General features: G+C 70.8%; 56 protein-coding genes (1 of these 56 cut by a window edge). 19 read left to right on the forward strand and 37 right to left on the reverse strand.

What is annotated here, in order from left to right:
• Positions 1-105, forward strand: the end of a protein-coding gene (locus RTL41_RS12880; RefSeq protein WP_312165005.1) for a class I adenylate-forming enzyme family protein. 1,590 nt of this gene lie to the left of the window's left edge; 105 of the gene's 1,695 nt are visible here — the last part of the coding sequence; the start codon falls outside the window, past its left edge; it ends in the stop codon at positions 103-105.
• 9 nt (positions 106-114) lie between these two features.
• Here RTL41_RS12880 and RTL41_RS12885 read toward each other — a convergent pair whose 3' ends face one another.
• Entirely contained in the window at positions 115-759 is a 645-nt protein-coding gene (locus tag RTL41_RS12885) for a TetR family transcriptional regulator (RefSeq protein WP_312165007.1), read from the reverse strand.
• Between the two features lie 69 nt (positions 760-828).
• Between RTL41_RS12885 and RTL41_RS12890 the strand changes: the two genes are divergently transcribed.
• Positions 829-3,006, forward strand: a complete 2,178-nt coding sequence (locus RTL41_RS12890) for a beta-glucosidase (protein WP_312165008.1) — start codon at positions 829-831, stop codon at positions 3,004-3,006.
• Positions 3,007-3,146: 140 nt separating this feature from the next.
• On the opposite strand, the gene RTL41_RS12895 is transcribed toward RTL41_RS12890, so the two are convergent.
• A complete protein-coding gene (locus RTL41_RS12895; RefSeq protein ID WP_312165011.1) occupies positions 3,147-4,139 on the reverse strand; it encodes an aldo/keto reductase in 993 nt (330 codons plus the stop codon).
• A 92-nt stretch (positions 4,140-4,231) separates the two neighbouring features.
• Here RTL41_RS12895 and RTL41_RS12900 point away from each other — a divergent pair, with 92 nt between their 5' ends.
• A complete protein-coding gene (locus RTL41_RS12900) occupies positions 4,232-5,131 on the forward strand; it encodes a LysR family transcriptional regulator (protein WP_312165012.1) in 900 nt (299 codons plus the stop codon).
• A 394-nt stretch (positions 5,132-5,525) separates the two neighbouring features.
• On the opposite strand, the gene RTL41_RS12905 is transcribed toward RTL41_RS12900, so the two are convergent.
• A complete protein-coding gene (locus tag RTL41_RS12905; RefSeq protein ID WP_409418336.1) occupies positions 5,526-6,881 on the reverse strand; it encodes an amidohydrolase family protein in 1,356 nt (451 codons plus the stop codon).
• Positions 6,881-8,359 (reverse strand): amidohydrolase, encoded by a 1,479-nt coding sequence (locus RTL41_RS12910; RefSeq protein WP_312165014.1) that lies wholly within the window; start codon positions 8,357-8,359, stop codon positions 6,881-6,883. The genes RTL41_RS12905 and RTL41_RS12910 overlap by 1 nt, the downstream gene beginning before the upstream one ends.
• 220 nt (positions 8,360-8,579) lie before the next feature.
• Here RTL41_RS12910 and RTL41_RS12915 point away from each other — a divergent pair, with 220 nt between their 5' ends.
• Complete coding sequence (locus tag RTL41_RS12915; protein WP_312165016.1) at positions 8,580-10,688, forward strand: TonB-dependent siderophore receptor; 2,109 nt, start codon at positions 8,580-8,582, stop codon at positions 10,686-10,688.
• Positions 10,689-10,731: 43 nt separating this feature from the next.
• Here RTL41_RS12915 and RTL41_RS12920 read toward each other — a convergent pair whose 3' ends face one another.
• Positions 10,732-11,223 carry a DUF3617 family protein gene (locus RTL41_RS12920; protein ID WP_312165018.1) on the reverse strand — a complete coding sequence of 164 codons (492 nt, stop codon included), beginning with the start codon at positions 11,221-11,223 and terminating at the stop codon, positions 10,732-10,734.
• 131 nt (positions 11,224-11,354) lie between these two features.
• Between RTL41_RS12920 and RTL41_RS12925 the strand changes: the two genes are divergently transcribed.
• The 7 genes from RTL41_RS12925 (at position 11,355) to RTL41_RS12955 (ending at position 17,425) form a co-directional block, all read left to right on the forward strand.
• Positions 11,355-11,831: a PaaI family thioesterase gene (locus RTL41_RS12925; RefSeq protein WP_312165020.1), complete on the forward strand. Its 477-nt coding sequence runs from the start codon at positions 11,355-11,357 to the stop codon at positions 11,829-11,831.
• Positions 11,832-11,836: 5 nt separating this feature from the next.
• Positions 11,837-12,901: an alpha/beta hydrolase gene (locus tag RTL41_RS12930; RefSeq protein ID WP_312165022.1), complete on the forward strand. Its 1,065-nt coding sequence runs from the start codon at positions 11,837-11,839 to the stop codon at positions 12,899-12,901.
• Positions 12,902-12,985: 84 nt separating this feature from the next.
• The gene (locus tag RTL41_RS12935) at positions 12,986-13,219 is read left to right on the forward strand and encodes an aa3-type cytochrome c oxidase subunit IV (RefSeq protein WP_312165024.1); all 234 of its coding nucleotides are present in this window, start codon (positions 12,986-12,988) and stop codon (positions 13,217-13,219) included.
• A 249-nt stretch (positions 13,220-13,468) separates the two neighbouring features.
• The gene (locus tag RTL41_RS12940) at positions 13,469-14,602 is read left to right on the forward strand and encodes a Re/Si-specific NAD(P)(+) transhydrogenase subunit alpha (RefSeq protein ID WP_312165026.1); all 1,134 of its coding nucleotides are present in this window, start codon (positions 13,469-13,471) and stop codon (positions 14,600-14,602) included.
• Between the two features lie 16 nt (positions 14,603-14,618).
• The gene (locus tag RTL41_RS12945) at positions 14,619-14,936 is read left to right on the forward strand and encodes a proton-translocating transhydrogenase family protein (protein ID WP_312165029.1); all 318 of its coding nucleotides are present in this window, start codon (positions 14,619-14,621) and stop codon (positions 14,934-14,936) included.
• 16 nt (positions 14,937-14,952) lie between these two features.
• Positions 14,953-16,371: an NAD(P)(+) transhydrogenase (Re/Si-specific) subunit beta gene (locus RTL41_RS12950; protein ID WP_312165031.1), complete on the forward strand. Its 1,419-nt coding sequence runs from the start codon at positions 14,953-14,955 to the stop codon at positions 16,369-16,371.
• A gap of 316 nt (positions 16,372-16,687) precedes the next feature.
• Positions 16,688-17,425, forward strand: a complete 738-nt coding sequence (locus RTL41_RS12955) for a M23 family metallopeptidase (RefSeq protein ID WP_312165146.1) — start codon at positions 16,688-16,690, stop codon at positions 17,423-17,425.
• A 9-nt stretch (positions 17,426-17,434) separates the two neighbouring features.
• Here RTL41_RS12955 and RTL41_RS12960 read toward each other — a convergent pair whose 3' ends face one another.
• On the reverse strand, positions 17,435-17,851 hold the full coding sequence (locus RTL41_RS12960; RefSeq protein WP_312165033.1) for a hypothetical protein: 417 nt from the start codon (positions 17,849-17,851) through the stop codon (positions 17,435-17,437).
• A gap of 64 nt (positions 17,852-17,915) precedes the next feature.
• On the opposite strand from RTL41_RS12960, the gene RTL41_RS12965 reads away from it, so the two are divergent.
• Positions 17,916-18,788, forward strand: coding sequence for an alpha/beta fold hydrolase (locus RTL41_RS12965; protein WP_312165035.1), 873 nt, complete (start codon positions 17,916-17,918; stop codon positions 18,786-18,788).
• Here the strand turns inward: RTL41_RS12965 and tilS are convergent.
• The 9 genes from tilS to ilvD all read right to left on the reverse strand — a co-directional run bounded on the left by tilS (position 18,785) and on the right by ilvD (position 27,529).
• Entirely contained in the window at positions 18,785-20,005 is a 1,221-nt protein-coding gene (tilS, locus tag RTL41_RS12970; RefSeq protein WP_312165148.1) for a tRNA lysidine(34) synthetase TilS, read from the reverse strand. The genes RTL41_RS12965 and tilS overlap by 4 nt on opposite strands.
• Positions 20,002-20,844 carry a tol-pal system protein YbgF gene (ybgF, locus tag RTL41_RS12975; RefSeq protein WP_312165037.1) on the reverse strand — a complete coding sequence of 281 codons (843 nt, stop codon included), beginning with the start codon at positions 20,842-20,844 and terminating at the stop codon, positions 20,002-20,004. The genes tilS and ybgF overlap by 4 nt, the downstream gene beginning before the upstream one ends.
• Before the next feature lie 124 nt (positions 20,845-20,968).
• Entirely contained in the window at positions 20,969-21,517 is a 549-nt protein-coding gene (pal, locus tag RTL41_RS12980; RefSeq protein WP_312165039.1) for a peptidoglycan-associated lipoprotein Pal, read from the reverse strand.
• A gap of 131 nt (positions 21,518-21,648) precedes the next feature.
• Positions 21,649-22,944 (reverse strand): Tol-Pal system beta propeller repeat protein TolB, encoded by a 1,296-nt coding sequence (tolB, locus tag RTL41_RS12985; protein WP_409418337.1) that lies wholly within the window; start codon positions 22,942-22,944, stop codon positions 21,649-21,651.
• 17 nt (positions 22,945-22,961) lie between these two features.
• Positions 22,962-23,810: an energy transducer TonB gene (locus RTL41_RS12990; protein ID WP_312165041.1), complete on the reverse strand. Its 849-nt coding sequence runs from the start codon at positions 23,808-23,810 to the stop codon at positions 22,962-22,964.
• An 8-nt stretch (positions 23,811-23,818) separates the two neighbouring features.
• Positions 23,819-24,295 carry an ExbD/TolR family protein gene (locus RTL41_RS12995; protein ID WP_312165043.1) on the reverse strand — a complete coding sequence of 159 codons (477 nt, stop codon included), beginning with the start codon at positions 24,293-24,295 and terminating at the stop codon, positions 23,819-23,821.
• Positions 24,296-24,300: 5 nt separating this feature from the next.
• Positions 24,301-25,002, reverse strand: a complete 702-nt coding sequence (gene tolQ, locus RTL41_RS13000) for a protein TolQ (RefSeq protein ID WP_312165045.1) — start codon at positions 25,000-25,002, stop codon at positions 24,301-24,303.
• 127 nt (positions 25,003-25,129) lie between these two features.
• The gene (ybgC, locus tag RTL41_RS13005; RefSeq protein WP_312165047.1) at positions 25,130-25,573 is read right to left on the reverse strand and encodes a tol-pal system-associated acyl-CoA thioesterase; all 444 of its coding nucleotides are present in this window, start codon (positions 25,571-25,573) and stop codon (positions 25,130-25,132) included.
• A 108-nt stretch (positions 25,574-25,681) separates the two neighbouring features.
• Positions 25,682-27,529 (reverse strand): dihydroxy-acid dehydratase, encoded by a 1,848-nt coding sequence (gene ilvD, locus RTL41_RS13010; protein ID WP_312165049.1) that lies wholly within the window; start codon positions 27,527-27,529, stop codon positions 25,682-25,684.
• A 103-nt stretch (positions 27,530-27,632) separates the two neighbouring features.
• Here ilvD and RTL41_RS13015 point away from each other — a divergent pair, with 103 nt between their 5' ends.
• Positions 27,633-28,538, forward strand: a complete 906-nt coding sequence (locus RTL41_RS13015) for a LysR family transcriptional regulator (RefSeq protein ID WP_312165052.1) — start codon at positions 27,633-27,635, stop codon at positions 28,536-28,538.
• Positions 28,539-28,770: 232 nt separating this feature from the next.
• Here the strand turns inward: RTL41_RS13015 and ruvB are convergent, their stop codons facing one another.
• The 3 genes from ruvB to ruvC form a co-directional block, all read right to left on the reverse strand.
• Entirely contained in the window at positions 28,771-29,811 is a 1,041-nt protein-coding gene (gene ruvB, locus RTL41_RS13020; RefSeq protein ID WP_312165054.1) for a Holliday junction branch migration DNA helicase RuvB, read from the reverse strand.
• A 154-nt stretch (positions 29,812-29,965) separates the two neighbouring features.
• The gene (gene ruvA, locus RTL41_RS13025) at positions 29,966-30,583 is read right to left on the reverse strand and encodes a Holliday junction branch migration protein RuvA (RefSeq protein ID WP_312165056.1); all 618 of its coding nucleotides are present in this window, start codon (positions 30,581-30,583) and stop codon (positions 29,966-29,968) included.
• The gene (gene ruvC / locus RTL41_RS13030) at positions 30,580-31,104 is read right to left on the reverse strand and encodes a crossover junction endodeoxyribonuclease RuvC (RefSeq protein WP_312165058.1); all 525 of its coding nucleotides are present in this window, start codon (positions 31,102-31,104) and stop codon (positions 30,580-30,582) included. The genes ruvA and ruvC overlap by 4 nt, the downstream gene beginning before the upstream one ends.
• Positions 31,105-31,249: 145 nt before the next feature.
• On the opposite strand from ruvC, the gene RTL41_RS13035 reads away from it, so the two are divergent.
• A complete protein-coding gene (locus RTL41_RS13035; RefSeq protein ID WP_312165060.1) occupies positions 31,250-31,450 on the forward strand; it encodes a hypothetical protein in 201 nt (66 codons plus the stop codon).
• Here RTL41_RS13035 and RTL41_RS13040 read toward each other — a convergent pair.
• The 3 genes from RTL41_RS13040 to RTL41_RS13050 form a co-directional block, all read right to left on the reverse strand.
• Positions 31,447-32,238 carry a site-2 protease family protein gene (locus RTL41_RS13040; protein WP_312165062.1) on the reverse strand — a complete coding sequence of 264 codons (792 nt, stop codon included), beginning with the start codon at positions 32,236-32,238 and terminating at the stop codon, positions 31,447-31,449. The two genes, RTL41_RS13035 and RTL41_RS13040, sit on opposite strands and share 4 nt — an antisense overlap.
• Positions 32,235-32,939, reverse strand: coding sequence for a hypothetical protein (locus tag RTL41_RS13045; protein ID WP_312165065.1), 705 nt, complete (start codon positions 32,937-32,939; stop codon positions 32,235-32,237). Before RTL41_RS13045 ends, RTL41_RS13040 begins: the two co-directional genes overlap by 4 nt.
• 103 nt (positions 32,940-33,042) lie before the next feature.
• Positions 33,043-33,516: a hypothetical protein gene (locus RTL41_RS13050; protein ID WP_312165066.1), complete on the reverse strand. Its 474-nt coding sequence runs from the start codon at positions 33,514-33,516 to the stop codon at positions 33,043-33,045.
• A 62-nt stretch (positions 33,517-33,578) separates the two neighbouring features.
• Between RTL41_RS13050 and RTL41_RS13055 the strand changes: the two genes are divergently transcribed.
• A complete protein-coding gene (locus tag RTL41_RS13055; protein ID WP_312165068.1) occupies positions 33,579-34,010 on the forward strand; it encodes a PaaI family thioesterase in 432 nt (143 codons plus the stop codon).
• Between the two features lie 10 nt (positions 34,011-34,020).
• On the opposite strand, the gene RTL41_RS13060 is transcribed toward RTL41_RS13055, so the two are convergent.
• A complete protein-coding gene (locus RTL41_RS13060; protein WP_312165070.1) occupies positions 34,021-35,469 on the reverse strand; it encodes an aminotransferase class V-fold PLP-dependent enzyme in 1,449 nt (482 codons plus the stop codon).
• A gap of 82 nt (positions 35,470-35,551) precedes the next feature.
• Positions 35,552-36,256: an MgtC/SapB family protein gene (locus tag RTL41_RS13065; RefSeq protein ID WP_312165072.1), complete on the reverse strand. Its 705-nt coding sequence runs from the start codon at positions 36,254-36,256 to the stop codon at positions 35,552-35,554.
• Between the two features lie 330 nt (positions 36,257-36,586).
• Between RTL41_RS13065 and RTL41_RS13070 the strand changes: the two genes are divergently transcribed.
• The gene (locus RTL41_RS13070; RefSeq protein ID WP_312165074.1) at positions 36,587-36,769 is read left to right on the forward strand and encodes a hypothetical protein; all 183 of its coding nucleotides are present in this window, start codon (positions 36,587-36,589) and stop codon (positions 36,767-36,769) included.
• A gap of 48 nt (positions 36,770-36,817) precedes the next feature.
• On the opposite strand, the gene RTL41_RS13075 is transcribed toward RTL41_RS13070, so the two are convergent.
• Positions 36,818-37,561, reverse strand: a complete 744-nt coding sequence (locus tag RTL41_RS13075; protein WP_312165076.1) for a YebC/PmpR family DNA-binding transcriptional regulator — start codon at positions 37,559-37,561, stop codon at positions 36,818-36,820.
• A 118-nt stretch (positions 37,562-37,679) separates the two neighbouring features.
• Between RTL41_RS13075 and RTL41_RS13080 the strand changes: the two genes are divergently transcribed.
• The gene (locus tag RTL41_RS13080) at positions 37,680-37,901 is read left to right on the forward strand and encodes a hypothetical protein (RefSeq protein ID WP_312165077.1); all 222 of its coding nucleotides are present in this window, start codon (positions 37,680-37,682) and stop codon (positions 37,899-37,901) included.
• On the opposite strand, the gene RTL41_RS13085 is transcribed toward RTL41_RS13080, so the two are convergent.
• From RTL41_RS13085 to RTL41_RS13110, 6 genes are all read right to left on the reverse strand, one after another.
• A complete protein-coding gene (locus RTL41_RS13085; RefSeq protein WP_312165078.1) occupies positions 37,852-38,442 on the reverse strand; it encodes a histidine phosphatase family protein in 591 nt (196 codons plus the stop codon). The two genes, RTL41_RS13080 and RTL41_RS13085, sit on opposite strands and share 50 nt — an antisense overlap.
• Positions 38,439-39,026, reverse strand: coding sequence for a histidine phosphatase family protein (locus tag RTL41_RS13090; RefSeq protein WP_312165080.1), 588 nt, complete (start codon positions 39,024-39,026; stop codon positions 38,439-38,441). Before RTL41_RS13090 ends, RTL41_RS13085 begins: the two co-directional genes overlap by 4 nt.
• Positions 39,023-39,808 carry an SDR family oxidoreductase gene (locus RTL41_RS13095; protein WP_312165082.1) on the reverse strand — a complete coding sequence of 262 codons (786 nt, stop codon included), beginning with the start codon at positions 39,806-39,808 and terminating at the stop codon, positions 39,023-39,025. Before RTL41_RS13095 ends, RTL41_RS13090 begins: the two co-directional genes overlap by 4 nt.
• A 23-nt stretch (positions 39,809-39,831) precedes the next feature.
• Positions 39,832-40,665 (reverse strand): alpha/beta hydrolase, encoded by an 834-nt coding sequence (locus RTL41_RS13100; protein WP_312165084.1) that lies wholly within the window; start codon positions 40,663-40,665, stop codon positions 39,832-39,834.
• Positions 40,666-40,825: 160 nt separating this feature from the next.
• Positions 40,826-41,788, reverse strand: coding sequence for a zinc-binding alcohol dehydrogenase family protein (locus tag RTL41_RS13105; protein WP_312165086.1), 963 nt, complete (start codon positions 41,786-41,788; stop codon positions 40,826-40,828).
• A 91-nt stretch (positions 41,789-41,879) separates the two neighbouring features.
• Positions 41,880-42,524: an AAA family ATPase gene (locus tag RTL41_RS13110; protein WP_312165088.1), complete on the reverse strand. Its 645-nt coding sequence runs from the start codon at positions 42,522-42,524 to the stop codon at positions 41,880-41,882.
• 169 nt (positions 42,525-42,693) lie between these two features.
• Between RTL41_RS13110 and RTL41_RS13115 the strand changes: the two genes are divergently transcribed.
• Positions 42,694-44,412 (forward strand): alpha/beta fold hydrolase, encoded by a 1,719-nt coding sequence (locus RTL41_RS13115; protein WP_312165090.1) that lies wholly within the window; start codon positions 42,694-42,696, stop codon positions 44,410-44,412.
• Between the two features lie 295 nt (positions 44,413-44,707).
• Here the strand turns inward: RTL41_RS13115 and RTL41_RS13120 are convergent, their stop codons facing one another.
• The 4 genes from RTL41_RS13120 to RTL41_RS13135 form a co-directional block, all read right to left on the reverse strand.
• Positions 44,708-45,871 carry a DegT/DnrJ/EryC1/StrS aminotransferase family protein gene (locus RTL41_RS13120; protein ID WP_312165092.1) on the reverse strand — a complete coding sequence of 388 codons (1,164 nt, stop codon included), beginning with the start codon at positions 45,869-45,871 and terminating at the stop codon, positions 44,708-44,710.
• A 248-nt stretch (positions 45,872-46,119) separates the two neighbouring features.
• Positions 46,120-46,587 carry a chemotaxis protein CheW gene (locus RTL41_RS13125; RefSeq protein ID WP_312165094.1) on the reverse strand — a complete coding sequence of 156 codons (468 nt, stop codon included), beginning with the start codon at positions 46,585-46,587 and terminating at the stop codon, positions 46,120-46,122.
• Entirely contained in the window at positions 46,587-48,167 is a 1,581-nt protein-coding gene (locus RTL41_RS13130; RefSeq protein WP_312165096.1) for a methyl-accepting chemotaxis protein, read from the reverse strand. Before RTL41_RS13130 ends, RTL41_RS13125 begins: the two co-directional genes overlap by 1 nt.
• 186 nt (positions 48,168-48,353) lie before the next feature.
• The gene (locus RTL41_RS13135; RefSeq protein WP_312165098.1) at positions 48,354-49,094 is read right to left on the reverse strand and encodes a TorF family putative porin; all 741 of its coding nucleotides are present in this window, start codon (positions 49,092-49,094) and stop codon (positions 48,354-48,356) included.
• A 78-nt stretch (positions 49,095-49,172) separates the two neighbouring features.
• Between RTL41_RS13135 and RTL41_RS13140 the strand changes: the two genes are divergently transcribed.
• Entirely contained in the window at positions 49,173-50,084 is a 912-nt protein-coding gene (locus tag RTL41_RS13140; protein ID WP_312165100.1) for a LysR family transcriptional regulator, read from the forward strand.
• A gap of 189 nt (positions 50,085-50,273) precedes the next feature.
• Here RTL41_RS13140 and RTL41_RS13145 read toward each other — a convergent pair whose 3' ends face one another.
• The 3 genes from RTL41_RS13145 to RTL41_RS13155 all read right to left on the reverse strand — a co-directional run bounded on the left by RTL41_RS13145 (position 50,274) and on the right by RTL41_RS13155 (position 53,466).
• On the reverse strand, positions 50,274-51,065 hold the full coding sequence (locus RTL41_RS13145; protein WP_312165102.1) for a nucleotidyltransferase domain-containing protein: 792 nt from the start codon (positions 51,063-51,065) through the stop codon (positions 50,274-50,276).
• A gap of 71 nt (positions 51,066-51,136) precedes the next feature.
• Positions 51,137-52,720 carry an AMP-binding protein gene (locus RTL41_RS13150; RefSeq protein WP_312165104.1) on the reverse strand — a complete coding sequence of 528 codons (1,584 nt, stop codon included), beginning with the start codon at positions 52,718-52,720 and terminating at the stop codon, positions 51,137-51,139.
• A gap of 203 nt (positions 52,721-52,923) precedes the next feature.
• On the reverse strand, positions 52,924-53,466 hold the full coding sequence (locus tag RTL41_RS13155; protein WP_312165106.1) for a hypothetical protein: 543 nt from the start codon (positions 53,464-53,466) through the stop codon (positions 52,924-52,926).
• Positions 53,467-53,513: the final 47 nt, after the last annotated feature.

The raw sequence follows: 53,513 nt of genomic DNA on the forward strand, positions 1-53,513 counted from the left end.
CCGCGCTACCTGTGGTTCATGAACGACCCGCTGCCGCGCAACGCCAGCGGGAAGTTCCTCAAGCGCCAACTGCGTGAGACGCTGAGCCCCGAGAAGGCGCTTTAGAGCGGGCTTCTACGCCCGCACGAAGGTCGCGATGACGGCGTCGGCGTGGGCCTCGACCTCTTGCGGGGTCATGGGGTCGACGCCGTAGGCCAGGCGCAGTTCGCCGGCCAGGGTGAAGGGCGCCTGGGAGGCCGCGGCCATCATGTAGATCAGCCGCCGCGGCTCCATGCGCGGCAGGTGGCCGGCGGCCATCAGGGCCTCGATGTTGCGCCGGCCGGCGCGGTGCTGCGGGACCACGATATGCTCGGCGATCCAGGCGGTGCGGTCGGTGTCGGTCATGGTCTCGTGGACCATGATCCGGGCGTGCTCGGGATGGCGCGCGCAGTAGCGGACATAGTCGCGCAGCGCCTGCTTGAACCGCTCCAGCAGCGGCTGGCCGTAGGTGGCCCGCCAGAGCACGCGGCGCTCGGCGTTCATCTGGTCGACCAGGTTGCGCAGGGCCGCGCGCCAGAGGGTCGCCTTGTCGGTGAAGTGATAGCGCACCAGGCTGTGCTCGACCCCGGCGGCGGCGGCGATGTCGCGCAGGGCGACGCCCTCGAAACCGCGTTCGGAAAAGAGGGTCAGGGCGGCGGCGAGGATGGCGGCGCGGGTCGCCTCGACGGAGCGGGCGTCCTTGGCCGGGCGGCCTCTGGGACGGGGAGCGACCTCGGTCATGACCCTAATATTGCCCAAGTGGGTAAAAATAGATAGCGTCCGCGCAACACGCCCGGAGGAACCCCTGCGATGACCGCCCAGCCCTGGATGGACAAGAGCCTTTCGCCCGATGCGCGGGCCGCGCTGCTGGTCGAACAGCTCACCCTCGACGAGATGATCAGCCTGGTCCACGGGCCGATGCCGGCCCTGCTGGAGACCCCGCCGCAGGACGCGGCGATGGGGGCGGGATACATCCCGGGCGTGGCGCGGCTGGGGATTCCGGCGCTCAACGAGACCGACGCCAGCCTCGGCGTCGCCAACCCGCGCAAGATCCGACCGGGCGACGGGGCCACGGCGCTGCCCTCGGGCCTGGCCCTGGCCTCGACCTGGGACGCGGAGCTGGCCTATGCGGCCGGGGCGATGGTCGGGTCGGAGGCGCGCGACAAGGGCTTCAACGTGCTGCTGGGCGGCGGCGCCAACCTGACCCGCGAGCCGCGCTGCGGGCGCAATTTCGAATATCTGGGCGAGGACCCGCTGCTGGCCGGGGTGCTGGCCGGCGAGGCGATCAGGGGCGCGCAGTCGAACCAGATCGTCTGTACGCTCAAGCACTTCGCCCTGAACGACCAGGAGACCTGCCGCCACGTGGTCGACGCGCAGATCGACGAGGGGGCCTTGCGGGAAAGCGACCTGCTGGCCTTCCAGATCGCCATCGAGCGCGGCGACCCCGGATCGGTGATGTGCGCCTACAACCGGGTCAACGGCGAGTGGGCCGGGGAAAACGACTTCCTGCTCAACCAGGTGCTCAAGCGCGACTGGGGTTATCGGGGCTGGGTGATGAGCGACTGGGGCGCCGTCCATTCGACCGCCAAGGCGGCGCTGGCGGGCATGGATCAGGAGAGCGGAGAGCAGCTCGATCGGCAGGTTTTCTTCGGCGCCCTCCTGAAAGATGCCGTTGAGCAGGGCGAGGTCCCGTTCGAGCGGCTCGCCGACATGGTCCACCGGATCCTGCGAAGCCTTATCGACAAAGGGGTTTTCGATCATCCGGCGGAGCGGCGCGAGACCGACTACGAGGCCAACGCCGAGGTGGCCCAGAAGGCCGCCGAGGCCGCTATCGTCATGCTGAAGAATGCCGATGGAATCCTGCCGATAGAGTCCACAAACCGGCGGATCGCGGTGATCGGCGCCCACGCCGACGTCGGCGTGCTGTCGGGCGGCGGCTCCTCGCAGGTGATCCCGGTCGGCGGGGCGGGCCTGGAGATCGCGGTGACCATGGGCCTGTCCTCGGCCTTCTCGCAGATCACCTATCACCCCTCCGCGCCGCTGGCGGCGATCAGGGAGCGGGCGCGGAACGTCCAGGTGACCTGGGACCACGGCACGGACCTTGCCGCCGCGGCGGCGGCCGCGAAGGACGCCGACCTCGCCATCGTCTTCGCCGACCAGTGGTGCACCGAGGCCGAGGACCTGCCGACCCTGTCGCTGCCCAACGACCAGGACGCCCTGATCGCCGCGGTCGCCGCCGCCAACCCCAGGACGGTGGTGGTGCTGGAGACCGGAACCCCGGTGACCATGCCCTGGCTGGACGACGTGGCCGCGGTGCTGCAGGCCTGGTATCCGGGCGCGCGCGGCGGCGAGGCCATCGCCCGCGTGCTGTTCGGCGAGGTGAACCCCTCGGGGCGGCTGCCGATCAGCTTCCCCCGCGACGTGGCCGACCTGGTGCGCCCCGAGATCCCCGGCATGATCTTCGGCCCGCCGGTCGAGGGGAAGACCCTGCCGACCTCGTTCCCGGACGTGCAGCAGCACAAGGGCCGCTTCTCGGTCCCGCACCCGGAGGGCGCGGACGCCGGCTACCGATGGTTCGCCAAGACCGGCAGGCCGACCCTGTTCCCGTTCGGCTTCGGGCTCTCGTACACGAGGTTCGCGCACGGGCCGCTGAGCGTGAAGGGCGGCGAGACGCTGGAGGTCAGTTTCGACGTCAGCAACACCGGCGAGGCGGCCGGGATCGACACGCCCCAGGTCTACGCCTTCGTCACCGGCGCGGACGGCCAGGAGAGCCAGCGGCTGATCGGCTGGGCGCGGGTGGCGCTGGCGCCGGGCGAGACCAAGCGGGTCACGCTGACGGCCGACCCGCGGCTGCTGGCCAACTACGACGCCGCCCTGCCGGGCTGGCGCGTGGCGGCCGGCGAGGTCGCGGCGGCGGCAGGGGCGTCTGCGGAAGCGCTGGGGCCGCGGGCGAGCGCGGTGCTGGGCGCGCGGACGCTGGAGCCCTGAGATCCTCCCCTCTTGGGGGAGGTGGATCGGCGCGAAGCGACGAGACGGAGGGGGACCGCTCTCAAGTCTGCAGAGTCAAAGTCCCCCTCAGTCAGCCATGCGGCTGACAGCTCCCCAGAGGGGGAGCAATTGGGGCCGTCTCAACGGCGCTCGCTGTCGAGCATAGCCATCTGCTCGGGGTTGTAGCGCTCGCCGGCGGCGGCGCCCTTGGGCACGATCTGGTCGAGTTCGGCGAGGTCGGCCGCGGTCAGGGTCAGGCCGGCCGCGCCCAGGGCTTCGGCCAGGCGGTCGGGGCGGCGGGCGCCGACCAGCGGGACGATGTCCTCGCCCTGGGCCGCGACCCAGGCGATGGCCACCTGGGCCGGCGTGGCGTTCCGCGCGGCGGCGAAGGCGCGCAGCTTTTCGACGAGGCCGAGATTGTGTTGCAGCGCCTGGCCCTGGAAGCGCGGGCTGTGGGCGCGGAAATCGGCAGCGCCGGCGCCGGTCGACCAGTAGCCGCTGATCAGGCCGCGCGAGAGCACGCCATAGGCGGTGACGCCGATTCCCAGCTCGCGGCAGGTCTGCAGCACCCCGTCCTCGATCCCGCGCGAGATCAGCGAATACTCGATCTGCAGGTCGCTGATCGGATGCACGGCGGCGGCGCGGCGCAGGGTTTCGGAGCCGACCTCGGAGAGGCCGATGTGCCGGACGTAGCCGGCCTGCACCAGCTCGGCGATGGCGCCGATGGTGTCCTCGATGGGAACCTTGGGGTCGAGCCGGGCCGGGCGATAGATGTCGACATAGTCGGTCCCCAGCCGCTTGAGGCTGTAGGCCAGGGCGCTCTTCACCGCCACGGGGCGGGCGTCGTAGCCGAGCCAGGCGCCGTCGGGGCCGCGCTGGGCGCCGAACTTGACGCTGACGATCGCCTGGTCGCGGGGCGCCTGGCGCAGGGCTTCGCCGACCAGCATCTCGTTGTGGCCCATGCCGTAGAAATCGCCGGTGTCGAGCAGGGTGATCCCGGCCTCGCGGGCGTCGGCCAGGGTGGCGAGGGCCAGGTCGCGGTCGGCGGGGCCGTAGAGGTCGGACATGCCCATGCAGCCGAGGCCGAGGGCGGAGGTGGTCGGGCCGGTGCGGCCGAGCTGGCGGGTGATCATGCGAGGGCTCCTTGGGTTGACGCCAATCTAGGCCCGCGCCATTCCTGCGATAATCCGCTCATCACCTGACGGGCCGTTCGGAATTTCGCACAATGCGCCATGTGAACCTGGCCGACCTGGACGCCTTCGCGGCGGTGGCCCGCGAGCGGAGCTTCCGGCGCGCGGCGCGGCTGCGCGGGGTGTCGGCCTCGACGCTCAGCCAGGCGGTTCGCGACCTGGAGGCGGCGCTGGGCGCGCGGCTGCTGAACCGCACCACCCGCAGCGTGTCGCCGACCCAGGCCGGGCTGCGGCTGCTGGAGCGCCTGGCGCCGGCCCTGGGCGAGATCAGTTCGGCGGTGGAGAGCGTGCACGAGAGCGCCGGGACGGCGGCGGGGCTGCTGCGCATCAACGCCCCCGAGCCGGCGGTCGAGCTGGTGCTGGCGCCGCTGGTCGCGCGCTTCCTCGAGCAGCATCCGCGGGTGCGGCTGGAGATCGTCGGCGAGTCGAGCCGGATCGACATCGTGGCCGAGGGCTTCGACGCCGGGGTCCGCTGGGAGGAGCACCTGGACCAGGACATGATCGCCGTGCCGTTCGGCGGCCTGCAGCGCTACGTCCTGGTCGCCGCGCCGCAGGTGGTGGCCGCGCACGGCCGGCCGCAGACGCCGCACGACCTGGCCGGCCTGCCCGCCATCCGCCAGCGCTTCGCCAGCGGCGTGATGTTCGCCTGGGAGTTCGAGAAGGACGGCCAGGTCGTGCGCGTGGACCCGCCGCCGCGGCTGGTCTCGACCAGCGTGGCGCTGCAACGGCGGGCGGCGCTGGACGGGGTCGGGTTCTGGACCGCGTTCGAAGGCTATGTCCGCGAGGACGTCGAGCAGGGGCGGCTGGTCAGCCTGCTGGAGGACTGGCTGCCGAGCTTCCCCGGCCCCTCGCTCTACTATCCCAGCCGCCGCCACGTCCCGCCGCCGCTGCGGGCGTTCATCGACTTCATCCAGGCCGAGCGGGGGCGGGCGTAGATCCTCCTCTGCTCGGGCGCATATGGCGCCGTGGCCTTGAACAACCTCCGGCGATCGTCATCCCCGGCCGCGCAGGCGTGCCGGGGATCCAACGTGGCTGGGATTGCCGGCAGACCTCGGCGTCTATGGATGCCTGGCGGCCCGGCCATGACGAACCGGCGGGGGAAATTCATATGCGATCGCCCTGCCTCCGGGGGAGGTGGCGTGCGAAGCGCGACTGCTCTCGCAGCAGAAGAGTCAAAGTCCCCCTTAGTCAGCTTCGCTGACAGCTGCCCCAGAGGGGGAGCATCTATCTCCCGCTGTCATCCCGGTTTGCGCAGCAAGACCGGGACCCATGAACACCGGATGGCGCGGCGGGCGGCTCGGCGCGTCCCGGACGGCTTTCGGACGACGCCTATTGTTTCGGATAGGCGACCGGGTAGGGGCCCGAGAGGTCCTTGTAGCGGTCGCGCAGTTCGATCTGGCGGGAGGTCAGGGGCTGGGCCTGGCCGCGGATGAAGATGGCGGTGGGCTGGCTGAGCGGTTCGAAGGGGTCGCCGGTCCAGATCACCACGTCGGCGTCCTTGCCCGGCTCCAGCGAGCCGACCTGGTCGGCGACGCCGAAGATGCGGGCGGTGTTGATGGTCACCGCCGCCAGGGCGGCCGAATAGGGCATGCCGTAGGCGACGGCGTTGCCGGCGTTGTAGCGCAGCTCGCGGACGCGGTGGGCGCCGCCCGTGCCTTCCAGCGACACGGTCACGCCGGCGGCGTGGAGCCGGGCGGCGTTCTCCAGCGACGCGCCGAGGGTCTGGAAGGTCTCGGGGCGGTCGGACAGCGGGTCCATGATCACCGGGACGCCGGCGGCGGCGATCTCCGGGGCGACCATCCAGCCCTCCTCGGCGCCGGAGAGGATCACCTTGACCTTTTCCTCGCGGGCGAACTTCAGGACGCTGCGGATGTCGGAGGCCTTGTGGACCGCGGCGATGATCGGCATGCGGCCCTCGACCACCGGGATCAGGGCCTCCAGGTCGGCCTTGGAGAGGGCGAGGTCGCGGACCCCGGCGCGGTCGTAGGCGGCCTTGTTGCGCATGTAGTCGCGCACGTCGCGGAAGGCGGTCTTCAGGGCGACGATCTCGGCCCCGCGGGCGCCGCCGGCGACATTGGCCCCGCCGTCGCCGAACGGCACGACCATGCCGACCTTGGGCTTGACCAGGATGTCGGCGGCTTCGCCCAGGTGGATGACGGCGGCCTGGCCGGCGAACAGGGCCGCGGACCTCGTGCCGCCGCCGCCCCCCGCGGTCATCAGCTCCTCGCCGTCGTCGGCGTGGAAGTCGGCGCCGCGCCCGCCGCCGGCCGAGATCGGCGTGACGACGGCGCGGGTGATGCCGGCCATGCGCGCCACCGGGATCAGGGTCGAGGCCGGGTTGAGGCCGTACTGCACGTCGAAGGCCGCGCCGATGTCGGGATTGTTGACCACCAGGTCGTCGCCCAGGGAGCGGACCTCGACCGCGCCCAGCAGCGCGTTGGGGGCGATCAGGCCGGGCGTGACCACCCCGCCCCGGGCGTCGATGATCCGCGCCCCGGCCGGCGCGGCGGCGCCGGCGGCCACCGAAGCGATCTTGCCGTCCCGCAGCACGAGCGTGCCGTTGGCGATCTCGCCGGCCGGGCCGGCGGTGAGGATGCGGGCGTTGGTGATGGCCACGGTCTCGGCGGCGGCCGGGGCGGCGAGGGCGGCGGCCAGCGCCGCCAGGCTGACGACAAGGCTGCGCATCAGCGGCCCGCTCCCTGACCAAGTTCGAAGTCCGATTTCGGCTGATAGCGCCGGTCGTGGCGGTCGTAGGCGACGGCGCCGTCCAGATAGACGCGCTCGGCCTTGGCGTAGATCGAGAAGGGGTTCTTGTCCCACAGCACCACGTCGGCGCGCTTGCCGACCTCGAGGCTGCCGGTCTCCTTGTCGAGGCCGATCGCCTTGGCGGGGTTGAGGGTGATCCACTTCATCGCCTCGCCCTCGGTGATCTCGTAGCCGGCGGCGCGGCCGGCGGCGAGCGCCTCGGCGGCCTCCTGGTTGAGGCGCTGGATCACGTCGGGGTCGTCGGACTTGATGATCGCGCAGCCGCCGGCCGCGTGGATCATCGGGGCGTTGGCCTCGACCGCGTCCCAGGCCTCGAGCTTGGAGCCCCACCAGTTGGCCCAGGTGGCCACGCAGATGTCCTCCTTGGCCAGGATGTCGGCGATCTTGTAGGCCTCCAGCGCGTGGTGGAAGGCGGTGATCCTGTAGCCGAACTCGCGGGCGATCCCGATCATCTGGACCATCTCGTCGGCGCGGTAGCAGTGGTTCTCGACCAGGATCTCGCCGTTCAGCACGCCGACCAGGGTCTCGAGCTGCAGGTCGCGCTTGGGCGGGTCGGCCTTGTCGCCGCGGTCGACCTTGGCGCGGTAGTCGTCCCACCTGCGGCCGTAGTCGGCGGCGTTGATCCAGGCGGTGCGGTAGCCGGCGACATTGCCCATGCGGGTGGAGGGCGCCCGGTTGCGGTTGCCGTAGACGCGCTTGGGGTTCTCGCCGCAGGCCATCTTCAGGCCGTAGGGCGCGCCCGGGAACTTCATGTCCTGGACGGTGCGGGCCGGGATGTTGCGCAGGGTGACCGAGCGGCCGCCGATCAGGTTGCCCGAGCCGGGCAGCACCAGCAGGGTGGTGACGCCGCCGGCGCGGGCGAGGTTGAAGCCGGGGTCCTGGGGCCAGACCGAATGCTCGGCCCACACGCCGGCGGTGTTGGGGTCGGTCAGCTCGTTGCCGTCGGAATGGGCCGGCGCGGAGGGCGAGGGATAGACCCCCAGGTGCGAGTGGGCGTCGATCAGGCCGGGGGTGACGTACTTTCCATGGGCGTCGACGAGGTCGTAGCTGGCCGGCGGGACGATGGCGGCGCCGACCGCCTCGATCCTGCCGTCGCGGATCAGCACCACGCCGCGCTCGATGCGCTCGCCGGTCCCGGTGAAGATGGTCGCGTCGACCAGGGCGGTCGGGCGGCTGGGCAGGGGTTGGTAGGTGGAGGCGTAGGCGGCGTCGTTGCGGCCGGAGTCGAGCCCCTTGGGCAGGGACTTGGTCCTCCCGCTCTGGATTGGCGCGCTCTGGATCGGGGCGCTCTGGACCGGCGTGTTCTGGACCGCCGTGCCGGGGGGCGGCGCCGTCGTGGCGCAACCGCCGAGGGCCGCGGCCGCGAACGCCGCGACCGCCGTCGTCAGGACTCTCATCAAATCTATCCCCTGCGTACCGGCGTGGACGATAGGACGGAACCGGCGCGGCGGGGAAGGCTGGGCGGGCATATTTGCGCGCCGGACGGAGGTGCGCGGGCGCCACGGGCGAGAGTGAATCCGCGTCGAAAGACGATGCTGCATTGCTAATGCATTTGACATGCAGTCGCAACTAGAGCCATGACCGCCCTCCAGAAGTGCGGGTTGACGGGGATCGCTCATGGCGTTGCGTATGGTGTTGTCGCTGGGGGTCTGTGCGGCCGCCCTGAGCCTGGGGCACGCGGCGCTGGCCGAGGAGGCGGCGAAGGCCGAGGCGCCGAACACCGTCGCCGGCGTGGTGGTCACCGGCAGCACCGAGAGCACCCAGCTCCAGGTGGTCGAGAGCGGCGCCCTGGGCGCCAAGTCGCTGCTGGACACGCCCTATTCGATCACGGTGATCACCGCCGACGACATCGAGAAGCGCCAGGCGACCTCGATCGGCCAGGTCTTCATCAACGATCCGGCGGTCTATTCGTCCGCGCCGGCCGCGACCGTGAACTGGTGGGGCACGCAGATCCGCGGCCTGGGGGTGCGCAACTACTACGTCGATAACGTGCCGCTGCTGCTCTACTGGGGCGGCGACTTCCCGCTGGAAGGCGTGGAGAGCGTGCAGGCCCTGAAGGGACTGACCGGCTTCATGTACGGCTTCGGCGCGCCGGGCGGGGTGATCGCCTACAAGTCCAAGCGGCCGACCGACACGCCGCTGCTGAGCACCGAGCTCGGCTATCGCAACGACTCGGTGCTGCGCGCCCATGTGGACGCCGGCGGCCGCATCGGCCCCGAGGGCCGCCTCGGCTATCGCGCCAACCTCGCGGCCGAAGGCGGCGAAGCCTACAATGGCGCGGGCGTGGAGCGGCTGGCGGGCTCGCTGGCGCTCGACTACGAGATCACCCCGGACCTGCAATGGCGGGCGAGCGCGACGTCCGAGACCAGCAACCTCAAGCACGAGCCGCTGCAGTTCTACTGGTCGGACTACGCCGGCGCGCGGCCGCCGCGCGTCACCTACGACTACGACAACCTGGAGATCGACAATTCGGACTACCGGGCCGACACCCTGGCCCTGTCGACGGGCCTGAACTGGGCGTTCGCGGAAGGCTGGAACGCGGACCTGACCTATGGCTACACGCGCAAGAAGCACCGCTCGAACAAGATGTTCGCCTACCTGCTGAACGAGGCCGGCGACTACGAAGGCTATGCGTACAATTTCGCCGAGACCGACGAGAACAACTTCGTCCAACTGATGGTCGAGGGCGGGTTCGTGACCGGGTCGGTGCGCCATGCGGTGGTGGCCGGCGCGTCGTACCAGAACAGCCTCGCCGACTTCGGCGGGCCGACCTCGTACTGGAGCAACGACTTCAACGGCAACATCTACCAGCGCCAGCCTTTCCGGGTGACGCGCCAGATCGACTACAGCACCGATGGCTCGCCCTATGAGGAGCGCCAGACCGCGTGGTTCCTCAGCGACACCCTTTACCTGGGCGAGCAGTGGCAGGCGATCGTGGGCGTGCGCCAGACGCGCTACGAGCTGGTCGACCTGGACGGCGACCCGGCGACGGACTCCGGCTACGAGACCACCGCGACGACGCCGACCGTGGCGCTGATCTACAAGCCCGCACCCTACGCCGCGTTCTACGGCAGCTACGCCGAATCGTTGGAGGGCGGCTCGCGGGTCGCCGAGCGCTACGCCAACGCCGGGGAGATGTTCGGCGCGACGGTCAGCAAGCAGTACGAGGTCGGCGCCAAGTACGAACATGAGCTGCTGAGCTTGACGGCGGCGGCGTTCCGAATCGAGCGCGCGGCGACGATCGAGGAGGAGGTCGGCGGCCTGCTCTACCTGCGCCAGGACGGGCTGACGCGCTACGACGGGCTGGAGTTCTCCGGCGCCTATCAGCTCACCGCCGACCTGCGCCTCGGCGCCGGCGTCTTGCTGCTGGACCCCAAGATCAAGGACGTCTCGGCCGGCCAGGAGGATCTGGAGGGCAACGTGCCCGACGGCGCTACGCGCCGCCAGTACGTGCTGAACGCCGACTATCGCGTGCCGGCGGTGGAGGGGCTGAGCCTGCACGGCACGGTCCGCTATTTCGGCGACATGCCGACCAGCGACGCCAACGTGCTGTTCCTGCCCGAGCGGACGATCGTCAATGTCGGCTTCCGGTACGACACCGAGATCAGCGGCCAGCGGGTGAGCTTCACCGGCAACGTCAACAACCTGCTGAACGAGAAGTACTGGGACCTGACCAATGTCGGCGAGGGCGTCAACGGCGCGCTGGCGATCAAGGTCTACTGGTAGGAGAGCGGCCCGGCCTCGCCCCGCGAGGCCGGGCGCCGGCGGATCAGCAGTCGCCGAGGCGTTCGGCGGTGATCTTCATGGTGGTTTCCTTCATGGCCGGGGTCGGGGCCGGGTCCATGACGGTCTTGGCCTCCATGGTGTAGCGGCTGGTGAAGTCGCCGGAGATGCGGCTGTCGGTGATCACCTTCATGCCGCCCTGGATGGTGCAGACGCTGTGGCCGACGATGTCGGCGCCCTCGCGGCGATAGGACTGCTCGGCGCAGGTGACGCCGGCGCTGTGGCGGGCGGCCTCCATGTCCTTGAAGCTGGTCCGGGCGACGCAGCTTTCGATCACGACCGGCTTGGGCGCGGCCGACAGCACGGTGGTCATCTTCCACTTGCCGGGCGCCGGTCCCTCGAGGTCGGCGCCGGCGATGGCCGGGCCGGCGGGGGCGGCGGCCTCGGGCCGGGCCGGCTCGATCCTGGCGGCGTCTTCCTTCTTGGAGCAGGCGGCGGCCAGGACGGCGACCAGGGCCAGGCTGATTGCGATACGCATGAGTTCCTCCACGGTTTGGTCCGACCCACCCCCCGGGGCGTATCGGCGATGGCTGAACGCACGAAGCGCGGCCATGGCGCCAAGGAATCGGCGCTTGCCATTTTTCAAACGCCCGTTCATCTGCAACGACCATGTCCGACGATCTGACCGAAGTGCAGGCCGCCGTCGTTCCCGACGGCTTTGTCATCAACCTCTGGCAGCGCGGCTTCGGCCGCACGGTCGGGCCGTTCTATTCCAAGCGCGACCTGGCCACGAACGAGGAGGTCATGGCCTTCCGGGTCGAGGAGCACCACGCCAACGGCATGGGCAACTGCCACGGCGGCATGCTGATGAGCTTCGCCGACATGGCCTGGGGGCGGGTGATCTCCAACCAGCGCGAGATCGGCTGGGTGACGGTGCGGCTGACCACCGACTTCCTGTCGGGCGCGCACATGGGCGAGTGGGTCGAGGGCTCCAGCCAGATCATCGCCGAGCAGGACGACGTGTTCACGGTCCGGGGCCGGATCTGGTGCGGCGATCGCGTCCTGATGACCGGCACGGGAGTCTACAAGGGTATCCGCTCGATCCAGCGCAAGCCGGGCGAGCGGGAAGGCAAGAAGGACGCTTAAAGGCCATGGCGATGGATCCCGCGATCAAGGAAGGCGCGCCGGTCGGCTATTACGACGACGACCGCCCGGTCCCGAGCGAGCCCGGCAGCCTGCCGCCCGAGGTCCAGGCGCCGCTGCTGCCGTTCCGCGGCCGCGAGCCGGACGCGCCGGCCTGGTTCCTCGACGCCATCGCCAAGGAGCCGGAGCGCAGCTTCGTGACCTCCAAGGGCAGCAGGCTGGAACTGCTGACCTGGGGCGAGGTCGGCAAGCCGGGCCTGCTGCTGGTGCACGGCAACTCGGCCCACGCCGACTGGTGGAGCTTCATCGCGCCCTATCTGGCCGAGCACTACCGGGTCGCCTCGATGTCGCTGGCCGGCATGGGCGCCTCGGACTGGCGCGAGACCTACGCCTTCCAGGACTTCGCCGAGGACGCCGAGGCCTGCGCCCAGGCGGCCGGGCTCTATGCGGCCGGCAAGCCGATCTATATCGGCCACTCGTTCGGCGGCTCGCAGGTGTTCTTCGCCGCCGCGGCCCATCCCGAGCGGATGAAGGCGGCGATCATGGTCGACGTCGGCTTCGGCGGCCCCCCGCCCGACAGTCCCGAAGGCAAGCGCATGCTGGAGGAGCAGGCCAAGCGGGTGGCCAACATCCCCACCGCCGACCGCGCCCAGAAGGTCTATCCGACCATCGAGGCGGCGCTGGCCCGCTTCCGCTTCATGCCGCCGCAGGTGGCCGGCAACCTGTTCGTCGCCGACTTCATCGCCCGCCGCTCGCTGAAGCGCGCGCCGATGGAGGACGGCTCGGGCGAGGGCTGGACCTGGCGGTTCGACCCGAACATGTGGAACAAGCTCGACCGCACGGCGATGAACGCCATGATGGTCGGCGGCAAGCCGAAGGTCGAGGTGCCGCTGGCGCACATCTACGGCGACCGCTCGGTGATCATCACCCGCCGGACGGAAGGCCAGACCACGCCGCTGCCCGACGACATCCTGGAGATAGCCATCCCCGACTCGGCCCACCACGTCATGGTCGACCAGCCGCTGGCCCTGGTCGCCGCGCTGCGCTCGCTGCTGGCGGTGTGGCCGCAGTAAGGCGTCCGGGAGCCCTTGAGGCCGGCCTGCGGTTCGTGTAGGTCCGGCGGCAACTGAATTTTCGAAGAGAGAGACGCCTCCGCCATGGCTTCCGAATACCACCGCGGCGACATGGACATCCACGAGCAGACCTCGACCTACCATCTGTTCGTGATGCTGGCGAAGTGGGGCTCCCTGGCTCTGGCCGCGCTGCTGATCTTCCTGGTGCTGGCCTTCTGCACCCAGACCAGCTTCTTCGGCAGCCTGGCCGTCGGCGTGATCGTCGCCGTGGCCGGCTATTTCGTGCTGCGCGAACACGGCGGCGAAGACGCCCACTAGGGGCGAGCGACCCTTCTGACAGATCGGAAAGGCGGGCGCCGGCGACGGCGTCCGCCTTTTTGCGTTCTGGGTTCCGGTATCCTCCCGACCCGGACGAGGGGCGCGGGCGAGCCGCGGGAATCCCTGAACGCCAAAGGGGTTCGTCATCAAACATTTGTTTGAAAGCGGCCCCGTGGTCGCTGGACAACGGCTCGCGGCGGCCTCTATGGTCGCCCTCAGCCACAGAACGAGTAGGGGGGTAAGGGGCGCATGACGACGATCGCCGTCACCAAGGAACGCCGCGCGGGGGAGACGCGCGTGGCCGCGACCCCCGAGACCGTGAAGAAACTGATCGGCGCCGGCTTTACGGTGACCGTGGAAGCGGGGGCGGGGACCGCCGCCAGCTATCCCGACGCCGACTACGCGGCCGCCGGCGCGACCCTGGCCAAGACCGCCCAGGACGCCATCGGCACGGCCGACATCCTGTTCAAGGTGCGCGCGCCCGTCGACGAGGAGATCGCGGCCCTGAAGCCCGGCGCGATCGTCGCCGCGACGCTGAACCCCTATGTCGAGAAGGACGCGCTGCAGGCGCTGGCCGCCAAGGGCGCCACGGCCTTCGCCATGGAGTTCGTGCCGCGGATCACCCGCGCCCAGGTGATGGACGTGCTGTCCTCCCAGGCCAACCTGGCCGGCTATCGCGCCGTGATCGAGGGCGCCGAGGCCTATGGCCGGGCGATGCCGATGATGATGACCGCGGCCGGCACCGTCGCCGCGGCCAAGGTGTTCGTCATGGGGGTCGGCGTCGCCGGCCTGCAGGCCATCGCCACCGCGCGCCGGCTCGGCGCCGTGGTCACCGCCACCGACGTGCGGCCGGCGACCAAGGAGCAGGTCGAGAGCCTGGGCGCCAAGTTCCTGGCCGTCGAGGACGAGGAGTTCAAGAACGCCCAGACCGCCGGCGGCTACGCCAAGGAGATGAGCCCGGAGTACCAGGCCAAGCAGGCCGAGCTGGTCTCCAGCCACATCGCCAAGCAGGACATCGTCATCACCACCGCCCTGATCCCGGGCCGCCCGGCGCCCAAGCTGGTCAGCGCCGAGCAGGTCGCCTCGATGCGGGCCGGCTCGGTGCTGGTCGACCTGGCCATCGAGCAGGGCGGCAACGTCGTCGGCGCCAGGCTGGGCGAGACTGTGGTCACCGCCAACGGGGCCAAGATTCTGGGCGCGCCGAACCTGCCGGGCCGCATCGCCACCGACGCCAGCGCGCTCTACGCCCGCAACCTGTTCGCCTTCGCCGGCCTGTTCCTCGACAAGGAGGGCAAGTTCGCCCCCGACTACGAGGACGAGATCCTGAAGGCCGCGCTCGTCACCCAGGGCGGCGCGGTCGTGCACCCGTCCCTGACCGCCTGATCGCAAGGAGCAACCGATGGAAGCCGTCGATCCTACAGTCTTCCGCCTGGCGATCTTCGTCCTGGCGATCTTCGTGGGCTACTACGTCGTCTGGAGCGTGACGCCCGCCCTGCACACCCCGCTGATGGCGGTGACCAACGCCATTTCGTCCGTGATCATCGTCGGCGCCCTGCTGGCCGCCGCGGCGAGCGGGGCGGACGGCGAGCTGACCAGGAACGTGCTGATCTCCAAGGGGGCCGGCGCCGTCGCCGCGGCCTTCGCGGCGGTCAACATCTTCGGCGGGTTCCTCGTCACCCAGCGCATGCTGGCCATGTACAAGAAGAAGCAGAAGTAAGGGGAGCGGGGGGAACATGAACGCTAATCTCGCCGCCATCGCCTATATCGTCTCGGGCGTCCTCTTCATCCTGGCCCTGCGCGGCCTGTCGTCGCCGACCACCAGCCAGGCGGGCAACCGCAACGGCATGATCGGCATGGCCATCGCCGTCGGCACGGCCCTGCTGACCCTCTGGGGCCAGGGCAAGCTCGACGTCCTGACCCTGGGCCTGATCCTGGGCGGGGTCGCCATCGGCGGCGCGGTCGGGGCGGTGATCGCCCGCAAGGTCGCGATGACCTCGATGCCGCAACTGGTCGCCGCCTTCCACAGCCTGGTCGGCATGGCCGCCTGCCTGGTGGCGGTCGCCGCCATCCACACGCCCCAGGCCTATGGCATCGCCACGCCCGACGGCCTGGTGCACACGACCTCGCTGATCGAGCTCAGCCTGGGCCTGGCCATCGGCGCCATCACCTTCACCGGCTCGGTGATCGCCTTCGCCAAGCTGAACGGCAACATGTCCGGCGCGCCGATCCTGCTGCCGGCCCGCCACCTGCTGAACATCCTCATCGCCCTGGCCATCGTCGGCCTGATCGTGGTGCTGGTGATGAGCGGCGGCGCGGCGATCTGGGCGTTCTGGGGCATCTTCGCCCTGGCGCTGCTGATCGGCGTCACCCTGATCATCCCGATCGGCGGGGCGGACATGCCGGTCGTGGTGTCGATGCTGAACAGCTATTCCGGCTGGGCGGCGGCGGCGCTGGGCTTCACGCTGGAGAACGTCACCCTGATCATCACCGGGGCGCTGGTCGGCTCGTCCGGCGCGATCCTCAGCTACATCATGTGCAAGGGGATGAACCGCAGCTTCGTCTCGGTGATCCTGGGCGGCTTCGGCGCCGACGACAGCGCCGCGGCGTCCGGCGGCAAGGTCGAGACCCGCCCGGTCAAGCAGGGCAGCGCCGACGACGCGGCCTTCATCATGAAGAACGCCAGCAAGGTGATCATCGTCCCGGGCTACGGCATGGCCGTCTCCCAGGCGCAGCACGCCCTGCGCGAGATGGGCGACGTGCTGAAGGCCGAGGGCGTCGAGGTGAAGTACGCCATCCACCCGGTCGCCGGGCGGATGCCGGGCCACATGAACGTGCTGCTGGCCGAGGCCAACGTGCCCTATGACGAGGTCTTCGAGCTGGAGGACATCAACTCGGAGTTCTCCACCGCCGACGTGGCCTTCGTGATCGGGGCCAACGACGTCACCAACCCGGCGGCCAAGACCGATCCGACCTCGGCGATCTTCGGCATGCCGATCCTGGACGTCGAGAAGGCGCGCACGGTGCTGTTCGTGAAGCGCGGCATGTCCTCGGGCTATGCCGGAGTCGAGAACGAGCTGTTCTTCCGCGACAACACGATGATGCTGTTCGGGGACGCCAAGAAGATGGTCGAAGGGATCCTCAAGGGGCTCTGACGTCGAGCATCAGGGACTCTGCGGAGGGGGCGCGTCCAGGGCTGGGCGCGCCCTTTCTGCTATCTGGGCGCCGCGTCTACAGTGAAGTTGAATATAGTCTACAGCAACGTTCAGATCATGAGATCGAACGAGAACGTGGTTCCATGGCGCGACAATATGCGCCGTATGATCGTCGCATCGCAGCCGCGTTTTAGGCTACAAGACCGCTCAATCAGCTTCCCCGCAGGTGCGGGGCGTCGTCGCAGCTCGGATGCATAACCTCTAGCGTCCGCTTGTAGAGCTCGACTGTACTGGAAGAGGTCGCTTCTTGAATTCGATGAGCCTGGCCGCGCATGGCGGCATGCGCCACTTTTGGGTCGAGGGCCTGCTGGCCATCGCGCTGACGCTCTGCGTCGTCACCGCCGCCTATGCGACCACGGTCTTCTCGCCGTCCGCCGCCCCGCCCGAGCCGACCTACGCCAAGGTGGTCGCGCAGGTTCCCCCGCCCCCGCCGCCGCCGGAGTTCCAGTTCGGCGAGCCCGTGCCCGGCCATGCGGTGAACTCGCCCTTCGGCCTGCGCAAGATGTCGTGGGAAAAGCACGGGCGCCTGCACCACGGCGTCGACATCGCCGCGCCGGCGGGCGTCAAGGTGGTGGCCGTGGAGGACGGGGTGATCGTGCGCAGCGGGTCCAGCCCGTCCTATGGCCGGTTCGTCGAGGTGAAGCACGCCGGCGGCCTGACCAGCTTCTACGCGCACCTCGGCCGCATCGAGAAGGCCGCCAGGGCCGGCGCCCCGGTCAGCGCCGGGACGGTCATCGGCCGCATCGGGTCGAGCGGGATCTCCACCGGCCCGCACCTGCATTTCGAGATCCGGCGGGGCGAGACGCCGCTGAACCCGGTGGCGTTCATGGGCCGCGAATTCGCCACCGCCGAGGACCTGCCGCTGAAGAGCGCCGCCTACTATCCGAAGAAGGTGCGGGTGGCCCAGGCTTCGCGCCCGCCGGCCGGCAAGCGCCAGACGGCGGTCAAGACCGACGGCGGCCGGGTGATGGCCAGCCTGGAGGTCGGCGGCTAGAGGCCCGCCCTACCGCGCGACGCGGCGCCGTCCGAACGCGCGGTCGGCCAGGAAGCCGCCGAGCAGGATCGCCAGCACCGCGCTCACCGCCATCCAGGCCGGGTGCCGGATCGTGGTCATGTTGAAGATCGCCAGGGCCAGGACGATGAGGGCGACGATCCGCCCGGCCCAGGCGCGGCGTCCGGCGACTAGGTTGGCGGCCGAGGCGCCGCCCAGGGTTCCCAGGAACCAGGCCAGCAGCACGGCGATCTTGGCCTGGACCGGGATCTTGCCCATGGCGGTGGCGAGCTGGGCCGGATCGGTGAGGTTCACGCCCGGCGGCGGCGGGAAGATGGTGTGGCCGACGCCCTCGACCCCCAGGATGATCAGCATGCTGGCGATCACGCCGATGACCACGCCCAGCGCCACGCCCAAGATCGCCCGCATTCGCACTGACTCCTAGTTTGGCGGGCAACCTCGACTAGATTGGGAGGATGCTCAAGGTTTGCAGATGACGGGACCGCGTTTTCACGCCTCGCGCGGCCAGTTGGTGGACATCGGCGGGCGGCGGATGCGGGCGGTGCCGGCGGGGCCGCAGAACGACCGCCCGCTGATCGTCCTGGAGTGCGGCGCCTTCGGCTGCGCGGCCGACTGGGCGGTGGTGCAGGAGCGGCTGGCGGCCCGGGGCTTGCGCAGCCTGGCCTATGACCGCGCGGGCCTGGGCTTTTCCGATCCGGGGCCGGAGCCGCGCGACGGCGGGGCGATCGCCGCCGACCTGGAGGCGCTGCTGGCGCAGCTCGGGGAGCGTGGGCCGGTGGTCTATACGGGCCACTCGATGGCCGGGCTGATGGCGCGGGTGTTCGTGCCGCGCAACCGCGAGCAGGTGCTGGGCGTGGTGCTGGTCGACGCGGTGACGCCCGAGATGCTGGACGTGCGCCGCACCGCGGCGGGCATCCACGCCTATCGCCGGGCGATGAGGCTGGTGGGGGCCTGGTCGGCGGCGGGCTTCATGCGGCCGGTGTCGCTGGTGATCGGCGACCTGATCGGCCTGGAGGGCGAGGCCCGCAAGGAGAAGCGGCGGATCTACGGCTCGGCGGTCCACACCCGCTGGGCGGCGCAGGAGGTGCAGAACTGGCCGCGGACCTCGGCCCTGGGCCGCGAGGCCGGCGGCTACGATCCCGAGCTGCCGGTGGCGGTGGTGACGGCCGGGGGCGAGCAGGTCGCGACGCGGCTGAAGGCGCTGCAGGTCGCGCCGGCGCGGCAGTCGCAGCACGGCTATGTCGAGCATGTACAGGGCGCCAATCACGCCAACCTGCTGGGCAAGGCCTTCGCCGACCCGGTCGTGGCCGGGGTCGAGCACGTGCTGGCGGCGGCGGGGCGCTAGGGCTCGCGCTCCACGGCGCCGCAGGCGGCCAGCAGGCGATCCAGGATCAGGCTGCGGATCGCGACGCCGGCGACGTCCTCCAGCAGCGGGCAATGGGCGGCCGCGCCGTCCAGCAGCACCGGCAGGGCGGCGCGGGCCTTGGGCGCGATGGCGCGCAGGGCCTGGCGCTGGGCGGGCGGCAGCCGGGCGGCGTGGCCGGCCAGGGGCGCGACGACGGCGGCGCGGGCGGCGGTGATCTCGAAGCGGCCGTCCCAGACGGCGCTCTGGCCGGGGGCCAGCATCAGGGCGGCCTCGGGGCGGCGGGCGAACTCGCCCGGCTCGCGCATGAAGAGGACGCGCTCGCCGTCGGTCTCGATGCGGGCGCCGGCCAGGGTGGCGACCAGCGGGCGCCCGGCCTGCAACAGCGTTGTGACACGGGCCAGGCGGTCGGCGCGGGGCGGGCGGGCGGTTCCGGCCGCGCAGAGGGCGGCCGCGGCGGTCAGCCGGGCCGGCAGGCGCGCGCGCGGCAGGGCGACGACGCCGGCGGCGTCGACCTGCGCGGCCGCCGCGAGGCCGGCGAGGTCCTGCGGCAGGTCGGCGGCGGGTGTGGGCTCAGGGCGCGCGGCGCGGGCGCGGGCGCGGGCGAAACGTAGATCGTCATTGGACGGATCATCGATCCAGGCCTCGCCGCGGGCGGCCAGCCAGTCGCGCAGGGCCTGGCGGGTGACGCCCAGCATCGGCCGCAGCAGGAAGACGCCGCGCCCTTCCGGCCAGACCGGCGAGGGCGCCCATTCGCGCGGCGAGGGGGTGGTCGAGCCTTCGGCGCGCATGGCGGCGGCCTCGGCCAGGTCGCTGGCGGTATGGCCGAGCAGGACGACGCGCGCGCCCAGGCCGCGGGCGGCCTCGGCCAGCAGCCGGTGACGGGCCAGGCGGGCGGCGGCGGGCAGGCCGCGGGCCGGCTTGTCGCCGGTCCAGGCCAGGGCGTGGAACGGGGCGCCGAGGCGGGCGGCGAGCGCCGCGCACTGGGCGGTCCAGGCGGCGCTGGCCGGGTTGAGGCCGTGGTCGATCGTCAGGACCAGCAGCCGGCGGCCATGAGCGGCGGCCCAGTCGGCGGCGATCAAGGCCAGGGCCCGGGAGTCGCCGCCGCCGGAGAGCCCGACCGCCAGCGGGGCGCCGGACACGGCGGCGAGCCGGCGGTCGAGGACGGCGTGGACGCCGGCGCTCAGCGCGTCGGTCAGGCCGAGCACTTGGCCTGGGTGCGGGCCTGGGCCGCGCGGGTCTGCACGGTGGTCGAGGCCTTGGGATAGCGCTTGGCGAGCTCGGCCAGGGTCTGGCAGGCGTCGGCCGGCTTCTTCAGGGCGATCAGCGAGCGCGACAGTTCCAGCACGGCGTCGGGGGCCCAGGTGGTCGCGGGCCAGCCGCGGATGGCGGCGATGTAGGAGCCGGCGGCGTCGGCGTGGGCGCCGCGGGCGGTCAGGGTCTTGCCCAGCCAGTAGCGGGCCTCGGGCGCCTTGGCGTTGTCGCCATAGGCCGAGACGTAGTCGCGGAACCCGGCCTCGGCGGCGGCGTAGTCGCCGGCCAGCATCGCCTGGCGCGACTGGCTGAACGCCTCGTTGGCCGAGAGGCCGGCGGTGGGCGCGGCCGGGGCGGGGCCGCCCGCCAGCCCGCCGGCGGGGGCCGAGCCGGTCGAGGCCAGCGCCTGGCTTTCCAGGTTGGCGAGGCGGTCGGAGAGCGACCTGTTCTCGGCGCGCAGGGTCTCGGCCTCGCGCCGGGCCAGCTCGGCCTGGCGGTTGGCGTTCTCCAGGTCGCCGGTCATCCGGGTCATGGACTGCTCCATGTCGGCCAGGCGGCGGCTGACCTCCTGGAGCTGGTAGTCGGTCTCGGCCGGCTGCACGACGACCGGCTTTCCGCTGTCGCGGCCCTGGAAGACGATCGAGCGCAGTTCGCGCATCACCTGTTCCATGCGGTCCAGGCGCCGCGCGTCGCGGGCGTCCAACGGATCCATAGGGACCTGGGCCATGGCGGTCGAGGCGCTGAGGGCGAGGGCGAGCGGCAGGGCGAGACGGGCAAGCTTCATAGTCGGCATCATCTGCAGGAGCGAACGGCCAAATTGGGGCTGTTCGGCGGGGAATGCAAAGTAGAGCGCAAATGCAAAGAGGGGACCCGAAGGCCCCCTCCCGCAAATCGCAAACAACGAGGCCTTACTGGGCGCCCGAGGTGATCGCCGTGTGGGCGTTCCGGTTGCGCTGGTAGGCTTCTTCGTTGGCACCGCCGTCGATCGGCCGTTCCTTACCGTAGGACACGGTCGAGATCCGCGAGGGCTGCACGCCGCGTTGGACCAGGTACTCGCGCACCGAGTTGGCGCGGCGCGAGCCGAGGGCGAGGTTGTACTCGCGGGTGCCGCGTTCGTCGGCGTTGCCTTCGATGCGGACCTGCACGTTCGGATAACGCACCAGCCAGGCGGCCTGGGCGTCCAGCAGCGGGCCGGCGTCGGCGCGCACGCTGTAGCTGTCGAGGTCGAAATAGACGCGATCGCCCACATTGACGGTGAAGTCCTGGATCGACCCGGGGATCACCGACGAGGTCGGCGGCGGGGCGGGCGCAGGTTCCGGAGCAGGCGCAGGGGCCGGCGCAGGCGTCGGTTCCGGCGCGGGGGCCGGCTTCGGGCGCGAGGCGCAGGCTGTGACCGAAATGGCGGCGGCTGCGACCAAGCCCAGTCGAAGGGCGTGCTTGATACTGAAGCGTTGCACGTTTGCTTCTCCAATTAATAGGTTACGACGACGGCGGGTCCCCACAGCCAGTTCCTTGTTCTACCCGGCTTTGCCGTGGCCGGACATTTCAAAAGACCATCCGAGGGGAAAATTACACCTGAAAAAACTGTTTAGTTGAGCAACGGCGACCAGGCCGGGTCGGAACCCGAGCCCGGATAGGGCGCGGCGCGCTCGATTCGGCCGGTGACGTCCACGGTCCACAAACGCGGAGCTCCACCAGGCGTTTCGCGGCTGAACATCAGCACCCGGCCGTTGGGGGCCCAGGTCGGGCCCTCGTCGAGGTAGCTGGTGGTCAGGATGCGCTCGCCCGAACCGTCGGGCTTCATGATGCCGATGTGGAACTCGCCGCCGGTCTGCTTGGTGAAGGCGATGTACTCGCCGGTCGGGCTCCAGACCGGGGTGGTGTAGCGTCCAGATCCGAAGGAGATGCGGCGGCTGCCGCCGCCGTTGGCGTCCATCACGTAGAGCTGGGCGCTGCCGCCGCGGTCGGAATTGTAGACGATGCGCGAGCCGTCGGGGGAGAAGGACGGCGAGGTCTCGATCGAGGCGTCGGTGGTCAGGCGCGAGGTGGCGCGGCTGCGCAGATTCATCACGTAGATGTCGGTGTTGCCGGCCCGCTCGACCGAGAAGGCGACGCGGCCGCCGTCGGGCGAGAAGCGCGGGGCGAACACCATGCCGGGGAAGTTGCCGAGCGTCTCGCGCCGGCCGCTCTCCAGGTTGAACAGGTAGATCGACGAACCCTCCGGCCGCAGGGCCATGTAGGTGATCTCCTGGCTGGTCGAGGAGAACCGCGGGGTCATGACGATGTAGGAGCCGTCGGTCAGGTAGGACGGGTTGGCGCCGTCCTGGTCCATGATCGCCAACTGCTTGCGGCGGTTCAGCCGGTCGCCGCTTTCGGAGACGAACACCACGCGGGTGTCGAAGTAGCCCTTCTCGCCGGTCAGCCGCTCATAGACCGCGTCGGAGATCTTGTGCGCGACCCGCCGCCAGTTCTCCGGGGTGGAGGTGAACTGCAGGCCCAGAAGCTGCTGCTCGGAATAGACGTCCCAGAGGCGGAAGTTCACGGTCAGGCGGCCGCCCTCGACCGTCACCTGGCCGTTGACCAGCGCCTGGGCGTTGAGCGTCTTCCAGTCGACGAAGCGCGGCTGGACGTTGACGTCCAGGCCCTGCTGGATGTGGGCGGCGGGCGGGATCGGCGCGAACAGGCCCGAGCGCTCCAGGTTGCCGGTGATGACCTGGGCGATCTCGGCGCCCTGCTGGCCGCCGAAGGCCGGGATCGCGATGGGCAGCGGCTTGACGTCGCCGCGGTTGATGTCGACCTCGATCTGGGCGCGGGCCGGCGCGGTGATCGCCGCCGTCGAAAGAAGGGCGGCGACGAGCGCCAGGGCCAGGGTCTTCAGGCGCATGGGGCGGTTCTCCTTGCTCACGAACAGGCCTCGCTGGTCTTGAAGTTCAGATCGAAACGCTGGCCGTAAAGCGTGCGTGGAAGCCGGGTGAAGGGCGCGGCCGCATAGACCGCGCGGATCGCGCGTTCGGCCGCGGCCTTGACCACGGGGTCGGCCGATCGCTCGGCGCCGTGGGCGTCGACCTGGCCGACGACCTGGCCGCCGCCGCCGAGCGTGAACGACACCTTCAGGCGGACGTCGCGGCCGCCCTCGACGTCGCAGTTGGGGTTCCAGCGCTTCTGGATCTCGTCGCTCATCCCGGCGATCGCGGCGGCGGCCTGGCCCGAGCCGAGGTCCGGGCGCGCTTCGGGGGCGGTGGCCTGGCGGGCCGGGCCCTTGGCGGCCGAGGAGCGCTGGGCGCTCTGGACGCTGGCGGCCAGGGCGTCGAGGTCCAGGCCCCTTTCCGCCTTGGGCGCGGGCCTGGCCGGGGCCTTCTCGGCCGGCTTGGCGGGAGCCGGTTTGGGCGCGGGGGCCGGGGTCGGCGTCGGGGCCGGCTTGGGCGGGGCGGGGGCCGGCTTGGGCGCGGGCGTCGGCGGCGTGGGCTTGGGCGGGGTCGGGACCGGTTGCGGGGCCGGCGCGGGCGCGGCCGGCGGCGCGGGGGCCTCGGGGACCGGCTCCTCGGTCTGGGCCGGCAGGTCCTGCGGGCCCTGCTCGGCCGGCGCCAGGTCGGTCACCGGCGCATTGGCGACGATGTTAATCGGCACGGCCGAGCCGAGCGGCAACTGCCGCGCCCAGGGCCAGGAGATCATGGCGGCGACGATCACCCCTGCGTGCAGCAGGGTGGAGGCCAGCATCGCGCCGGAAAATTCGGACCTTTCGCGGGCCATCTGCGCCCTCAGCGCGGCTCGCCGCCCGAAGACGGTCCGCCGGTGTCGGTGATCAGGTTGATGCTGGTGAAGCCCGAGGTCGACAGCGCGGCCATGACCCGCGCGACGATCTCATAGGAGGCGCGGCCGTCGGCCCGCACGTAGATCGGCTTGGCCTGATCCTCGCCGGCCATGGCGCGCAGGCGCGGGGCCAGGCTGGAGAACGCCACCGCGTCCTCCTGGATGAACACCTCGCCGTCCTGGCGGATGGAGACGGTCAGCGGCTCCTTGGGATCCTCCATGGCGCCGGCCTCGGTCTTGGGCAGCTCGACCTCGACGCCGCTGGTCAGCAGCGGGGCCGAGACCATGAAGATGATCAGCAGCACCAGCATCACGTCGACCAGCGGGGTGACGTTGATCTCGGACAGCGCCCCGCGCGAGCGGCGGCCGCGCCGGCGGCGCGACCCGCCGGGGGCGGAGAAGGCGTCGTGGGAGGAGAGCGCCATGACCCTCAGCCCCGCTCGGCCAGGCGGCGCTGGATGGCGGTGGAGAGGTCGTCGGCGAAGCCCTCGAGCCGGCCGGCGTACTTGCCCGCGTCGGTCGAGAACTTGTTGTAGGCGATATAGGCGGGGATGGCGGCGATCAGGCCGATGGCGGTGGCGAACAGCGCCTCGGCGATCGACGGGGCGACGACGGCCAGGTTGGTCGACTTCTCCACGGCGATGGCCTGGAAGGCCTTCATGATCCCCCAGACGGTGCCGAACAGGCCCACGAACGGCGAGGCGGTGGCGACGATGGCCAGCGAGCCGAGGCCGTTCTCCACACGCGCGCTCTCACGGGCGATGGTGGTGTCCAGCGCGCGGTCGATGCGCTGGATCAGGAAGGCGGTCTGGTTTTCCGAGACCAGGCCGCGGGCGCGGGCGTCGCGCCACTCCTTGAGCGCGCCTTGCAGCATGCGCGGCAGGGCCTGGGTCGGACGCTCGCCGGCCTCGGCGGCGATGTCCTCCAGCGAGCGGCCCGAGGAGACCTGGTCCTCGAAGTCGCTGGCCTGCTTGTTGAGCTTGGTCAGGCGCACCGACTTGTCGATGATCACCGTCCAGGACCAGAGCGAGGCCAGGATCAGGCCGATCATCACCAGTTTGACGACCCAGTCGGCGCGGATGAACAGATTGATGAAGCTAAAGCTGTCGGCAGTGATCGCAGCGGGGTCCATGCGCTCGTAGGGCTCCGTAAATGGCAGGCGCACGACTTCAAGCCGCCTGCGGTGGCGAACTTAAGGCCGCCGGTTCTGGTTAACCGACCTCTAACGCCGAAATAGTGAAGGCGGTTTTACGAAAACCTTACGCAAAAAGCGGGCGCAGGGTTTCCAGCATGCCGGGCGGCGGTTTTCGCGGACGGCCGGCCAGGTCGATGCAGGCGGCCTCGACCCGGGCGGCGCAGATCAGCTCCTCGCCGCGGGTGATTCGCTGGCTGATGAACAGGCGCGGGCCGCGGGCCGAATCATAGGTGGTGCGCACGGCCAGGGCGTCGTCGATGCGGGCGGCGCGCTTGAAATCCAGCTCCATGCGCACGATGGCGAAGGCGGCCGGGTCGTCGCGGTCGAGCAGTTCGGCGTGGCGGACGCCGGCGACCCGCAGGAAGTCCGAGCGGCCGCGCTCGAAATAGCGGACATAGTTGGCGTGGTAGACGACGCCGGTGAAGTCGGTGTCCTCGTAATAGACGCGGACCGGGAGGACGTGCTCGCGGCCGTCGATGACGCCTGCGGTGGGGATCGGGGTCTGCATGGGCCTAGATTTACGGACGCGGCCACAGAGGGGCCAGCCTCAATCCGTATCATCCCGGTCTTCGGCCTGCGGCCGAAACCGGGATGACACGTGAGGGTTGGAGCGCGGCTACTCGACCTGGCTGACGTCGCGGACCGCGCCGCGGGCGGCGTTGGTGGTCATGGCGGCGTAGGCGCGCAGGGCCGGGGAGACGACGCGCTTGCGCGCGGCCGGCTTCCAGGCGGCGGCGCCCTTGGCCTGCATGGCCGCGCGGCGCTGCGCCAGCACCGCGTCGGCGACGTCGAGCCGGATGGTCCGCCCCGGAATGTCGATGACGATGGCGTCGCCGTCCTCGACCAGGCCGATGACCCCGCCCTCGGCCGCCTCGGGCGAGACGTGGCCGATGGAGAGCCCGGACGTGCCGCCCGAGAAGCGGCCGTCGGTGATCAGCGCGCAGGCTTTGCCCAGCCCCTTCGATTTCAGGTAGCTGGTCGGATAGAGCATCTCCTGCATGCCCGGGCCGCCCTTGGGGCCTTCGTAGCGGATCACCACCACGTCGCCGGCGACGATCTTGCCGGTCAGGATGGCGCTGACCGCCTCGTCCTGGCTCTCGAAGACGCGGGCTACGCCCGTGAACTTCAGGATCTCCTCGTCGACCCCGGCGGTCTTCACGATGCAGCCGTCCTCGGCGAGGTTGCCCGACAGCACGGCCAGGCCGCCGTCCTGCGAGAAGGCGTGCTGGGCCTCGCGGATGACGCCGCCCTGGCGGTCGAGGTCGAGCTCCTTCCAGCGGCGGTCCTGGCTGAACGCGGTCTGGGTGGGCACGCCGCCGGGCGCGGCCTTGAAGAAGGTCTGCACGGCCTCGCTGTTGGTGCGGCGGATGTCCCAGCGGTCGAGCGCCTCGGCCATCGTCTTGGAGTGGACGGTGGGCAGGTCGGTGTGCAGCAGGCCGGCGCGGTCGAGTTCGCCGAGGATGGCCATGATGCCGCCGGCGCGGTGGACGTCCTCCATGTGCACGTCGGCCTTGGCGGGCGCGACCTTGGAGAGGCAGGGCACCTTGCGCGACAGGCGGTCGATGTCGGTCATGGTGAAGTCGACGCCCGCCTCGTGGGCGGCGGCCAGCAGGTGCAGCACGGTGTTGGTCGAGCCGCCCATGGCGATGTCGAGGCTCATGGCGTTCTCGAAGGCCGCGAACGAGGCGACCGAGCGGGGCAGCACCGAGGCGTCGTCCTGCTCGTAGTAGCGGCGGGTGATGTCGACGATCAGGTGGCCGGCTTCCAGGAACAGCCGCTCGCGGTCGGCGTGGGTGGCCAGGACCGAGCCGTTGCCGGGCAGCGACAGGCCCAGCGCCTCGGTCAGGCAGTTCATCGAGTTGGCGGTGAACATGCCCGAGCAGGAGCCGCAGGTCGGGCAGGCCGAGCGCTCGATGGAGGCGACCTCCTCGTCGGAGATCTTGTCGTCGGCGGCCGCGACCATGGCGTCGACCAGGTCGAGGGCGACCTCCTTGCCCTTCAGGATCACCTTGCCGGCTTCCATCGGGCCGCCGGAGACGAACACCGTCGGGATGTTGATCCGCAGCGAGGCCATCAGCATGCCCGGCGTGATCTTGTCGCAGTTGGAGATGCAGACCATGGCGTCGGCGCAGTGGGCGTTGACCATGTACTCGACGCTGTCGGCGATCAGCTCGCGCGAGGGCAGGCTGTAGAGCATGCCGTCGTGGCCCATGGCGATGCCGTCGTCGACGGCGATGGTGTTGAACTCCTTGGCCACGCCGCCGGCGCGCTCGATCTCGCGGGCGACGAGCTGGCCGAGGTCCTTCAGGTGGACGTGGCCCGGCACGAACTGGGTGAACGAGTTGACCACGGCGATGATCGGCTTGCCGAAGTCGCTGTCCTTCATGCCGGTGGCGCGCCACAGGCCGCGGGCGCCGGCCATGTTGCGGCCGTGGGTGGTCGTGCGTGAGCGATAGGTCGGCATCGGATCGGTCCTGACGGAGATTGCGCGCCTCACCGATAGTCCATGGCGAACCTTCAGTGAAATATATTAAGGATGGCCGATTAGGTCGTTGAGGATATCAGTCGTGGAGACACGCCAGCTCCGGCACTTCCAGGCGGTGGCCGAGACGCTGCATTTCGGGCGCGCGGCCGAGCAACTCGGCATGACCCAGCCGCCGCTCAGCCAGTCGATCATGGCGCTGGAGCGGGAGCTGGGCGCGCCGCTGTTCAAGCGCACCAAGCGGCAGGTGGCGCTGACGCCGCTGGGCGAGCAGTGGCTGGTCCATGTGCGGGCGGCGCTGGAGAGCCTGGGGCGGCTGCCGGAGATCGCCCGCCAATTGCGCGACGGGCAGGCGGGGCGACTGGAGCTGTCGTTCGTCAGCACCGCCGACTACAGCATCCTGCCGACCCTGGTGCGGCGCTATTCGGCGCTCTATCCCGAGGTGGAGATCGCCCTGGCCGAGGCGACCAGCGACGTGCAGATCGCCACCCTGCTGCACGGCCAGGGACATGCGGGGCTGATCATCCCGCCCGCCGGCGCGGCCCTGCCCGAGGAGCTGAGCTATCGCCGGCTGCTGGTCGAGCCGCTGATCGCGGCGGTTCCCGAGAGCTGGATCGAGGAGGGGCGGCTGGCCCATGCCGACGGGCGGCTGGCGCCGGGCGCCCTGGCCGGGGCGCCGGTGATCATCTTCCCGCGGCGGTCGGCGCCGGCCTTCTACGACCTGGTGGTCGAGACGCTGACGGCCGCGAGCGGCGGGGCGCGGATCGTCCAGGAGGCGATCCAGATGCAGACGATCATCAGCCTGGTCTCGGCTGGGCTGGGCGTGGCGCTGGTGCCGGCCTCGCTGCGCCACCTGGCCCGGACGGGGGTGCGCTATATGAGCCTGCCGGGCGACGGGCCCTACCTGGAGAGCGGGATCGTCTGGCGGCGCGACGACGCGACCCCGACCCTGGAGCGGTTCCTGGCGGTGGCGCTGGAGCCGTTGGCCTAGATCTGTCCCGGCGAAGGCCGGGACGTCAAGTTTCACCACAAAGCACACCAAGGACACCAAGATGGTCGTGCTGGCAGTGGGTCGTTTGGAAGGGACGGGGCCTGTTTTCGGTCCCGACCGGCGGTCGGGTTGAGATAGCCGGGGGCGACGCCCGCTTCTTGGTGTTCTTGGTGTGCTTTGTGGTGAAACTTTTCAGCCCTATGCGGCGACCAACCCGGCTTGGGGCCGAGGCCTACTCGTCGAACAGGGTCGGCTGGCCGGCGCCGGGGGGCGGGGGCGGCGGGGTGAGGCCCAGGTGGCCGTAGGCCTTGGCGCAGGCGATGCGGCCGCGCGGGGTGCGCTGGATGAAGCCCTGCTGGAGCAGAAACGGCTCGATGACGTCCTCGACCGCGTCCCTGGCTTCGGCGATGGCGTAGGCGATGGTCTCGACCCCGACCGGGCCGCCGCCATAGTTGTCGATCATGGCCTGGAGGTAGCGGCGGTCGAGGGCGTCGAGGCCGGCCTGGTCGACGTCGAGGCGGGCCAGGGCGCGGGCGGCGGCCTTGCCGTCGATCACCTCGACCCCGTCGGCGGCGGCGAAGTCGCGGACCCGCCGCAGCAGGCGGCCGGCGACGCGGGGCGTGCCGCGCGAGCGGGCGGCGATCTCACCGGCCCCGTCGGGGGCGAGCGAGAGGCCCATCTTGGCGGCCGCCCCGGCCAGCACCTTGGAGAGCTCGGCGTGGGTGTAGAACTCCAGCCGCAGCGGAATGCCGAAGCGGTCGCGCAGGGGCGTGGCCAGCAGGCCGGCGCGGGTGGTGGCGGCGACCAGGGTGAAGGGGGCCAGGTCGATGCGGATCGAGCGGGCGGACGGCCCCTCGCCGATCACCAGGTCGAGAACGTGGTCCTCCATGGCCGGATAGAGGATCTCCTCGACATTGGCGGCGAGGCGGTGGATCTCGTCGATGAACAGGACGTCGCGCGGCTCGAGATTGGTCAGGATCGCGGCGAGGTCGCCGGCCTTGGCCAGCACCGGGCCGGAGGTGGCGCGGAAGTTCACGCCCAGCTCGCGGGCGACGATCTGGGCCAGCGTGGTCTTGCCCAGGCCCGGCGGGCCGAACAGCAGCACGTGGTCGAGGGCTTCCTCACGCGACTTGGCCGCCTCGATGAAGACCTTGAGGTTGCCCTTGGCCTGCTCCTGGCCGACGAACTCGGCCAGGGTCTGGGGGCGCAGGGCCTTGTCGTGGACGACGCCGGCCTCGAACGGCTGGGCGTCGGGGGAGACGATGCGGGTCATATGCAGATCCTCCCCTCTTGGGGGAGGTGGATCGCCGCGCCAGCGGCGAGACGGAGGGGGACTGCTCTCAAGGCAGAGGAGTCAAAGTCACCCTCAGTCAGCCGTTCGGCTGACAGCTCCCCCAAGGGGGGAGCATCTGAAGCACGTCCGTTCATCATCGGCCCAGCTCCTGCAGGCCGGCCTTGATCAGGGCGGGGATCTCGGCGTCTTCGCCCAGGCGCAGGGCGGCCTGTTCGACCACGCGGCGGGCGTTGACCTCGGCGACGCCGAGGCCGAGCAGGGCGGCGACGGCCTCGCCCACGGCGCTGGGCGGCGGCGGGGCGGCGGGGCTGTGGATCTGGGCGTGGAAGGCGGCGACCGGGCTGTCGCTGAGCGGCTTGTCCTTGAGCTCGGTGATCAGGCGCAGGGCGAGCTTGGGGCCGACGCCGTTGGCGCGGCCGAGCGCGGCCTTGTCGTCGCGGGCGACGGCGGCGGCGAGGTCGGGCGGGGCCAGCACGTCGAGCACGGCCAGGGCCGCCTTGGGACCGACGCCCTGGATGGTCAGCATGGTGACGAAGCAGCGGCGCTCGTCGCGGCCGAGGAAGCCGTAGAGTTTCATGCCGTGGGATTCGGACCACATGCTCTCGACGTGCAGGACGACCTCCTCGCCCAGGGCCGGCAGGTGGCCGAGGGTGCGCGAGCCGCAGCGCACGACATAGCCGACCCCGGCCACGTCGATCAGGGCCTCCTCCTCGCCGACCTCGGCGACCAGTCCGCGCAGACGGCCGATCATGCGGCGGCTCCGATGCGGCGGAGCTTGCGGTGGTGGGCGTGGGCGATGGCCACGGCCAGGGCGTCGGCGGCGTCGGCGGTGGTCTTGCCGGCGGTGGGCAGCAGGCGGGCGATCATGAAGCCGACCTGGCCCTTCTCGGCCGCGCCGGTGCCGACCACGGACTTCTTGACCACGGTGGCGGCGTATTCGGCGACCGGCAGGCCGGCGCGGGCCGGGACGATCATCGCCATGGCGCGGGCGTGGCCGAGCTTCAGGGCCGAGGCGGCGTTGTTGTTCATGAAGGTCTCCTCGACCGCGGCTTCGTGCGGGGCGTGGGTCGTCACCACCTCGCTGATCGCCTCGAACAGCGCCAGCAGGCGCTCGGAGAACGGCAGGGTCTCCTTGGGGACGATCACCCCATGGGCGACATGGGCCAGGCGCGCGCCGTCCACGGCGATCACGCCCCAGCCGGTGCGGCGCAGGCCGGGATCGAGGCCGAGGATGATCAGCGGGGCGGGCATGGGAATCGGCGCGTTCGTCATCTGTTCCAACGAGGGATACAGGACGTCGCCAGGGTTAAGCAAACGTTGAGGCGAGGCGGCGGGGAAGACGCCCCGGACGCGGAGAGTTGAAGGAACCGTGCGGGGCGCAAGGCGGTTGGCCATCCCATGCAGGGAAGGACACGGCATGGAATATCGACTCTATGTGCTGAACTCCGCCGGCAAGTTCGCTGACGTCGAAGAATGGGACTGCGCCTCCGATCCGGAAGCGCTGGAGAGGGCGGCGGGACGCCGCCACGCCTTCGGGGCTGAGCTCTGGCAGGGCAAGCGCCACCTGAGCACCTTCGCCGGGCCGATAGCCCCGTCGGCGGAGGACCGAGCGGCTTAGGTTCGCCAGAAGCGGAAGGCGTCCCAACCGGCCTGGATCAGTTCGCGGGGCAGGCCGGCGACGTCGGTGAGCATCAGGGCGGGGGCGAAGATGATCGCCGACGCGCCCGGGACGAGGAAGATCGCCAGGAAGAGGCCGACCAGGGCCAGGCCCTCGAACCTGCGCAGGGCCTGCGTCCAGGCGGCCGGCAGGAACGGGCGGATCACCCCGTAGCCGTCGAGGCCGGGCACGGGCAGCAGGTTGAGCACGAAGGCGGTGGCCTGCAGGAAGGCCAGGAAGGCCAGGGCGTCGCAGAGCATGCGCGCGCCGGGCGTCGTCAGGGTGAGGGCCACGGCCCAGATCGCCGCCACCAGCACGATCAGCACCAGCAGGGTGCCGAGGGGCCCGGCCAGGGAGGCCAGGGACCGCCACCAGCGGCTGCGCATCAGGTCCTCGCGCAGATAGACCGCGCCGCCGGGAAAGCCGATGCCGCCCAGGACCACGGCCAGGATCGGGATGACGATCGAGACCCCGACGTCGACGTATTTCAGCGGGTCGAGGGTGAGGTAGCCCTTGGCGCGGATGGTGTGGTCGCCGGCCTTGTGGGCGATGAAGGCGTGGCCGAACTCGTGGGCCATGACCGCCAGGATCCAGCCCAGGATCACGAAGGCGAAGGTCGCCAGCCGTGCGAACAGGTCGGACGGGGCGTAGACCAGGGCCGCGCCGGCGGCCAGCCAGGCGGCCAGCAGGATCAGGGCGTTGGGACTGACCGCGGGCCGCGCGTCCGAGAGGTCTGCGTCGTGGCTCATGGACGGGTCACCGAGGCGATGGCGTGGTCGGGGGCCTTGGCGACGACGAGGTCGGCGCGGCCGCGGGCGTGGACGATGTGGTCGTGCAGGTTCTTCAGGTTGACCTCGTGCCAGACCATGCGGGCCAGGGCGTCGGTCTCCTCGCGGCTCATCTGTCGGAAGCGGGCGTAGAACGAGGTCGGGTCGTGTTCGGCCGCCTCCCAGAGCTGCATGAAGCGCGCGACGTACCAGCGCTCAAGATCGGCCTCGTCCGCCTCCAGATAGATCATGGCGTCGAGCAGGCCGGCCGGGCCGGTGTCGGGATGGCGCAGGGTCAGGCCCTCGACGAGCAGCACGTCGGGCGCGGCCAGGCGGCGGGTCAGGGCCGGGTCGATGTCGTAGACCACGTGGGAATAGGCCGGGAAGTCGGCGGGGCCGGTGCGGATCGCGGTCAGCGCCGTGCGCAGGGCGTCGTGGTCATAGGTGGCCGGCACGCCCTTCTGGCTGAGCAGGCCCATGGCTTCCAGGGCGGCGTTGGAGCGCAGGAAGCCATCGGTGCAGGCGATCTCGACCCGCGCCCCGCCGGCCGCGAAGTGGTCGGCCAGCGCCTGGGCGAAGGTGCTCTTGCCGACCGCCACCGAGCCGGTGACGCCGAGGATGAACGGGCCGCTCGCCGGACGCAGGGGGCCGAGCAGGTCGGCGATGTGGGGCAGGTGGCTCATCGGGCCTCAATCCGCTCGTCCCGGCGAAGGCCGGATCATGCACTGGATATGGGAATTCAGACCCCAAGCACAGCCATGCGATCAGGGGCCCGGCCGGCGGGGCCTAGAGGCCCGCGACCTTGGCGAGGTTGGGCTTGGGGATGGCCGAGACGAACGGGCCCTGGGCGTTGGCCTTGTCGCGGGCGAGCTCGGCCCAGGCGGCGGCGAAGCCGGTCGGGCTGGCCTTGCCGGGGGCGGCGATGGCGAAGCTGGGCGCGTGGCCGGCGAGGGCGGCGGTCAGCTTCGCCCAGAGGTCGAGGTTCTCGGCCGGCGCCTCCTCGCCCTCGGGCGGGCGGCCGGCGGCGATCAGGGCGGCGGTGCGGGCGACGGCGCCGTTGTCGATCTGGATGGCGAGCGCGCCCTTGGGCAGGTCCTTCAGCGCCGCGATCAGGGCGGCCAGGGCCATGCGTTCGGGCGTGGTGTAGCGCTCGCCGCCGGCCTGGCCGGAGACCTCGCCGGCCTGGCTGCGGACATAGGCCCAGCCGCCGCACTTGAAGGCGGCGTGGTGGCTGGTCTGGATCCAGATGCGGGTGCTCATGCGGGGCGCTCTAGCAGTTTGCGCACGCGCGTGCATGATCGCTCGACCAGGGAGGGTAAAGCATGCCGGCCACCACCAATCACACCAGCGTCGAGAAACTGAACCAGGCCAACGAGGGCAAGCTGCCCGGGCATCTGGGGCTGGTGATCACCGAGGTCGCCGACGGCAAGGTGGTCGGGCGGCTGAAGGTGCGCCAGGACCTGGTGGCGCACACCGGCTACCTGCTGGCCGGGGCGGTCTTGTCGGTGGCCGACATCCTCTGCGCCTATGGCGTGTCGACCGCCTGGCCGGAGGGGGCGAACGGCTTCACGACCGCCGAGGTGAAGGCCAACTTCGTCGGCACCCTGCGCGAGGGCGAGGCGATCTGCACCGCCAGCCTGCTGCACGGCGGGCGCACCACCCAGGTCTGGGACGCCAGGGTCGAGGACGCGGCCACCGGCAAGCTGATGGCCGCCTTCCGCTGCACGCAGATCATCCTCTATCCGCGGGCCTAGGCGCGGCCGCTCAGCCCATGGCGGCGATCGCCTTCAGGGCGAAGGCGACGTCCTCGGGCGTGTTGCGGATGCTGGGGGTGAGGCGGGCGTGGGAGACGCCGTAGGGCGCGGCCGAGCCGATGATCCGCCACTGGCGCAGGCGCGAGACCACGCTGCGCGGCGAGACCCCGGCGACGTCGAAGCTGACGATCCCGGCCGACATCTGCGGGCTCATCGGCGTGTGCACGCGGACATGGGGCATGGCCGCCAGGCCGGTCTTGAGCTGGCTGGCGAGGTCGTGGGTGCGCCGGGCGATGTGGTCCTTGCCCACGCCCTGGTGGAACTGGAAGGCGTCGGCCAGGGCCCAGACCTGCTCGAAGGCCTTGAAGCCGCCAGGTGTCATGCGGGCGGCGGTGGTGGGACCGGGATCGAAGCCGCCGATCCAGGCCGAATAGGCGTTGGAGGCCAGGAAGCTGGGGATGATCGGCGCGAGCCTGGGCAGGGCCTGGGGCGAGAAGAACACCACCCCGGTGCCGCGCGGCCCGAACAGCCACTTGTGGCAGCCGGCGACCAGCACGTCGCAGCCGAGCTCGGGCAGGGTGGTGTTCTCGACCCCGAAGCCGTGGACCCCGTCGACGCAGAACACGACCTGGTCGGCGGGCTGGCGCTGGGCGTTGATCGGCTTCAGGGCGTCGGCGATGGCGCGGATCGGCAGCTTCAGGCCGGTCGAGGAATGCACCCAGGTCAGGGCCAGGACCCGGGTCGCCGGCGTGATCGCCGCGGTTACGCGCCGGACGATGTCGACGGCGGAGGCGCTGGCGGCCCCGTCGTGCAGCGCGATCTTGCGCACCGAGAAGCCGTTGCGTTGGGCCGAGAGCCGCAGGGATTCGTGGGTGACGTAATAGTCGTGGACGCTGGTCAGCACCTCCTGGCCGTAGCGCAGGGTGAGGCCGCCATAGAGCAGGCCGACGCCGGAGGTGGTGCTCTCGCACAGGGCCACGTGATCCATAGGCACGCCGAAATAGGCGCCGGCCGCGGCGCGCGAGGCGTGCTGGCCGCGTTTGTTGTTGCGCTCCAGATAGGTGACCGGATTGCGGTCCAGCGCCGTGCGGTGGCGGGTGATGGCGTCGCGCACCGGCTTGGGATTGGAGGCGAACAGCATGGCCGAGAGGTCGACCTCGCTCCAGTCGAGGTCCCACTGGGCGCGCAGCCGGTTCCAGTCCGGCGGCGGCCGGGCGCCCAGGACGGGCTGCGGCTCGAGCGGCGCGGCGGCCGGTTCGTCGTCGAACTCGGCGGAGGGGCCTTCGGGCTCGGGCGCGGGGGCCGGGGCGGCGGCGGGCTCAGGCGGGGTCTTGGGTTTGCGACGGGGCCAGGCGGCCGCTTCGCCGGCCGCGCCCACGATGGGACCGGCCACCAGACCGAGCGCCAGCAGATGGCGCCGGCTCAGTTTTTCCGCCTCGCCGTCCTGGCCTGAACGCATGAAGCCCTCCAACTCTCCGTGAAGGACAATGCGCAGCTTGTTGGTCGGGTTTCGGCCATCGGGTGAAACCCGCAGGCGCGGCCTATTCGTGGCGGGGAGCCAGTTCGAAGGAGACGACGCGCGGATCGGCGCAGAGACCGGCGGCGATCTCCTCGGCGGGGATGGCGCCGCGGCGCCGGAAGGTGGCGGACAGCTCGAAGCCGCCGCCGGCCGGCAGCAGCCGGTGGGTCATGACGTCGGGCGTCAGCTTGAAGCGGGCGAGCAGGGCGACCAGCTCGCTCTCGGTGGCGAAGTCGGCGCCGGCGTAGCGGACGGTCAGGTCCATGTGGCGGTACTGCGGCAGCCGCACCTCCAGCAGGCGAAAGCCGATGAGCACGACCAGGGTGACCAGGGTGCCGCCGATGGCCAGGCTGAAGAAGCTGACGCCGTAGAGGATGCCCAGCGCCGCGGTGGTCCAGAGCGAGGCGGCGCTGGTCAGGCCGCGGACCGAGAAGCCCTCCTTGAAGATCACGCCGCCGCAGAGGAAGCCGATGCCGGTGAGGATGCCGTGCGCCATGCGGACGGGGTCGATGCGGATGACGTCGTGCGGCGTCTCGAACATCCAGCGCACCTGATGCACCGCCGCCAGCATCAGCAGGGCCGAGGCGAGGCACAGCAGGATGTGGGTGCGCACGCCGGCCGGGCGGCCGCGGTACTCCCGCTCGAAGCCGATCAGCCCGCCGGCCGCCACCGCGCCCGCCAGGGGGAGCAGGTATTCGATCGCCCAGTCCATGAGCTCAGAACGCACGAACTGCGGTTAAGCTTCCTGGGGCGGCATCCCGGTTTGCGCGGCAAGGCCGGGATCCATTCGCGCGGCGATGGCGGAATGGGGTGCGGGCGAGCCGGGGCTTGCGAGATCAGGTGTTCATGGGTCCCGGTCTTCGGCCTGCGGCCGAAACCGGGATGACACGCGGGGTTTGCCTCTCCACTTCCAAAGAGCCGGGCGATGGCGGATGGAGCGCGCCCTTATTTTCCTCCCCCGCTGCGCAGGGGAGGAAAAGGGGCCAAGACGCCCAAAAACAGCCAAGATCTTCTTATGGAAGGACAATCGCCGCGTGGGGCGGCGGGGGGTGAGATCATGCGCAGGATAGTCTTGGTTCTGGCGGTCGCCGGTGCGGCGCTGGGGCTGGCGGCGTGCGGCCACAATGTCGAGCAGCGGGCGGCGACCGGCGCGGCGGCCGGCCTGATCGTCGGCGGGCCGGTGGGCGCCGCCGTGGGCGCGGGCGTCGGGGCGGTGATCAGCAAGACCACCGACAACTAGCCAGGTTCCTGTCATCCCGGCGAGGGCCGGGACGACCGCGAAGAGGTCCTAGCCGAATTTCTCCATGTCCTCGTCGGAGATGTCGTAGTCGCCATAGACGTTCTGGACGTCGTCGTCGTCGTCCAGGGCGTCGATCAGCTTGAGCAGGGTCGGGACCGCTTCGGCGTCGACGCTGACATAGGTCTTGGGACGCCAGACGATCTTGCTGGACTTGGCCTCGCCGAGCACGGCCTCCAGCGCCGCGGCGACTTCGGCGAAGTCCTCGAAGGCGGTGTAGACGACGTGGCTTTCCTCGTCGGACTCGACGTCCTGGGCCCCGGCCTCGATGGCCGCCTCCATGACCTTGTCCTCCGAGCCGACGCTGGCCGGATAGGTCAGCTCGCCCAGGCGGTCGAACTGGAAGGTCACCGAGCCCGAGGCGCCGAGGTTGCCGCCGTTCTTCGAGAAGATCGTGCGGATGTTCGAGGCAGCGCGGTTGCGGTTGTCGGTCAGGCCCTCGACGATGATGTTGACGCCGCCGGGACCGAAGCCCTCGTAGCGGACCTCCTCGTAGTTCTCGCCTTCACCGCCCGCGCCCTTCTTGATCGCGCGTTCGATGTTGTCCTTGGGCATGGATTCGGCCCGCGCGTTGGTGACCGCGAGGCGGAGCCGCGGGTTCATCGCCGGGTCGGGCATGCCCGACTTGGCGGCGACGGTGATTTCTCGCGACAGCTTGGAGAACAGTTTGGACCGGGCCGCATCTGCGCGGCCTTTGCGGTGCATGATGTTCTTGAACTTGGAATGTCCGGCCATGTGTCTCTCTAAAGGTCAGTGGGCGGCTTCTAACCTTAGAGGCGTTTCAACGCCAGCGGGGCCGGAACCTGCGCCGCCCACAGGGGTTAGGCCTGCGCACACACGGGAGCGCAGGCAGATGAGCGAATACTTCGACGACGTGCTTGACGAAGAACCGACCGGAACGCTCGTGCGCTGGATGGACCGCCCGCCGCTGCACCTGGGGCCGGCGGCGCTGTCGGGCGCGGTGGCCGGAGCCTTCCTGCTCGGCGCCGTGGCGGCGCTGGGCCTGGTGGCGCTGAGCCGGCGCTCTACGGCGCAGCCGCGACTGGGCAATCGATTCTCTCGACTGCTCCACTAGCCATCCGGAAGACCGCGTCCTGGGGCACGTCCTGGGCCCAGGTCTCGGCCCGGGGCAGGCCGAGATAGGCGCCGCGGACCACGCGGCCCGAGCCGCCGTGGCTGACCACGATCACCTTGCGCTCAGGCTCCGGCGGCAGGCTGGCCAGCCAGTCGCGGGCGCGGGCCTCGACCGCCTCGAAACTCTCGCCGCCAGGGGCGCAGAACTGCCAGTCGCCGCGGCCGAAGGTGTCGGGATGCTCGGCGGCGAGTTCGTCGCGCAGGCGACCGTCCCACTCTCCGAACGAGACCTCGATCACCCGGGGGTCGGTCTCGACCGTCAGGCCGAGCGCGGCGCCGATGACGCCGGCGGTGGCCTGGGCGCGGCCGAGCGGGCTCGAAATCAGCCGCCAGCCGTCAGGTTTTCCGACCAGGTCCTGCAGCAACCTGCCGATGGCCGCGGCTTGGGCGCGGCCGAGCGCGGTCAGCGGGGAATCCATACGGCCCTGCTGGCGGCGTTCGGCGTTGAAGTGCGTCTGCCCGTGGCGGACGAGATAGATCATGCAGCCACCGGCGCGCAGGCCAGGCGCTCGACCTTGCCGCCCCGGAGGCGGAAGAGCGCGTCCTGAGGCGTGTCCTGCTCCAGGGTCTCCTCACGCGAGAGGCCCTGGTAGGCGCCGCGCATCAGCACCCCGGCGATGCCGTGGCTGACGGCGATGACCTTGCGCTCGGGCTCGGGCGGCAGGGTCGCCAGCCAGGGACGCACGCGGCCGTCGACGTCCTCGAAGCGCTCGCCGTCGGGGCTGTTGAACACCCAGTCGCGGCCGGCGAAGGCCGCCGGCTGCTCGATGCGCAGGTCCGCGTACATGCGGTTCTCCCACGAGCCGCAGCCGACCTCGATCAGGGCCGGCTCGATCTCGACCGGCAGGCGCAGGGCCTGGCTGACGATCGCGGCGGACTGGCGCGTGCGCCTCAAGGGGCTGGCGAGGATGCGCCAGCCCGAGAGGTCGTCGATCTGCTCGGCCAGCACGGCGGCCATGGCCCGCACCTGGGCCATGCCCAGCGAGGTGAGCTGGGAGTCGGTCTGGCCCTGGAGGCGGCCGTCGCGGTTGTAGTCGGTCTGGCCGTGGCGCAGCAGGTAGATCATTTCTTGCGGCGCACGACCGGATGCGACGACGACAGGCCGCCGTCGACGACGATGGCCTGTCCGTTGACGTAGGAGCTCTCGTCCGAGGCCAGGAACAGGGCGGCGTTGGCGATCTCGATGGGCACGCCGCCGCGGGTCAGCGGGTTGAGCTGGCCGATCTTGTCCTCGTTGCCGCGGGCCCGGGCGCCGTCGAAGATCGCCTGGGTCATGCCGGTCTCGATCAGGCCCGGGCAGATGGCGTTGACCCGCACGCCCGTGCCGTAGAACTCGTTGGCCGCGGTCTGGGCGAGGTTGATCACCCCGGCCTTGGAGGCCGAATAGGGCGAGCCGCCGGCGCCCGAGCGGATGCCCGCGACCGAGGCGGTGCAGATGATCGAGCCCTTCTCCTTGGGGATCATGACGCGCGAGGCGTGCTTCACCAGCAGGAAGGCCCCGATCAGGTTGACGCGCAGGATCTCGGCCCAGAAGGCGCCGTCCTGCTCGTCGAAGCCGGTCCAGCCGCCCGAGATCCCGGCGTTGGCCCAGGCCACGTCGAGGCCGCCGTACTCGCCCACGGCCTTGGCGACCAGGCTCTCGACGAAGGCTTCGTCGCCGGCGTCGCCGGTGACGGCGATGGCCTGGCCGCCGGCCTCGGCGACCAGGCGGGCGGTCTCGTTCACGCTGTCGGCCTTGTCGGCGATGACCAGCTTGGCGCCTTCGGCGGCGAACAGGAGCGAGGCGGCGCGGCCGATGCCGGAGCCGGCCCCGGTGATGATCGCGGTCTTGCCGGAGAGACGTCCCATGAGGTGTTCCTTGTACTTGAAGATCAGGCGCGCGCGGCCGCGGCGAGGATGGCGTCGATGAAGGTGTCGTAGAGCGCGGGCGGCAGGTCGTGGCCCATGCCCGGAACGATGCGGAGTTCAGCGCCGGGGATGGCCTTGGCCGTCGCCTCGCCGCCGAACGGCTTGACCAGCGGGTCGTCGGCGCCGTGCAGCACGACGGCAGGGACGTTCAGCCTGGCGAGGCGCTCGGTGCGGTCGCCGTCGGCGCGGATCGCCGCCATCTGGCGGGCCGAGCCGGTGGGGTTGAAGGCGCGGGCGTATTCGGCGGCGGCGCGTTCGCGCAGGGCGCCGGGCGGCCACGGATAGCCGGGGCTGCCGATGGTCTCGGCGTTGCGGACCGCGAAGTCCAGGAAGGTTTCGAAGTTCGCCTTCGGGTCCGGCGGCGCGGTGTTGAGCACGGCGCCGGCCTCCGGCGTCGGGTCGAGGGTTCCGGGCGCGCCGGTGGCCGACATGATCGAGGTGATCGAGAGCACGCGCCCCGGATGGTCGATGGCGACGGCCTGGGTGATCATCCCGCCCATGGACACCCCGGCGACATGCGCCCGCTGCACGCCCGCCGCGTCGAGGACGGCGACCGCGTCGGCGGCCATGTCGGAGAGGCTGTAGCTCTCGCCGGGCTGGAACCAGGTGGAGAGGCCGGTGTCGCGGTTGTCGAAACGGATGACGCGGAAGCCGCGGCCGGCCAGCGCGTTGCAGAAGTCCGCGGGCCAGCGGGTCATCTGCGAGCCGAGGCCGTTGATCAGCAGGATCGCCGGGGCGGACGGATCGCCGAAGGATTCGTACTCGAGTTCGACCTGGCCGTTGTTCGCGCGGGGCATGGAGGGTCCTCCAGAGGACGTCGAAACCTGGCGTGTCATCCCGGCTGGAGCGAAGCGGAAGGCCAGGACCCCTACGCGTCGATCTCTCCGGAGAGGCCTGTGCGAGTGGGGCCCGGACAAGCGCTGCGCGCTTTCCGGGATGACACGTGTTTTGGATCGCTTACGGAACCAGCACCACGCGGCCGACGGCGGCGCGGCTTTCGATATAGGCGTGGGCGCCGGCGGCGTCGGAGAGCGGGAAGACCTTGTCGACCAGGACCTCCAGCTCGCCGCGGGCGGCTTCGTCGATCAGGCGCTGGATGTTGTCGTGCACCCGGTCGGTCATGATCTCGGCGCCGAGGAAGACGCCGCGGAGCTGGCGGTTGCCGCCCATCATCGCGCCGACGTCGACCACCATCGGCTCGCGGCCGGCGGCGCCGACCATCGAGACGCGGCCGCGATAGGCCAGGGCGTTGATCGAGCCCTGCAGGGTCGGGCCGCCGACGGAATCGACCACCACGTCGACGCCCTTCTTGTCGGTGAGGCGCATGACCTCCTTCACCACGTCCTCGCGGGCGTAGTTGATGCCGTGGTCGAGGCCCAGCGGCTTCAGGCGCTCCAGGCGCTCGTCGGACGAGGCGGTGGCCAGGACCGTCGCGCCGGCCCGCTTGGCGAGCTGGATGGCGGCGACGCCGACGCCCGAGGCGCCGGCCTGGACCAGCACCGTCTCGCCGGCCTTCAGGCGGCCGGCCTCGAACAGGCAGTCGTCGGCGGTGCCGAAGGTGACCGGGATGGCGGCCGCCTTCTTGACGTCGTAACCGTCCGGGATGACCCAGCAGTTGCGGGCCGGGACCGAGCGCAGTTCGGCGTGGCTGCCCCAGTTGTTGACGGTGGCGACCTTCTGGCCGAGCTTGAGGTGGGTGACCTCGGCGCCGACCGCGACGATCTCGCCGGCGGCCTGGTAGCCGACCACGTGCGGGTTGGTCATCAGCGGGCCGCGCCAGCGGTTGAGGGTGTCGCCGCCCTCGATGGCGATGGCCTCGACCTTGATGATCACGCCGCGCGGATGCAGGTCGGGATCGGGGAAGTCCTCGTACTTCAGGACCTCGGGGCCGCCGTTCTCGTAATAGACCGCCGCCTTCATGCGCTTGCTCCCAATGACTTAAACAATTGTTTGACGGACGCTAGCCAAGACCTGGGGGGCGACGCAAGGGAAAGCGTCGGGCGCGCGCCAATCAGGCGGGCCGTCCGAACAGGAAGGTGTCGACGAAGTCCCAGAGCTCGGAGACCTCGCGCGCGGCCTCGGCGGCGGGATCGGTCTCCTCGACCGAGCGGCCGGCCTCGAGCGCCGACTGATAGGCGGCGCGGGCGCGCAGCATGATCGGGATGACCGGCAGGCGCATGAGCAGCAGGGCCTCCAGGGCGCGCTTGACGGCGGGCGGCTCCACGCCCGCGCGGGCGACCGGCGCCTGGTTGACGACGATGAGCGCGGGCTTGCGCAGGCGCCGCACGATGTCGGCGGTCTGGATGGCGGCGGCCAGGTCCAGGAAGGTCGGGCGGACCACCAGCAGGTTGAGGTCGGCGGCGACGATGGCGTGGGCGATCTCCTCCTCGACGGCGGCCGGGGTGTCGACGATCAGGGCCTGGACGCCTTCGCGGCGGGCGGCGATCTGCAGGGCGAAGAGCTTGGGGCCGGCGGACTCGGCGATGGCCGGCCCAGCATCCTTGCGGCCCTTGAGCACCTGGCTGGAGGACCGCTGGGCGTCGGTGTCGGCCAGCAGCACCTGGCGGCCGCGCAGGTGCGCGGCCAGGGCGAGGTGGACCGCCAGGGTGGTCTTTCCCGAGCCGCCCTTGCGGGCGATGACGGCGATCGTGCGCATGGGCCTGCTCCGCGCCGGCCCGCGCGCCGGCTACGCTCAAGCTAGTTCGCAGATCGCTGTGACAGACGTTCGACGTTCACGGGCTTGGCGCTTGCAGAGGACGCGGCTCTGACGTTCCTATGTTCCAGTTCGGGACACCGACCTCGCACGGACCGCGGCGTTAATCCTAATGACCCTGCACGGCAGCCAGGAACTTGCGCTCTCCGCTTCACCGCCCGACGACGCGCGCCTGATCATCGAGACCATGTACCAGGTGGCGGCCAATCCCGAGGCGTGGGAGCGGCTGATCGACGTGCTGGACGAGGACGGCCTGGGCCACGAGCCGGGCGCCGAGATCATGCGCGGCCTGGCGCTGAGCGAGGACATCGCCCGGCTGGCCAGCCGCCCCGGCGAGGGGCCCTCGGCCCTGGCGCGCCCCGACGTCGGCTGGCTGCTGCTGAACGCCCGCGGCAAGGTGGCGGCGCACAACGCCGCGGCGCGCCAGGCGCTGGGCGCGGCGGCGGCGCGGCTGGAGGTCGGCCAGGCGGTCGTCTTCGCAAACCCCGACAACGGCGAGGCGCTGAGCGCGGCGCTGGCCCGCGCGCGCGGACGCCATCGCGGCCAGGTCATCCTGAAGCTGGAGCGCGGGGGCGAGGACGGGCCGAGCTTCGCCTATGTGGTTCCGGCGCGGGCGCTGCCGGGCCTGGCCGACCTGCCGGCCGTGGCCGCCGAGGAGGACAGCTACGCGCTGGTGTTCCCGGCCGCGGCGGAGGCCGGGCGGCTGTGGTCGTCGCTGTCGGAAAGCTTCGGCCTGACCCCGGCCGAGGTGCGGCTGGCGCGCAAGCTGCGCGACGGGCGCTCGCTGCAGGACGCCGCCGACGAGATGTCGGTCAGCGTCAACACGGTGCGCAACCAGTTGCGCGCGGTGTTCGACAAGATGGGGCTGAAGCGGCAGAGCGACCTGATCCGGGCGCTGACCGAGCTGTCGTCCCTGGCCGGGCTGATCGAGGCCGGCGATCCGATCGGCGAGCAGGAGGCGGCGATCCTCCAGGCCCCGCCGGTGCAGGCCATCAGGCTGGGCGACGGCCGCCGGCTGGCCTATCGCGAGTACGGCGACCCGGGCGGGCGGGTGGTGCTGTCGTTCCACGAGGGGCTGGGGTCGAGCCTGCTGCCGCCCGGCACCGACGCGGCGGCGCGGCGGCTGGGCCTGCGGATGGTGTGCGCCGAGCGGCCGGGCTTTGGGCAGTCGGACCCGCGCCCGGACTACAGTTTCGACGGGGTGGCCCGCGACATGGTGGAGCTGTGCGACCAGCTCGGCCTGGAGCGGCTGCAGATCGGGGCGGTGCTGTCGGGGGCGCCGTCGGCGATCTCGACCGCCATCGCCCTGGGCGGCCGGGTGGAGCGGCTGCACATCTATTCCGGGCGCCCGCCGCGCGGCCAGGCCGACCGCACCCGCAATCCGCTGACCCTGATGCGCAGCCGCATCGAGGCCAATCCGTGGATGATGGAGACCTTCTTCGCGGTGCTGCGGCTGCGGCTGTCGACGGCGATGCTGACGCGGGTCATGCAGCGCTCCAGCGCGCAGTCGCCGGGAGACCTGGCCTATCTCGTCGCGCACCCGGAGGCGGCGACCTATGTGGCGGCCTATATGGGCGAGGCGCTGGCGCGCTCCAGCCGCGGCCCGACCGACGAGCTGCGGGCGTTCCGCCGGGGCCGTAACATGAGCATCGGCGGCCTGAAGGCGCCGTTGATCGTCTGGCACGGCGAGCAGGACCGGCTGGCGCCGCTCGGCCAACTGCTGGACTTCCTGGGCGACCGGGCCGACGAGGTGCATGTGACGCCCGGCATCGGCCACTTCCTGGCCCTCAAGCACTGGGACGACATCCTGCGGGAAGCGGCGGCGGCGTAACCGCCTTAGTGCATTTGCGTCATGCGACTCGGCGTCTCAGCAGGCTTTGCTGACGGCGAGGCCGTCTTTCGCCAGGGATTGCGTCCCGGACTCTGGCGTGACCACGGCCGCCTCGGCGGCGGTGGACGGGAGAGAGGTCGCCGCGGCGCTCGGGCCGGGGTGCGCTGGCCGGCTTCGGGGGAGGTCGGGCCAGGCCTCTAGGAGACGGACGCGGCCCCGCATGGGACCGCGTCCGTCACCCACTTCGGGCGCCTGTTCAATGCCTATCGTCCCGGCCGGCCGGGGAAACCGGATATCAGGCGTTGCGCTTCACGTAGGCGCGGATCGCGGCGATCACCTTGTCCTGGTCCTCTTCGGACAGATAGGGGTGCATCGGCAGGCTCATCACCACCTTGGCCTTGGCGTCGGTGACCGGCAGGCCGCCGGGCGCGGGATAGACCGAGTAGACGTCCTGCCGGTGGATCGGGATCGGGTAGTAGACGGCGGTGGGGATGTCCTGGCCCTTGAGGTGCGCGGCCAGGCCGTCGCGGTCGTCGGTCTCGATCGTGTACTGCGCCCAGACGCTGACCCCGCCGTCGATCACCTTGGGCGTGCGCACCACGTCCGAGAGGCCGGCGGCGTAGCGGTCGGCGACGCGGTTCCGGGCGCCGATCTCGTCGGCGAAGATGGTCAGCTTCTGCAGCAGCACCGCGGCCTGGATGGTGTCCATGCGGCTGTTCATGCCGATGCGCAGGTTCAGGTACTTGGGGTCGTGGTCGAAGGTCTTGCCCTCGAGGTCGGACTTCACCGCCTGGCCGTGGACGCGCAAGCTGACCAGCAGGTCGTGCAGGCGTGCGTCCTTGCACAGCACCGCGCCGCCGTCGCCGTAGCAGCCGAGCGGCTTGGCCGGGAAGAAGCTGGTGGTGGTGACGTCGGCCCAGTGGATAGGGTGCTGGCCGTCCAGGGTGCAGCCGAAGCCCTGGGCGCTGTCGGAGATCAGCTTCAGGCCGTGCTTCTTCGCCACCGCCGAGATGGCCGGATAGTCGGCCGGCTGGCCGAACAGGTCGACGGCGATCACCGCCCTGGGGGTCAGCTTGCCCTGCGCTTTCACCGCCTCGATGGCGGCGTCGAGGGCGACGGGGTCGAGGTTGTAGGTCTGCGGCAGGATGTCGACGAACACCGGCGAGGCGCCGACCAGGGGCATGACCTCGGCGGTCGCGGCGAAGGTGAAGGAGGGGCAGAACACCGCGTCGCCCGGGCCCACGCCCCAGGCCATCAGCGGCAGTTGCAGCGCCTCGGTGCCCGAACCGCAGGAGAGGACGAAGGGCGCGTCGCCGAACGCGCCCAGCGCCGCCTCGAACTGGCCGATCTCGGGACCCATGACATAGGCGCCGGAGCGGACGACCTTGAGGATCGCGTCCTCGAGCGGCTGGCCGAGGCGCGCGCGCTGGGCTTGCAGGTCGATGAAGGGGATCGGCATGGCGGGCATCTCGCGTAACGAAGCGGCGCGCTTCATGGCACGCGTCGGGAGCCTAGGCCAAACACGGTTGTTTTCGGAACGTTTCTCGGCGCGGGAAGGTCCCGGCGGCGCCCCCCGACGCCTCCGGGACCAGAACCCTTCCGACGCCCGGCGGCCACGCCGGGGCGGAGAAGGGCCCTACTGGAAAAGGGGGAGCGTGATCCCGCCGCGCGGGCGTCCGTCAGGGGATCACGCTCCGGCCGCGGAGATCAGGCGGCCATCCGCCCGGCGAGGGGCAGAAGCGATTCGACCACCAGCCGGCTGAGCATGCGCCCCTCCATGGGAATGATGGCGTCGATGAAGCGGGCGCTGGAGGTGGAGTCCATCTCCGGCGGCGGCTGGAGCAGGGATTCGTCGATGACGAAGGTCTCCTGCACCGCGTCGACCAGCAGGCCGGCCAGGCGCTCGCCGTGCTGGACCACGACGATGACGTGGCGCGAGGAGGCTTCGGTCCGGCCAAGGTCCAGGCGGTTGCGCAGGTCCAGCACCGGCATGATCGAGCCGCGCAGGTTGATCACGCCCAGCATGTAGGAGGGGGTGTGCGGCATCGGCGTGGCCGCGGTCCAGCCGCGGATCTCGCGCACGGCCCGGATGTCGATGCAGAACTCCTGGTCGGCGATCTCGAAGGAGATCAGCTCGAACTTGCCGTCCACGTGCGCCGGGTGCGTGGAGGTCATCAGAACTCCTCCCATTTCTGGGCTGCGGCGGCGAGCTGGGCCTGGGCCTGGCGGGCCGGGCTGCGGGCGGGGACGTGGCGGCCCTCCTGGGCCGGTTCGGGCCGCGCCTTGGCCGGCGGCGCCGTGCCGGTCCGGAACCGGGTGACCAGGTGCGCCAGCTCGCTGCCTTCGCTCTTGAGGCTGGCGGCGGCGGCGGTGACCTCCTCGACCATGGCGGCGTTCTGCTGGGTGACCTCGTCCATCTGGTTCACGGCGCTGTTGACCTCGTTGAGGCTGACCGCCTGCTCGTTCGACGACATGGCGATCTCGGAGATCAGGCCGTCGATCTCGGTGACCTTGGCGACGATGCCGGTCAGGGCCTCGCCCGTCGCGCCGACCAGCTTCACGCCGCGCGAGACCTGTTCGGTGGAGGAGGAGATCAGCGCCTTGATCTCCTTGGCCGCGTCGGCGGAGCGCTGGGCGAGGGCGCGGACCTCGGAGGCGACCACCGCGAAGCCCTTGCCGGCGTCGCCGGCGCGAGCGGCCTCGACCCCGGCGTTCAGGGCCAGCAGGTTGGTCTGGAAGGCGATCTCGTCGATCACCCCGATGATCTGGGTGATCTGGCCCGAGCTCTGCTCGATCTCGCCCATGGCCGAGACCGCGTCGCGCACCACCTCGCCGGAGGAGATCGCGCCGTCCTTGGCGCTGGAGGCGGCGGCCGAAGCCTGCTTGGCGCCTTCGGCGCTGCGCTTGACGGTGGCGGTGATCTGGTCGAGCGCCGCGGCGGTCTCCTCCAGGCTGGCGGCCTGCTGCTCGGTGCGGTGCGACAGGTCGTTGGAGGCCGCGGCGATCTCGTCGGAGCCGCTGCGCAGGGTCCCGGTCGCCTCGGAGATCGCGCCGATGGCGGTGCGCAGGGATTCCACCGCGGCGTTGAAGTCGTTCTTGATCTGCTCGTGCGCGCCGGTGAAGGCGGCGTTGATGTGGGTGGTCAGGTCGCCGTCGGCCAGCTTGCGCAGGCTGTCGGCCAGGATCTCCACGACCTTGTTCTGCTCTTCCTCGACCTGGCGGCGCTGGGCGTCGGCCTCGCGGCGCGCGGCCTCCAGGGCTTCCAGATAGACCGAGATGGCGAAGTCCATGTCGAGCAGGGTCGCCTTGACCAGGGCCCCGACCTCGGCCGCGGTCTGCTTGGAGTTGGTGGACCTGATCCCGAAGCCGCCCTTGGGCCAGCGGGCCGCCAGCAGCTTCTCGATCAGCGATTCCAGGACCAGGGCGTAGCCGCCGATGTACCAGCGCGGCTCCAGGCCGATCCTGGCGTGGACCTCGCCGACGGTGGTGACGGCCCTGACATAGCGCTCGTCCAGCCGGCCGCTGGAGATGACGTCCCAGTGGTCGACCTGCTTGTTCTTGGCTCCGGAGATGTGGCTCTCGCTGGAGAAGAACTTCTTGGTCTGCGGCGTGGCGCGGACCTGCTCGTAGAAGCGGTCGAGGGCGCCCGGCAGCTCCTGCATGATGATGTTCTTGACGCCCTTGATGTCTTGCAGGGCGGCCGGCGTAAGCTTGATGAACTCGAGACGTTCGGCCAGTGCGTTGGAAGACGTCATTCCATACCCCCCTTGGGCAGATGTTCCGCTGAGCGAATGACGGGGGCTGTTCGGTTAACGCCGGAATAACGCTGCAATGTAGACGAAGTGTTTGGCGTGGGTTTGTTTTGCAGAAATTACGTAAAACCCGGAATATCAATATAGAATAACCGAGTTATACAGTATTTGAGGGGGTGGGTGCGGCGGCTACATGAGCGGCGGCAGGTCGACGCGCAGCGTGCCGATCAGGCCGGGGTCGCACCAGTCGGTGAAGCCGCACTGGGCCGGGCCAAGGTCGGTGTCCTCGTAGCGCAGCTCGAAGGACAGCTTCTTCCAGGTCGCGACGGCGCCGAGGTTCCAGTAGGTGCGGTCGTGGCCGTGCTCGATCCAGCGGCGTCCGACGCCGGCCTTGAGGGTCAGGGCGGGGCGCAGGGCGTAGGCCGCCTCGCCCTCCAGCCGCCAGGCCTCGCCGGAGCCGTAGGAGGCCTCGGGCACGAAGCTGGTGGCGGCGGTCAGCGCCCAGGGGCCCTCGGCGCGGCGGGCGGCGGCCTTGAACTGGACGAAGTTGTAGGTCGGCCCCCAGACATGCTCGTTCGGGAAGGCGGTGAACATCGCCTCCAGGGTCAGGCGGGTCTTGCCGTCCTTCAGGTCGAAGGTCTTGCCGCCGTAGAGGTCGAGTTCGTAGGAGGTGTCGCCCGGATCGTCGAAGTCGACCTGGGTCGCAAACAGCCCGGCATAGAAGCCGTCCGGCCGCCACCAGTGGACATAGGCCTGCAGGGCCGGGTTCCCGTCCGAGCTGCTGACCCCCTGGTAGCGATAGTCGCTGGTCAGCCAGACCGATGAGAAAAGCCCGCCCCGGCTCGATTGGGCCTGGACGCCGGTCGGGAGAAGCCCGGCCGCCAGGGCGAGCAGGAGCCCGCACGGGGGAGCAGGCGATTTCAGTTTCATCTCGGCCTCGCCGCTCGCTTGAGTTCGACGCGGCCAGGGCTACCGGCTTTAGGATATCGATGTTACTGAAATCGCTGCATGAGTGATTTCGATATCAATCAAGTTCGCAGGCTGGACGGCGGGCTGCTGCTGGTGTTCCGCGAGCTGGTGCGGCGGCGCAAGGCGCAGGAGGCGGCGCTGGCCCTGGGCCTGAGCCCCTCGGCGGTCAGCCACGCCCTGACGCGGCTGCGCGACCTGTTCGGCGACCCGCTGTTCGTGCGCAAGCCGCACGGCCTGGTCCCGACACGGCGGGCGCTGGAGCTGGAGCCGCAGGTCGAGGCGCTGCTGGCCCTGGCCGGCGCGACCCTGGGCCGGCGCGAGGCGTTCGATCCGGCCGCGAGCCGGCGGGTGTTCCGGATGTCGGCCCCGGAGTTCGTCACCGACCTGATCGGCGGGCGGCTTCTCAACGCCCTGGCGGCGCGGGCGCCGGGCGTGATCTTCACCGTCGAGCACATGACCCAGGACCGGGCGCTGGAGGCGTTGCGCCGCGGGGAGATCGACCTGGCGGTGGGGCGGTTCGCGGGCGGCTTCGGCGACCATCGGACCGAGGCGCTCTACGAAGACCGCTACTGCGTGGCGGCGCGGCGCGGGCATCCGCGGATCGAGGGGGCCATCGACGCGCGGACCTATGCGACCGCCGGCCACGTCTACGCGATGGCGGGCAGCGAGACGGCCGGCGACGAGAACCTGCCCAATCCGCTGGGGATGACGATCGCCGCCCGCGCCGGCGCGCCGCACTGGATGACAGTGCTGGTGATGGTCGCGGCCAGCGACGCCATCGCCACCTGCCCGCGGCGGCTGGCCGAGCGGCACGCCGCGATGCTGGGCCTGCAGGTGCTGGACCCGCCGTTCGAGCCGATGCGGCTGTCGGTCGAGGCGGTGCGCCGGGCCGGGACGGAGGACGCCGGGGTCGACTGGTTCCTGGGCCAGGTGCGCGCGGCGGCGGGGTAGGGGGCGGTGTCTTGAACCCGCCTCCTCCGATCGTCATCCCCGGCCGCATAGGCGTGCCGGGGATCCATACGCGCCGGAGATTCTCGACAAAGCTCGGCGTCTATGGATGGCCGGGACCTGGCGGCCCGGCCATGACGAACCCTGGGGAAAGGGCCGAATGCAGATCGCCCTGCCCTCTAGCGCAGCCGGTTAGATCTCCACGCCGAGCTCGCGCCGCAGATGATCGCGGGTGGCGGCTTCGAAGGCGGCGGGCCAGGGCGCGCCTAGGCGCTCGGCCAGGGGCCGGGCGTGGGCCAGGAAGCGGCGGGCGATCCGGCTCTGGGCGTCGATCAGCGATTGGCGCTCGGCGGCGGGCGCGGGCAGGGCCTCGAGCGTGGACCGCTGGCCCTCGCTCAAGAAGCCGTTGAGCCGCTTGGCGCCGCGGGCCGAGCGCGGCACGCCGTTCTCCTCCAGCATCAGCTCGACGAGCATTCCGCGCAGCAACTCCACGCCCTGCTGGCCGACCAGCCATTCCCCGCGGCCGATGCAGACGGGCGAGAGGCCGAGCACGCGCAGGAACTCGCAGACCAGGCGCTCGATCCGGGCCGGGAGATCGGCGTCGGCTCCCGGCGGACGCGGCGGAGGGCGGGCGGCGGCGTCGCCCAGCAGCGGCGCCAGGCCCGCGCCGTCCTGGCGGGCGAACTCGGCCGCGGTCAGGAAGGCCAGGTCGAAGCGGCTCCAGCCGGGCGTGATCCCGGAGAAGATGCGGCCATGGACGATGTGCGAGAAGACGGTGGCGGGGACGGCGATGACGCCGTCGGCGCAGTCGCGCAGGCAAGCGGCGAGATCAGGGTCGTCGACGACGATGGTCAGGTCGACGTCGCTCCAGGCGTCGCCAGCGCCCTTGCCGAAGCTGCCCGAAAGCCAGGCCGAGCGAATGCGCGGGTCGGCGGCGAGCGCGGCGGCGAGGTGGTCGAGCAGGGCCTGCTGGTCGTCGGTCATCGGCGGCAGGCTGCAGGGGCAGGCGGGCGGCGGCAAACGATTTTACCGCCGCCCGTCCGTGAGCCCAAGTCTCAGATCTGGCGCGTGCGGCCTTCCCAGTAGGGGGCGCGGACCTTGTTGCGCTGGATCTTGCCGGCTTCGGAGCGCGGCAGGTCGTGCACGAAGTCGAGGCTGCGGGGGACCTTGAAGGCCGGCAGCGTCTTGCGGCCGAAGTCGAGGATCTCCTGGGCCAGCTCCTCGGAGGGCTGGTAGCCGGGCTTGAGCAGGATGACGGCCTTGACCTGTTCGCCCCACTCGTCATGCGGCACGCCGACCGTGGCGCTGTCGGCGACGGCCTCGTGCTTGATCAGCTCGTTGTCGACTTCCTGCGGGTAGATGTTCACCCCGCCGGAGATGATGGTCTCGGCGTTGCGGCCGGTGAGGAACAGGTAGTCGTCCTCGTCGAAATAGCCGACGTCGCCCATGGTGAAGAAGTCGCCGACGCGGTTGGCGGCCGTCTTGCTCGGGTCCTTGTAGTAGGTGAAGCCGCCGCCGGGCGGGAGCTGGTGGTAGATGCCGCCGGGGACGCCGGGCGGGCAGTCGTTGCCTTCCTCGTCGAGGATGCGGACCTGGAGCAGGGCCGGGCGCTTGCCGACGCTGCCGGGCTTCTTCAGCCACTCCTCGGAGGAGATGGTGAAGCCGGCGCCGCCCTCGGAGCCGGCGTAGTATTCCGACAGCACCGGGCCGAACCACTCGATCATCGCGTGCTTGACCTCGGGCGGGCAGGGGGCCGCGCCGTGGACGATGTATTTCACATGGCTGACGTCGTACCTGGCCTTCACCTCGTCGGGCAGGGCCAGCAGGCGCTGGAACATGATCGGCACCAGGTGCAGGTGCGTGATCTTCTTTTCCGAGATGGTGCGCAGGACCAGTTCGGAGTCCCACTTGTCGATGAAGTAGAGCGGCGCGCCGGCGCCCATGGCGGCGCGGACGTCGAAGGCCAGCGGCGCGGCGTGATAGGCCGGGCCGGCGCAGAGCTGGATGGCGTCGTCGTCGTAGCCGCGCAGGGCGTACATGCCCTGGGGCGTGACGACCGGGGTCTCGCGGAAGACGCCCTTGGGGCGCCCGGTGGTGCCCGAGGTGTACATCATCTGGTTGCCGAGCACCGGGTCGGTGATGTCGGAGCCGTCCAGCGGGGCGAGGGCGGCCTCATAGTCGGTGAAGCCGGGGATCTCGCCGCCGACCGCCAGTTTCAGCACGAGGTTGGGGCATTGCTCGGCGGCCGGCCCGACGGCGGCGACGCGCGCCTCGCCGACCAGGACCTTCGCCTCGCAGTCGTTGATGATGTAGGCGATCTCGTCGGTGGTGAGGTGCCAGTTGACCGGGGTGATGCGCAGGCCCGAGCGCAGGGTCGCGGCCTGGACCTCGATGAACTCGGCGCGATTGGAGCAGACGATGGCCAGGGCGTCGCCGGCCCCCAGGCCGTGCTGGCGGAAGAGGCGCGTGAGCTTGTTGGCGGCGGCGTTGACCTCGGCAAAGGTCCGCGAGCTGCCGTCCGGATTGATCACCGCCGGCTTGTCCGGCTGCAGCCGCGCCCACACCGCGGTGGTCATGCCGGTGGCGGCGGCCTCGTTCAGGACGTCTTCCAGGCTGGTGCGCTCTTTCAAATCTTCCATCAAATCCTCCCGTCGCCGACGGCCGGAGTGCGGTCCGATGGGCGCTCTTTTCTATGATCCGAGACGGTGTTTCCCCGGCGGCCGCAAAGCGAAATATGCGATGCGGAATGGGCCGCTTCCGTTTCGGAAACCCACCATGACAGGGCGCGGGGCGCTCGACAACTTCGCGCGACATCCAAACATGGACCGGATCGCCGCAGCCGCTATGCGCGGCCGGCGGCCTGGAGGAGGGCGATCGCGGCCGACAGCGCGCCGACCACCAGGAAAAACGCCGCCGCCTGGTAGGCGTAGGCGCGCCGTCCGCCGCCGTAGATCTGGAGGATTCGGTCCAGGACCACCCGGTCGCGCCGGAAGATGAGCGTCATGATCACCAGGCCGCCGCCGACCGCGAACACGGCGCCTTCAGGACGCGAGAGCCAGGCCCAGACCGGCGCGTTCACGGGGGCGGCGGCGAACATGATCAGCGAGAAGGCCGCCGCCAGGCCGGCGATCGCCCCGGCCGTCGTCAGCGCGAAGTAGGCGAACGGCTGGGGGCGGACCCGTCTGTCGCCGACCAGCCTGGAGAGGCCGCCGGCGACCTGAACCGTGAGCCACTCCAGACCGGCCACGCCCAGGAAGAGGATCAGCCCGGCGATGAGGAACAGCGTTTGGGCGCACCAGGACGCCCAGGCCGGATCCCAATAGGCCGTGGTCCTTCCTGCCTGGTCTACGGCCTCCTCCAGCACCGGAGTGATCGGCGCCAGCATGGGCTGGCATGCCCAGATCCACAGGGCCGAGGCCGCCGTCAGGTTGC

Origin of the sequence: Phenylobacterium sp., assembly GCF_031984885.1 — a bacterium.
GTDB lineage: Bacteria > Pseudomonadota > Alphaproteobacteria > Caulobacterales > Caulobacteraceae > Phenylobacterium.

What these genes read in the sequence shown, in the direction of transcription:
- RTL41_RS12885 (WP_312165007.1), bottom strand. Translation starts at nt 759, where the DNA reads ATGACCGAGGTCGCTCCCCGTCCCAGAGGCCGCCCGGCCAAGGACGCC.
- RTL41_RS12890 (WP_312165008.1), top strand. Translation starts at nt 829, where the DNA reads ATGACCGCCCAGCCCTGGATGGACAAGAGCCTTTCGCCCGATGCGCGG.
- RTL41_RS12895 (WP_312165011.1), bottom strand. Translation starts at nt 4,139, where the DNA reads ATGATCACCCGCCAGCTCGGCCGCACCGGCCCGACCACCTCCGCCCTC.
- RTL41_RS12900 (WP_312165012.1), top strand. Translation starts at nt 4,232, where the DNA reads ATGCGCCATGTGAACCTGGCCGACCTGGACGCCTTCGCGGCGGTGGCC.
- RTL41_RS12905 (WP_409418336.1), bottom strand. Translation starts at nt 6,881, where the DNA reads ATGCGCAGCCTTGTCGTCAGCCTGGCGGCGCTGGCCGCCGCCCTCGCC.
- RTL41_RS12910 (WP_312165014.1), bottom strand. Translation starts at nt 8,359, where the DNA reads ATGAGAGTCCTGACGACGGCGGTCGCGGCGTTCGCGGCCGCGGCCCTC.
- RTL41_RS12915 (WP_312165016.1), top strand. Translation starts at nt 8,580, where the DNA reads ATGGCGTTGCGTATGGTGTTGTCGCTGGGGGTCTGTGCGGCCGCCCTG.
- RTL41_RS12920 (WP_312165018.1), bottom strand. Translation starts at nt 11,223, where the DNA reads ATGCGTATCGCAATCAGCCTGGCCCTGGTCGCCGTCCTGGCCGCCGCC.
- RTL41_RS12925 (WP_312165020.1), top strand. Translation starts at nt 11,355, where the DNA reads ATGTCCGACGATCTGACCGAAGTGCAGGCCGCCGTCGTTCCCGACGGC.
- RTL41_RS12930 (WP_312165022.1), top strand. Translation starts at nt 11,837, where the DNA reads ATGGCGATGGATCCCGCGATCAAGGAAGGCGCGCCGGTCGGCTATTAC.
- RTL41_RS12935 (WP_312165024.1), top strand. Translation starts at nt 12,986, where the DNA reads ATGGCTTCCGAATACCACCGCGGCGACATGGACATCCACGAGCAGACC.
- RTL41_RS12940 (WP_312165026.1), top strand. Translation starts at nt 13,469, where the DNA reads ATGACGACGATCGCCGTCACCAAGGAACGCCGCGCGGGGGAGACGCGC.
- RTL41_RS12945 (WP_312165029.1), top strand. Translation starts at nt 14,619, where the DNA reads ATGGAAGCCGTCGATCCTACAGTCTTCCGCCTGGCGATCTTCGTCCTG.
- RTL41_RS12950 (WP_312165031.1), top strand. Translation starts at nt 14,953, where the DNA reads ATGAACGCTAATCTCGCCGCCATCGCCTATATCGTCTCGGGCGTCCTC.
- RTL41_RS12955 (WP_312165146.1), top strand. Translation starts at nt 16,688, where the DNA reads ATGAGCCTGGCCGCGCATGGCGGCATGCGCCACTTTTGGGTCGAGGGC.
- RTL41_RS12960 (WP_312165033.1), bottom strand. Translation starts at nt 17,851, where the DNA reads ATGCGGGCGATCTTGGGCGTGGCGCTGGGCGTGGTCATCGGCGTGATC.
- RTL41_RS12965 (WP_312165035.1), top strand. Translation starts at nt 17,916, where the DNA reads ATGACGGGACCGCGTTTTCACGCCTCGCGCGGCCAGTTGGTGGACATC.
- ybgF (WP_312165037.1), bottom strand. Translation starts at nt 20,844, where the DNA reads ATGAAGCTTGCCCGTCTCGCCCTGCCGCTCGCCCTCGCCCTCAGCGCC.
- tolB (WP_409418337.1), bottom strand. Translation starts at nt 22,944, where the DNA reads ATGCGCCTGAAGACCCTGGCCCTGGCGCTCGTCGCCGCCCTTCTTTCG.
- RTL41_RS12990 (WP_312165041.1), bottom strand. Translation starts at nt 23,810, where the DNA reads ATGGCCCGCGAAAGGTCCGAATTTTCCGGCGCGATGCTGGCCTCCACC.
- RTL41_RS12995 (WP_312165043.1), bottom strand. Translation starts at nt 24,295, where the DNA reads ATGGCGCTCTCCTCCCACGACGCCTTCTCCGCCCCCGGCGGGTCGCGC.
- tolQ (WP_312165045.1), bottom strand. Translation starts at nt 25,002, where the DNA reads ATGGACCCCGCTGCGATCACTGCCGACAGCTTTAGCTTCATCAATCTG.
- ybgC (WP_312165047.1), bottom strand. Translation starts at nt 25,573, where the DNA reads ATGCAGACCCCGATCCCCACCGCAGGCGTCATCGACGGCCGCGAGCAC.
- ilvD (WP_312165049.1), bottom strand. Translation starts at nt 27,529, where the DNA reads ATGCCGACCTATCGCTCACGCACGACCACCCACGGCCGCAACATGGCC.
- ruvB (WP_312165054.1), bottom strand. Translation starts at nt 29,811, where the DNA reads ATGACCCGCATCGTCTCCCCCGACGCCCAGCCGTTCGAGGCCGGCGTC.
- ruvA (WP_312165056.1), bottom strand. Translation starts at nt 30,583, where the DNA reads ATGATCGGCCGTCTGCGCGGACTGGTCGCCGAGGTCGGCGAGGAGGAG.
- ruvC (WP_312165058.1), bottom strand. Translation starts at nt 31,104, where the DNA reads ATGACGAACGCGCCGATTCCCATGCCCGCCCCGCTGATCATCCTCGGC.
- RTL41_RS13035 (WP_312165060.1), top strand. Translation starts at nt 31,250, where the DNA reads ATGGAATATCGACTCTATGTGCTGAACTCCGCCGGCAAGTTCGCTGAC.
- RTL41_RS13040 (WP_312165062.1), bottom strand. Translation starts at nt 32,238, where the DNA reads ATGAGCCACGACGCAGACCTCTCGGACGCGCGGCCCGCGGTCAGTCCC.
- RTL41_RS13045 (WP_312165065.1), bottom strand. Translation starts at nt 32,939, where the DNA reads ATGAGCCACCTGCCCCACATCGCCGACCTGCTCGGCCCCCTGCGTCCG.
- RTL41_RS13050 (WP_312165066.1), bottom strand. Translation starts at nt 33,516, where the DNA reads ATGAGCACCCGCATCTGGATCCAGACCAGCCACCACGCCGCCTTCAAG.
- RTL41_RS13055 (WP_312165068.1), top strand. Translation starts at nt 33,579, where the DNA reads ATGCCGGCCACCACCAATCACACCAGCGTCGAGAAACTGAACCAGGCC.
- RTL41_RS13060 (WP_312165070.1), bottom strand. Translation starts at nt 35,469, where the DNA reads ATGCGTTCAGGCCAGGACGGCGAGGCGGAAAAACTGAGCCGGCGCCAT.
- RTL41_RS13070 (WP_312165074.1), top strand. Translation starts at nt 36,587, where the DNA reads ATGCGCAGGATAGTCTTGGTTCTGGCGGTCGCCGGTGCGGCGCTGGGG.
- RTL41_RS13075 (WP_312165076.1), bottom strand. Translation starts at nt 37,561, where the DNA reads ATGGCCGGACATTCCAAGTTCAAGAACATCATGCACCGCAAAGGCCGC.
- RTL41_RS13080 (WP_312165077.1), top strand. Translation starts at nt 37,680, where the DNA reads ATGAGCGAATACTTCGACGACGTGCTTGACGAAGAACCGACCGGAACG.
- RTL41_RS13085 (WP_312165078.1), bottom strand. Translation starts at nt 38,442, where the DNA reads ATGATCTATCTCGTCCGCCACGGGCAGACGCACTTCAACGCCGAACGC.
- RTL41_RS13090 (WP_312165080.1), bottom strand. Translation starts at nt 39,026, where the DNA reads ATGATCTACCTGCTGCGCCACGGCCAGACCGACTACAACCGCGACGGC.
- RTL41_RS13095 (WP_312165082.1), bottom strand. Translation starts at nt 39,808, where the DNA reads ATGGGACGTCTCTCCGGCAAGACCGCGATCATCACCGGGGCCGGCTCC.
- RTL41_RS13100 (WP_312165084.1), bottom strand. Translation starts at nt 40,665, where the DNA reads ATGCCCCGCGCGAACAACGGCCAGGTCGAACTCGAGTACGAATCCTTC.
- RTL41_RS13105 (WP_312165086.1), bottom strand. Translation starts at nt 41,788, where the DNA reads ATGAAGGCGGCGGTCTATTACGAGAACGGCGGCCCCGAGGTCCTGAAG.
- RTL41_RS13110 (WP_312165088.1), bottom strand. Translation starts at nt 42,524, where the DNA reads ATGCGCACGATCGCCGTCATCGCCCGCAAGGGCGGCTCGGGAAAGACC.
- RTL41_RS13115 (WP_312165090.1), top strand. Translation starts at nt 42,694, where the DNA reads ATGACCCTGCACGGCAGCCAGGAACTTGCGCTCTCCGCTTCACCGCCC.
- RTL41_RS13120 (WP_312165092.1), bottom strand. Translation starts at nt 45,871, where the DNA reads ATGCCGATCCCCTTCATCGACCTGCAAGCCCAGCGCGCGCGCCTCGGC.
- RTL41_RS13125 (WP_312165094.1), bottom strand. Translation starts at nt 46,587, where the DNA reads ATGACCTCCACGCACCCGGCGCACGTGGACGGCAAGTTCGAGCTGATC.
- RTL41_RS13130 (WP_312165096.1), bottom strand. Translation starts at nt 48,167, where the DNA reads ATGACGTCTTCCAACGCACTGGCCGAACGTCTCGAGTTCATCAAGCTT.
- RTL41_RS13135 (WP_312165098.1), bottom strand. Translation starts at nt 49,094, where the DNA reads ATGAAACTGAAATCGCCTGCTCCCCCGTGCGGGCTCCTGCTCGCCCTG.
- RTL41_RS13140 (WP_312165100.1), top strand. Translation starts at nt 49,173, where the DNA reads ATGAGTGATTTCGATATCAATCAAGTTCGCAGGCTGGACGGCGGGCTG.
- RTL41_RS13145 (WP_312165102.1), bottom strand. Translation starts at nt 51,065, where the DNA reads ATGACCGACGACCAGCAGGCCCTGCTCGACCACCTCGCCGCCGCGCTC.
- RTL41_RS13150 (WP_312165104.1), bottom strand. Translation starts at nt 52,720, where the DNA reads ATGGAAGATTTGAAAGAGCGCACCAGCCTGGAAGACGTCCTGAACGAG.
- RTL41_RS13155 (WP_312165106.1), bottom strand. Translation starts at nt 53,466, where the DNA reads ATGCTGGCGCCGATCACTCCGGTGCTGGAGGAGGCCGTAGACCAGGCA.